At 39.6% G+C, this 57,671-nt stretch carries 58 protein-coding genes and 2 other annotated features (1 of these 60 cut by a window edge); of the genes, 14 read left to right on the forward strand and 44 right to left on the reverse strand.

Translation table 11 applies throughout. From position 1 onward, the window contains the following. Positions 1 to 260 carry the end of an SDR family NAD(P)-dependent oxidoreductase gene (locus ATG70_RS09715; RefSeq protein WP_098444113.1) on the forward strand. Its footprint begins 544 nt before the window's first position, so the window shows 260 of its 804 coding nt (coding positions 545-804); its start codon lies off the left edge, out of view; its stop codon occupies positions 258 to 260. Positions 261 to 340: 80 nt separating this feature from the next. On the opposite strand, the gene ATG70_RS09720 is transcribed toward ATG70_RS09715, so the two are convergent. The 6 genes from ATG70_RS09720 to ATG70_RS09745 form a co-directional block, all read right to left on the reverse strand. Further along, positions 341 to 901, reverse strand: a complete 561-nt coding sequence (locus ATG70_RS09720; protein ID WP_098444114.1) for a GNAT family N-acetyltransferase — start codon at positions 899 to 901, stop codon at positions 341 to 343. Between the two features lie 111 nt (positions 902 to 1,012). Then, positions 1,013 to 1,360, reverse strand: coding sequence for a DUF805 domain-containing protein (locus ATG70_RS09725; RefSeq protein ID WP_098444115.1), 348 nt, complete (start codon positions 1,358 to 1,360; stop codon positions 1,013 to 1,015). Positions 1,361 to 1,468: 108 nt separating this feature from the next. After that, positions 1,469 to 2,005 (reverse strand): GNAT family N-acetyltransferase, encoded by a 537-nt coding sequence (locus ATG70_RS09730; protein ID WP_098444116.1) that lies wholly within the window; start codon positions 2,003 to 2,005, stop codon positions 1,469 to 1,471. Positions 2,006 to 2,058: 53 nt separating this feature from the next. Beyond that, positions 2,059 to 2,697, reverse strand: a complete 639-nt coding sequence (locus tag ATG70_RS09735) for an NUDIX hydrolase (RefSeq protein ID WP_098444117.1) — start codon at positions 2,695 to 2,697, stop codon at positions 2,059 to 2,061. Between the two features lie 258 nt (positions 2,698 to 2,955). Beyond that, positions 2,956 to 3,747, reverse strand: a complete 792-nt coding sequence (locus ATG70_RS09740; protein WP_098444118.1) for an SDR family NAD(P)-dependent oxidoreductase — start codon at positions 3,745 to 3,747, stop codon at positions 2,956 to 2,958. 12 nt (positions 3,748 to 3,759) lie between these two features. Further along, complete coding sequence (locus tag ATG70_RS09745) at positions 3,760 to 4,725, reverse strand: MBL fold metallo-hydrolase (protein WP_098444119.1); 966 nt, start codon at positions 4,723 to 4,725, stop codon at positions 3,760 to 3,762. A gap of 159 nt (positions 4,726 to 4,884) precedes the next feature. Next, positions 4,885 to 5,098, forward strand: a binding site (T-box leader). Positions 5,099 to 5,135: 37 nt separating this feature from the next. Here ATG70_RS09745 and proC point away from each other — a divergent pair. Next, the gene (gene proC, locus ATG70_RS09750; RefSeq protein ID WP_098444120.1) at positions 5,136 to 5,969 is read left to right on the forward strand and encodes a pyrroline-5-carboxylate reductase; all 834 of its coding nucleotides are present in this window, start codon (positions 5,136 to 5,138) and stop codon (positions 5,967 to 5,969) included. 55 nt (positions 5,970 to 6,024) lie between these two features. Here the strand turns inward: proC and ATG70_RS09755 are convergent, their stop codons facing one another. Further along, positions 6,025 to 6,288: an HPr family phosphocarrier protein gene (locus tag ATG70_RS09755; protein WP_098444121.1), complete on the reverse strand. Its 264-nt coding sequence runs from the start codon at positions 6,286 to 6,288 to the stop codon at positions 6,025 to 6,027. A gap of 261 nt (positions 6,289 to 6,549) precedes the next feature. On the opposite strand from ATG70_RS09755, the gene ATG70_RS09760 reads away from it, so the two are divergent. The 3 genes from ATG70_RS09760 to ATG70_RS22175 all read left to right on the forward strand — a co-directional run bounded on the left by ATG70_RS09760 (position 6,550) and on the right by ATG70_RS22175 (position 7,689). Next, positions 6,550 to 6,858: a MerR family transcriptional regulator gene (locus ATG70_RS09760; RefSeq protein WP_098444122.1), complete on the forward strand. Its 309-nt coding sequence runs from the start codon at positions 6,550 to 6,552 to the stop codon at positions 6,856 to 6,858. Between the two features lie 165 nt (positions 6,859 to 7,023). Further along, positions 7,024 to 7,410 carry a DUF302 domain-containing protein gene (locus ATG70_RS09765; RefSeq protein ID WP_098444123.1) on the forward strand — a complete coding sequence of 129 codons (387 nt, stop codon included), beginning with the start codon at positions 7,024 to 7,026 and terminating at the stop codon, positions 7,408 to 7,410. 81 nt (positions 7,411 to 7,491) lie between these two features. After that, positions 7,492 to 7,689, forward strand: coding sequence for a hypothetical protein (locus ATG70_RS22175; protein ID WP_142329568.1), 198 nt, complete (start codon positions 7,492 to 7,494; stop codon positions 7,687 to 7,689). Positions 7,690 to 7,997: 308 nt separating this feature from the next. On the opposite strand, the gene ATG70_RS09770 is transcribed toward ATG70_RS22175, so the two are convergent. Beyond that, on the reverse strand, positions 7,998 to 8,315 hold the full coding sequence (locus ATG70_RS09770) for an MGMT family protein (protein ID WP_098444124.1): 318 nt from the start codon (positions 8,313 to 8,315) through the stop codon (positions 7,998 to 8,000). A gap of 135 nt (positions 8,316 to 8,450) precedes the next feature. Here ATG70_RS09770 and ATG70_RS09775 point away from each other — a divergent pair, with 135 nt between their 5' ends. Both ATG70_RS09775 and ATG70_RS09780 read left to right on the forward strand, forming a co-directional pair. Beyond that, a complete protein-coding gene (locus ATG70_RS09775) occupies positions 8,451 to 10,097 on the forward strand; it encodes a BCCT family transporter (RefSeq protein WP_098444125.1) in 1,647 nt (548 codons plus the stop codon). A gap of 83 nt (positions 10,098 to 10,180) precedes the next feature. Then, positions 10,181 to 10,383, forward strand: a binding site (T-box leader). A 71-nt stretch (positions 10,384 to 10,454) separates the two neighbouring features. Continuing rightward, positions 10,455 to 11,798: a sodium-dependent transporter gene (locus ATG70_RS09780; RefSeq protein WP_098444126.1), complete on the forward strand. Its 1,344-nt coding sequence runs from the start codon at positions 10,455 to 10,457 to the stop codon at positions 11,796 to 11,798. Positions 11,799 to 11,838: 40 nt separating this feature from the next. Here the strand turns inward: ATG70_RS09780 and ATG70_RS09785 are convergent, their stop codons facing one another. Both ATG70_RS09785 and cls read right to left on the reverse strand, forming a co-directional pair. Further along, positions 11,839 to 13,890, reverse strand: coding sequence for a peptidoglycan D,D-transpeptidase FtsI family protein (locus tag ATG70_RS09785; protein WP_179886239.1), 2,052 nt, complete (start codon positions 13,888 to 13,890; stop codon positions 11,839 to 11,841). A gap of 223 nt (positions 13,891 to 14,113) precedes the next feature. Continuing rightward, positions 14,114 to 15,559 carry a cardiolipin synthase gene (gene cls, locus ATG70_RS09790; protein ID WP_098444128.1) on the reverse strand — a complete coding sequence of 482 codons (1,446 nt, stop codon included), beginning with the start codon at positions 15,557 to 15,559 and terminating at the stop codon, positions 14,114 to 14,116. A 213-nt stretch (positions 15,560 to 15,772) separates the two neighbouring features. Here cls and ATG70_RS22485 point away from each other — a divergent pair, with 213 nt between their 5' ends. Both ATG70_RS22485 and ATG70_RS09795 read left to right on the forward strand, forming a co-directional pair. Then, positions 15,773 to 15,910 (forward strand): hypothetical protein, encoded by a 138-nt coding sequence (locus tag ATG70_RS22485; protein WP_179886240.1) that lies wholly within the window; start codon positions 15,773 to 15,775, stop codon positions 15,908 to 15,910. 177 nt (positions 15,911 to 16,087) lie between these two features. Then, positions 16,088 to 16,723: an FMN-dependent NADH-azoreductase gene (locus ATG70_RS09795; RefSeq protein ID WP_098444129.1), complete on the forward strand. Its 636-nt coding sequence runs from the start codon at positions 16,088 to 16,090 to the stop codon at positions 16,721 to 16,723. A 46-nt stretch (positions 16,724 to 16,769) separates the two neighbouring features. On the opposite strand, the gene ATG70_RS09800 is transcribed toward ATG70_RS09795, so the two are convergent. The 3 genes from ATG70_RS09800 to ATG70_RS09810 form a co-directional block, all read right to left on the reverse strand. Next, positions 16,770 to 16,976, reverse strand: coding sequence for a cation transporter (locus ATG70_RS09800; protein WP_098444130.1), 207 nt, complete (start codon positions 16,974 to 16,976; stop codon positions 16,770 to 16,772). Positions 16,977 to 17,081: 105 nt separating this feature from the next. After that, positions 17,082 to 17,477 carry a DoxX family protein gene (locus tag ATG70_RS09805; RefSeq protein WP_098444131.1) on the reverse strand — a complete coding sequence of 132 codons (396 nt, stop codon included), beginning with the start codon at positions 17,475 to 17,477 and terminating at the stop codon, positions 17,082 to 17,084. A 70-nt stretch (positions 17,478 to 17,547) separates the two neighbouring features. Next, positions 17,548 to 19,134: a M20/M25/M40 family metallo-hydrolase gene (locus ATG70_RS09810; protein ID WP_098445779.1), complete on the reverse strand. Its 1,587-nt coding sequence runs from the start codon at positions 19,132 to 19,134 to the stop codon at positions 17,548 to 17,550. A 256-nt stretch (positions 19,135 to 19,390) separates the two neighbouring features. Here ATG70_RS09810 and ATG70_RS09815 point away from each other — a divergent pair, with 256 nt between their 5' ends. Then, entirely contained in the window at positions 19,391 to 20,176 is a 786-nt protein-coding gene (locus ATG70_RS09815; protein ID WP_179886241.1) for a glycerophosphodiester phosphodiesterase, read from the forward strand. Positions 20,177 to 20,250: 74 nt separating this feature from the next. Beyond that, a complete protein-coding gene (namA, locus tag ATG70_RS09820; protein WP_098444133.1) occupies positions 20,251 to 21,270 on the forward strand; it encodes an NADPH dehydrogenase NamA in 1,020 nt (339 codons plus the stop codon). Positions 21,271 to 21,303: 33 nt separating this feature from the next. Here namA and rnz read toward each other — a convergent pair whose 3' ends face one another. Then, positions 21,304 to 22,236, reverse strand: a complete 933-nt coding sequence (gene rnz, locus ATG70_RS09825; RefSeq protein ID WP_098444134.1) for a ribonuclease Z — start codon at positions 22,234 to 22,236, stop codon at positions 21,304 to 21,306. A gap of 90 nt (positions 22,237 to 22,326) precedes the next feature. Here rnz and ATG70_RS09830 point away from each other — a divergent pair, with 90 nt between their 5' ends. Then, entirely contained in the window at positions 22,327 to 22,923 is a 597-nt protein-coding gene (locus tag ATG70_RS09830) for a CPBP family intramembrane glutamic endopeptidase (RefSeq protein ID WP_179886242.1), read from the forward strand. Here ATG70_RS09830 and ATG70_RS09835 read toward each other — a convergent pair. From ATG70_RS09835 to ATG70_RS09875, 9 genes are all read right to left on the reverse strand, one after another. Beyond that, on the reverse strand, positions 22,891 to 24,111 hold the full coding sequence (locus ATG70_RS09835; RefSeq protein WP_098444136.1) for a DUF4129 domain-containing protein: 1,221 nt from the start codon (positions 24,109 to 24,111) through the stop codon (positions 22,891 to 22,893). The two genes, ATG70_RS09830 and ATG70_RS09835, sit on opposite strands and share 33 nt — an antisense overlap. Continuing rightward, positions 24,111 to 25,319 carry a DUF58 domain-containing protein gene (locus ATG70_RS09840; RefSeq protein WP_098444137.1) on the reverse strand — a complete coding sequence of 403 codons (1,209 nt, stop codon included), beginning with the start codon at positions 25,317 to 25,319 and terminating at the stop codon, positions 24,111 to 24,113. The genes ATG70_RS09835 and ATG70_RS09840 overlap by 1 nt, the downstream gene beginning before the upstream one ends. After that, the gene (locus ATG70_RS09845) at positions 25,316 to 26,269 is read right to left on the reverse strand and encodes an AAA family ATPase (RefSeq protein ID WP_179886243.1); all 954 of its coding nucleotides are present in this window, start codon (positions 26,267 to 26,269) and stop codon (positions 25,316 to 25,318) included. Before ATG70_RS09845 ends, ATG70_RS09840 begins: the two co-directional genes overlap by 4 nt. Before the next feature lie 34 nt (positions 26,270 to 26,303). Continuing rightward, positions 26,304 to 27,584, reverse strand: a complete 1,281-nt coding sequence (locus tag ATG70_RS09850; protein ID WP_098445781.1) for a DNA polymerase IV — start codon at positions 27,582 to 27,584, stop codon at positions 26,304 to 26,306. 82 nt (positions 27,585 to 27,666) lie between these two features. Continuing rightward, entirely contained in the window at positions 27,667 to 28,155 is a 489-nt protein-coding gene (locus tag ATG70_RS09855) for a BlaI/MecI/CopY family transcriptional regulator (protein ID WP_098444138.1), read from the reverse strand. Positions 28,156 to 28,289: 134 nt separating this feature from the next. Beyond that, positions 28,290 to 29,411 (reverse strand): M20/M25/M40 family metallo-hydrolase, encoded by a 1,122-nt coding sequence (locus ATG70_RS09860; protein WP_098444139.1) that lies wholly within the window; start codon positions 29,409 to 29,411, stop codon positions 28,290 to 28,292. Positions 29,412 to 29,437: 26 nt separating this feature from the next. Next, positions 29,438 to 30,985 (reverse strand): acyl-CoA carboxylase subunit beta, encoded by a 1,548-nt coding sequence (locus tag ATG70_RS09865; protein ID WP_098444140.1) that lies wholly within the window; start codon positions 30,983 to 30,985, stop codon positions 29,438 to 29,440. After that, positions 30,985 to 31,821, reverse strand: coding sequence for a methylmalonyl-CoA epimerase (gene mce / locus ATG70_RS09870; protein WP_098444141.1), 837 nt, complete (start codon positions 31,819 to 31,821; stop codon positions 30,985 to 30,987). Before mce ends, ATG70_RS09865 begins: the two co-directional genes overlap by 1 nt. A gap of 21 nt (positions 31,822 to 31,842) precedes the next feature. Beyond that, positions 31,843 to 33,501 carry an acyl-CoA mutase large subunit family protein gene (locus ATG70_RS09875; RefSeq protein WP_098444142.1) on the reverse strand — a complete coding sequence of 553 codons (1,659 nt, stop codon included), beginning with the start codon at positions 33,499 to 33,501 and terminating at the stop codon, positions 31,843 to 31,845. Between the two features lie 209 nt (positions 33,502 to 33,710). Here ATG70_RS09875 and prli42 point away from each other — a divergent pair, with 209 nt between their 5' ends. Next, positions 33,711 to 33,803, forward strand: a complete 93-nt coding sequence (prli42, locus tag ATG70_RS22180) for a stressosome-associated protein Prli42 (RefSeq protein WP_142329569.1) — start codon at positions 33,711 to 33,713, stop codon at positions 33,801 to 33,803. An 84-nt stretch (positions 33,804 to 33,887) separates the two neighbouring features. Here prli42 and ATG70_RS09880 read toward each other — a convergent pair whose 3' ends face one another. The 14 genes from ATG70_RS09880 to ATG70_RS09945 form a co-directional block, all read right to left on the reverse strand. After that, positions 33,888 to 34,418 (reverse strand): L,D-transpeptidase, encoded by a 531-nt coding sequence (locus tag ATG70_RS09880; RefSeq protein ID WP_098445782.1) that lies wholly within the window; start codon positions 34,416 to 34,418, stop codon positions 33,888 to 33,890. Between the two features lie 39 nt (positions 34,419 to 34,457). Then, on the reverse strand, positions 34,458 to 35,426 hold the full coding sequence (locus ATG70_RS09885; protein WP_098445783.1) for an aromatic acid exporter family protein: 969 nt from the start codon (positions 35,424 to 35,426) through the stop codon (positions 34,458 to 34,460). 180 nt (positions 35,427 to 35,606) lie between these two features. Further along, entirely contained in the window at positions 35,607 to 36,329 is a 723-nt protein-coding gene (locus ATG70_RS09890) for an amino acid ABC transporter ATP-binding protein (RefSeq protein ID WP_098444143.1), read from the reverse strand. Then, positions 36,322 to 36,981 (reverse strand): amino acid ABC transporter permease, encoded by a 660-nt coding sequence (locus tag ATG70_RS09895; protein ID WP_098444144.1) that lies wholly within the window; start codon positions 36,979 to 36,981, stop codon positions 36,322 to 36,324. Before ATG70_RS09895 ends, ATG70_RS09890 begins: the two co-directional genes overlap by 8 nt. Positions 36,982 to 37,007: 26 nt before the next feature. Continuing rightward, positions 37,008 to 37,805: a transporter substrate-binding domain-containing protein gene (locus tag ATG70_RS09900; protein ID WP_098444145.1), complete on the reverse strand. Its 798-nt coding sequence runs from the start codon at positions 37,803 to 37,805 to the stop codon at positions 37,008 to 37,010. A 244-nt stretch (positions 37,806 to 38,049) separates the two neighbouring features. Further along, positions 38,050 to 38,478: a BrxA/BrxB family bacilliredoxin gene (locus ATG70_RS09905; RefSeq protein ID WP_098444146.1), complete on the reverse strand. Its 429-nt coding sequence runs from the start codon at positions 38,476 to 38,478 to the stop codon at positions 38,050 to 38,052. A gap of 125 nt (positions 38,479 to 38,603) precedes the next feature. After that, positions 38,604 to 39,911, reverse strand: a complete 1,308-nt coding sequence (locus tag ATG70_RS09910) for a dihydrolipoamide acetyltransferase family protein (protein ID WP_098444147.1) — start codon at positions 39,909 to 39,911, stop codon at positions 38,604 to 38,606. A gap of 27 nt (positions 39,912 to 39,938) precedes the next feature. After that, positions 39,939 to 40,922, reverse strand: a complete 984-nt coding sequence (locus tag ATG70_RS09915) for an alpha-ketoacid dehydrogenase subunit beta (RefSeq protein ID WP_098444148.1) — start codon at positions 40,920 to 40,922, stop codon at positions 39,939 to 39,941. 12 nt (positions 40,923 to 40,934) lie between these two features. Continuing rightward, positions 40,935 to 41,927, reverse strand: coding sequence for a thiamine pyrophosphate-dependent dehydrogenase E1 component subunit alpha (locus tag ATG70_RS09920; protein ID WP_098444149.1), 993 nt, complete (start codon positions 41,925 to 41,927; stop codon positions 40,935 to 40,937). A gap of 30 nt (positions 41,928 to 41,957) precedes the next feature. Next, on the reverse strand, positions 41,958 to 43,379 hold the full coding sequence (gene lpdA / locus ATG70_RS09925) for a dihydrolipoyl dehydrogenase (protein ID WP_098444150.1): 1,422 nt from the start codon (positions 43,377 to 43,379) through the stop codon (positions 41,958 to 41,960). 86 nt (positions 43,380 to 43,465) lie between these two features. Next, complete coding sequence (buk, locus tag ATG70_RS09930; protein WP_098444151.1) at positions 43,466 to 44,569, reverse strand: butyrate kinase; 1,104 nt, start codon at positions 44,567 to 44,569, stop codon at positions 43,466 to 43,468. Positions 44,570 to 44,583: 14 nt separating this feature from the next. Next, on the reverse strand, positions 44,584 to 45,681 hold the full coding sequence (gene bcd, locus ATG70_RS09935) for a branched-chain amino acid dehydrogenase (protein WP_098444152.1): 1,098 nt from the start codon (positions 45,679 to 45,681) through the stop codon (positions 44,584 to 44,586). A gap of 31 nt (positions 45,682 to 45,712) precedes the next feature. After that, positions 45,713 to 46,609: a phosphate butyryltransferase gene (yqiS, locus tag ATG70_RS09940; RefSeq protein WP_098444153.1), complete on the reverse strand. Its 897-nt coding sequence runs from the start codon at positions 46,607 to 46,609 to the stop codon at positions 45,713 to 45,715. Positions 46,610 to 46,725: 116 nt separating this feature from the next. Then, a complete protein-coding gene (locus ATG70_RS09945; RefSeq protein ID WP_373560781.1) occupies positions 46,726 to 48,792 on the reverse strand; it encodes a sigma 54-interacting transcriptional regulator in 2,067 nt (688 codons plus the stop codon). 184 nt (positions 48,793 to 48,976) lie between these two features. On the opposite strand from ATG70_RS09945, the gene ATG70_RS09950 reads away from it, so the two are divergent. Then, a complete protein-coding gene (locus ATG70_RS09950; protein ID WP_257147658.1) occupies positions 48,977 to 49,216 on the forward strand; it encodes a DUF2627 domain-containing protein in 240 nt (79 codons plus the stop codon). Positions 49,217 to 49,397: 181 nt separating this feature from the next. Here the strand turns inward: ATG70_RS09950 and spo0A are convergent, their stop codons facing one another. From spo0A to ATG70_RS09985, 7 genes are all read right to left on the reverse strand, one after another. Beyond that, the gene (gene spo0A / locus ATG70_RS09955; RefSeq protein WP_098444156.1) at positions 49,398 to 50,198 is read right to left on the reverse strand and encodes a sporulation transcription factor Spo0A; all 801 of its coding nucleotides are present in this window, start codon (positions 50,196 to 50,198) and stop codon (positions 49,398 to 49,400) included. Positions 50,199 to 50,442: 244 nt separating this feature from the next. Continuing rightward, positions 50,443 to 51,738 (reverse strand): SpoIVB peptidase, encoded by a 1,296-nt coding sequence (gene spoIVB, locus ATG70_RS09960; RefSeq protein WP_098444157.1) that lies wholly within the window; start codon positions 51,736 to 51,738, stop codon positions 50,443 to 50,445. Positions 51,739 to 51,862: 124 nt separating this feature from the next. Then, positions 51,863 to 53,560 carry a DNA repair protein RecN gene (gene recN, locus ATG70_RS09965; RefSeq protein WP_098444158.1) on the reverse strand — a complete coding sequence of 566 codons (1,698 nt, stop codon included), beginning with the start codon at positions 53,558 to 53,560 and terminating at the stop codon, positions 51,863 to 51,865. A gap of 33 nt (positions 53,561 to 53,593) precedes the next feature. Further along, on the reverse strand, positions 53,594 to 54,043 hold the full coding sequence (gene ahrC / locus ATG70_RS09970; RefSeq protein ID WP_098444159.1) for a transcriptional regulator AhrC/ArgR: 450 nt from the start codon (positions 54,041 to 54,043) through the stop codon (positions 53,594 to 53,596). A gap of 167 nt (positions 54,044 to 54,210) precedes the next feature. Beyond that, positions 54,211 to 55,017, reverse strand: coding sequence for a TlyA family RNA methyltransferase (locus tag ATG70_RS09975; protein ID WP_098444160.1), 807 nt, complete (start codon positions 55,015 to 55,017; stop codon positions 54,211 to 54,213). Between the two features lie 6 nt (positions 55,018 to 55,023). Beyond that, on the reverse strand, positions 55,024 to 56,916 hold the full coding sequence (gene dxs, locus ATG70_RS09980; protein WP_098444161.1) for a 1-deoxy-D-xylulose-5-phosphate synthase: 1,893 nt from the start codon (positions 56,914 to 56,916) through the stop codon (positions 55,024 to 55,026). An 18-nt stretch (positions 56,917 to 56,934) separates the two neighbouring features. Beyond that, complete coding sequence (locus ATG70_RS09985; protein ID WP_098444162.1) at positions 56,935 to 57,543, reverse strand: hypothetical protein; 609 nt, start codon at positions 57,541 to 57,543, stop codon at positions 56,935 to 56,937. Positions 57,544 to 57,671: the final 128 nt, after the last annotated feature.

Here is a 57,671-nt window from a genome sequence, read left to right on the forward strand (position 1 = left end):
TTCGTGATGGAATTAGAGTGAACGCTGTCTGTCCCGGCTTCGTTGACACAGAAATGGGAAGAAATAGCATTGAGTCAAAAGGAAAAAGAGAAAACAAAAGCTTTGAAGAAGAATTAAAAGCAGTAGAAGAAGCAATGCCTTCAGGTAGAATCACACAACCCGAAGAAGTAGCGAACAGTATCATTTACCTCCTATCAAACGCATCTGAGAACATTATTGGAGAATCTTTAAAAATTTCAGGCGGAAGTGTAATGCGTTAAGCTTCCTTCATTGTAAAAAACTCATGGCCATTCGATCCATTAAGATCAAGCAGCCATGAGTTTTTCTATTAGCGATAAGTTCAAATGGTACTCGAGTAGATACATGTATCCGTTATTTTCTTCCCATCAATGGACAAGTCGTCATTTTTGAGCGTTCCTTCAAGAAGATAACCCAAGCGTTCAGGAATCGCTCGACTCCGCGCATTCTCACGATCACACTGAATTTCAACTCTTCTACAATCCAGGCTTTGATGAGCATATTGAGTCAGCTTTTGAACAGCCTCTGTCATATAACCATGTCCACTATGCCCTGTCGCCATCCAATACCCAATTTCAAGCTTCGGAACATCCCAATGAATATTATGAAAACCTGTTGATCCTACAAACTCATTTGTTTCTTTCAAAAAAACAAGAAAGCGCAAACTTTCACGCTTTAGGAACTTGATGTGCGCTTCTGTTATATTAATTTCCGTTTCCTCGGGAGTAGGTGTTACCCGCGCAAAGCCTAGCCACGGTCTTAGTTCCTCAATAGACGTTTGAATCGCTTCATTTACTACTTTCCCATCACCAGGCTGGGGCATTCTTAACAGCAATCGTTCTGTTTCAAGGGACGTTTCAATTTCCATTAATATCGGATTCACGATCATCTCTCCAATGTGTTGAATAATTAAAGGACCAGTTCTAACTAGAAGATAAACCGCTAATCAGGTGGATTAGCGGTTTAAATAAAAACGTTTTCCCATTCCGACAAATTAAACGGCTTTGGGATTGGGGCCGAAGCGATTTTCTTCTCGCTCACTCTCAAGACAAGTGAAAACAAGAATAACAATACTACCAATAAAAGGAATGAGTCCAATCAATACCCACCAGCCGCTTCGGCCTGTATCATGCAATCTGCGTACCGTTACAGCAAGGCCCGGTAAAAGGATGAATAAAGAATAAATCCCAGTTAGAAATGGAGTAATATCAGCAAGCGATTCGATTAGTGTTAGGACAACTGAGAAAATGATGTTAAAAAGAGTAAACATCCAATATTCTTTACGCCTTGCTCTCCCTTGAAAGTTCACATAGTTCTTCAACACTTTCAAATACCAATTCATACAACTTCTCCTTTAGCGAATAGATTAAGTTTAGTAGAATAATATCGTGATTCACATGATAGTATAGCATAAAACATGACAATAATAGGCAAAAACCTCAGTAATTGGTTAGATAAACTCTCTCCTTAAGAGACTCATTCTAAGTCGATCGACGTAATGCCCTTCTCGGTAGCGATCTTCTCGCAATATGCCTTCTTCCACAAAACCGCTTTGCTTGTAAGACTTGATAGCCTTCTCATTATCCACTTCCACTCTGAGCCAAATCTTATTTAAATTCAATTCAGTAAAGCCCCATCTAAGCATCGCTTTCATAGCACTTAAGCCATATCCTTGTCCCCAATAACGTTTATCTCCAATCGCAATCCCTAGTTCGGCATGGCCATTTAGCTGATCGATATTTTTCAGATCCACCCACCCTATATGTTTCCCTTCCTCAGTTACAATCGCTCGCTGCTCATACCCGTTTTTTCGACTGATACATAATTGAATCCAGCTGCTCGTTTCTTCTCGGGTAAACGGTGGATAATTTTCTGGCATATTCAGATGCTTTGTCACTTCAGTATCGAGACACCACTGATAGCGGTCTTCTGTATCCGAAAGAGAGAGTTCTCTAATTGTCACAACTGGCAACGACCTTCCTTTCACGTTAAGCTCTCCTACCTTCCATCTTTTTCTTTCCTACTTACACCTGATCCCTATTAACGATCCTCTATTTGATTGAAGTATTTCATCATTTCTTTAACAATCGTTTCATAATAAGAGGATTCATGTGGAACAAAATGACGTTTGCTTATTTTTTGATTCAAGTTCTTTCGTTCTCCATTATGATTAAACCAAAACCCTTCCACATGAAGGTCGGTTTGTTTTCCCATCCAGAAATCATAGAACGCTTCAAAATCAGCCTGAACAATTCCTGCGACCTCTTCTTTTTGAAGATCAAATGTATCGAACGATTGATTGTATTCAAAAAGATAGATATTTGCGATTTCATTATCAAGAAAATTATCTTGCTTGATCGATGCATTCATTACAAGCAAAGGGTGCAATTCTTCATAAGAAACGGGAACTCCAAGTTCTTCCTCAATTTCTCGCACTCCATCCTTCACTGATTCGTCTGCCATTAAGTGACCAGCTGCAGTAATGTCATAAAGACCCGCAAAATCTTTTTTCAAAGAACTTCGAAGCTGCAAATACACTTGTTTAACCCCTTCTTCTCTCCGAACGAACCAGCATTGAAAAACCTCATGCCAGTGCCCTACTCGATGTGCCTCATCTCGTGAAACCACTCCAATTGGGTTTCTATTTTCATCAAATATCCTTACTCTCTCATCTATCATCTTGTAACCTCACTTTTTCTCTCAACTCATCTATTCATTCGGCTTTCGTTTTCTTTTTCAATTGGAAATTCAACATAGATTGGTTTCCTTTTCATCCCCCCCTAAGCTCGTCTCTTTGATTCACAAGGCGTATCTTAATTTAGCGTAAACCTCTCTAGTCTTCCAAGACAACTCCATTTCCCTAAAAAAAGAATGATGGAAAAATTTCCAACAAAGAACCTAAAAAAAGAGCACCGAAGTGATGCTCTTAAGACAATTTTATTTTTGGTCAAAAAACTTTCCAGCTATTTTTTCCACAAGGCCTGGAGCCGTGTGATAAAGTTTGGCTCCAGCGTTCATCCATCCCGGAAGGTTCACTTCGCGCGTGCCCTTTTCAATAGCAGAAATAATTTCTCGCGATACCTTTTCTGGTGAGAGCATCATCTTTTCAACGTTTTTCGTATAAGTGCCACTACTATCTGCCGTTTCAAAAAAGTTTGTTTTGATTGGTCCTGGATTTACCGTTGTTACTTGAATGTTGTGTTCCTTCATCTCCATACGCAAACTGTTTGAAAATCCAAGAACTGCGTGTTTTGAAGCTGAATACCCCGAAGATTTTGGCGTAGCAAGCTTTCCTGCCTGAGAAGCAATATTGACCACATGACCCGATCCGGCATCTATCATCCCTGGTAGAACATGTGAAGTAAATCGCATGAGTCCAATGACGTTCACATCAAACATTGCTTCAATATCTTTCATATCGGCATCCACAAACGCGTCAAATTTTCCAAACCCAGCATTATTAATCAAAACATCAATCGGGGGCATCTCTTCTAACAGCATCGGCAGAACATGCTCCACTCGCTCTCCATCCCCGACATCAATCGTCCATACGGCTGGCGCATAAGCCCCGCTTCGTTCAATTAACCCTTTCACTTCCATTAACTTTTCTTCTGAACGAGCTACAAGGATTAGTTTAGCCCCTTTTTTAGCTAAATCGATTGCCAACTGTCGTCCTATTCCGCTTGATGCTCCTGTAATAAGAACAACTTTATTCTTTAAATTTTTCATGTGCTTCACCTCTTACGATCTAGATCGATAAACCGTTTTTTCCTTTTCTTTTATTTTAACTATCACATTCTCCGACTCAAGATAATCAAGATGCCCGATGGTTTCGGAGAGAGTAAGACCTGTTTGCTTTTTATAAACTCCTGGAAATAATTTCTGACAAACTTCAAAGGCGGTCATTGGACTATTTAAAAAGGATGCAACCTTCTCTGAACGTTCCTCTTGTTTTTGTAATCGTTCCTTGATTAACTCGTCCGGATTTAAAATCGGCTCCCCATGACCGGTATAGACGTACTGAAGATGGGCATCTAACGTTTTACGATAAGAATTCCGCTGCTGAAGAAGCGGTTTAGGTCTCTCCGTCCCTTTCACATAGGGCGGCTCAAGTAAAGGGTTTGAAGAAATCTTCTTAATAAGATGATCGCCTGCAATCATCATTCCAGTCTCCTTATGCCATAAAGAGATATGACTTTGGGCGTGACCAGGTGTTTCCATCACAGTCCATCCGCTACAGCCTGGTACGTCATCTCCTTCCGAGAGATGCCGGTCGCATTTTGCTCGGTCTGTATACGCAAGATAGCCTCGCGTATCACTTACATGATCAAAATATTGTTCAGGAACCCCAGCCTCACGGTAAATCCCCGTCATAAACGCTTCATTTTCTTTCAAAAAAGAATCGCTCATCTGTAACCATCGGTCATTCTTCCAATGCCCTAGAACGTTAACACCATTTTTCATCATTCTCCCGACAAGGCCAATATGATCAGGGTGGTGATGCGTGAGTACTACCTGATCAATATCTTCAAAAGCGACACCATAACTATGCAGCTGCTTCTCAAGTTCTTGTTGCGCTTCGGGTGTACGCGGGCCGGTATCAACTAGAGTCAGCGCATCTCCTTTTAATAAAAAACAATTTACCGGACCAACAGCAAACGGAGTTGGAACTGTCATTGACAGTACCTTTTCTTTCGTTAAATTCAAATTTACCGCCACCTCTACTTTTCGTTACATTAACTACCTCTATTCTATCGCTGTTCGTTCTTTTTGTCATTATATCGAGATAGTTTATTTTGAATTTTCCGATATTAGAGGTTGACATTTTTTTATTTTCATAGCATACTATGTAAAATTAGAATGATCGTATTGGCTTTGAAAGGGAATAGTAGAAATTCTAGTATGTGCCAGAGAGAGGGATTCATCGGCTGAGAAGTCCCTTCACCTTACTCATTTCGAACCTACCCTCGAGCCAGCTGTAGAAATACAGCCGCTTCCTACGTTATAAGGAACTAGAGGATATCATATGTTGATATCAAAAATAAGGTGGTACCACGGATAACGCCCATTCGTCCTTTCATAAGGATGAGTGGGCGTTTTATTTGGAAAGGATGAGGATGATGACAAGAACGAACATCGGCTTCATTGGTGCCGGATCAATTACAGAAGCAATTGTCGAAGGAATGATTTCTGAAAAGTTTGTTGACTCTAACCAAATTATGTTATTGAATCGCTCCAATTCACAGCGACTTGAGGAATTAAAAACAACATACAGCGTTCATGTTACTCAAGATATTCAGAAACTTTTGCAACAAAATAGAGTGATCATTCTAGCTATGAAGCCAACAGACGCGCCCGATGCTTTAGGCATGATTCAGCCATATATTCATAAAAACCATCTGATCATTTCTGTTTTAGCAGGCATTACAACTTCTTATATCGAAGAAAAGATCCACACACGTACCCCTATTGTTCGTGCGATGCCAAATACATCAGCTACAATAGGGTTATCTGCAACAGCTATTTCAGGTGGAACGTACGCGGATAAAAATGACTTGTTGTTTACAAAGCGTCTGTTTCAAACGATTGGAAGCGTCGTGCCCGTTCCGGAAGATAAAATGAATGCCGTAACAGGATTATCTGGCAGCGGTCCAGCTTATTTCTATTATATGGTAGAATGTATGGAAAAAGCCGCTATACAGAATGGACTTGACGAGGAAACAGCACGTGAACTCATCTTGCAAACCATTCATGGAGCTGCCATGATGCTTCGTCAAACGAAACAACCAGCAGAACTTTTAAGAAAAAAGATTACGAGTCCAGGAGGAACGACACAAGCTGGAATCGCTACTCTTAAAGAGTATGATTATGAAGAAGCTCTTTTAGCATGTATTACAGATGCAACGAATCGATCTCAACAGCTAGGTGAGCTTTTCCAAAAACAAAACTAATGTTTGTGCCCGGTCATTTCCTACAATGTCCGGGCACAAAAAACACCAATATATTTTACACACTCTTCTTCTGGACAACGCTACACATTTTTTTCAAGTGGTTTAAAGCTTCTTCACTATCTAATCCAGTCGCAATAATAGTCATCGGTCCAAAGTGAGTTGTCAGTCTCCCCATACTTAAAATACTCTTAGCATTTAATCGTTTCCCTTCAACTTCTACAATAATGTAACTACTAAAGAGATTGGCATCCTTTACAAAGTCCATCAAGAAGGCCATTGTAACTTTACTCGTGATCAAAACGGTTTCTTTATATACCATCCTTGCATCCTCCTCAGTATCTAATACAACCGTTTGCACATTTCTATTTTGACACCCTACCTCCCTAACCGCAAGGACTATGGCACCTTTCCTAACACAAACTTTACACCCGATCCATATGTTATGTTAGATATTCTAACAATCCAGCCGTGATTAATGAATAGCTATGATATAATGATAGCAGATTGCCAGTTTAGAAGACTTCAATAGTATATGTACGTGTAGCCACATTATGAATATGAGCATAGGGAGTGACTGGAGATGTCATATAAAGATAAAAAAGTTCTGCCCATCGGATCAGTCAGTGAATTAACTGGACTATCTCTGAGAAAGATTCGCTACTACGAGGAAAGAGGTCTTATTCTACCTGATCGATCTGGTGGTGGTACAAGAAAATTCTCGTTTACAGATGTAGAAAAACTAATGGACATTGCAAATCAAATTGAAGATGGCATGCAAACATTTGAAATTAAAAAGCTTTATAAAAAAGAAAAGCAAAAAGATAAAGATAAAATTAGAGATGAAATGATTCGTGGACAGTTAAATGCAGCATTTAAAATGACAAAATAGAGAAAGAAGCAAGCGAAATGGTAGTGCACCCCGGAAGTTAGAGTTAAAAAACTAACTTTTAGGGGTCACTACCTATTCGCTTGTTTTTTTTAGAGTTTCTTCGTTTAGAATATACGATGCCGGGTATAAATGAAAACAGAATGGTAATGAAAGGAGTTTTGCTCTATGAGTTTTCATTATACAGTGGAAACCTCTAAACCTGTCGATCAGGCAGTTTCTGACTTAAGTAATGAACTGAAAACAGAAAAATTCGGGGTATTATGGGATTTTGATCTGTCGGCCAAGTTGCAAGAAAAAGGAATGAACTTCGAAACCCCTTATCGGGTTCTCGAGGTTTGTAATCCAAAAGAGGCCGAGCGTGTCCTAAATGAAGATAAGTTAGTTGGTTATTTTCTTCCTTGTAAAATCGTTGTTTTTGATGATGACGGTCAAACGAAGATTGGTATGCCGAAGCCAACCACATTGTTAAACTTAACAGGCAAAGACAAACTAAGTGAAATTGGATATGATATCGAGAAACGCCTGATTTCCTGCATTGAGAAAAGCAAATAACGTGACTCCCCCACTAGACCCTCCTCTTTTCTTTAAGAGAAGAGGGTCTTTTCTCTTACTTACACCACCTAAAAGTTCCTTTTGAGTTTTTACGGTGGATTATTAGCGGTTCACATTATCGTAGCGGTATGTGGGCTTGGAGCAACATTTGCTCTACCAGTGTTAATGGGATTACCTAAAACAGTAAGCCAGGCAAGATTTGACCATTCAGTTTCGACAGGATTTGAAAAAATCGCAAAAATAGGTAGTTTAACGCTACTTGTTACTGGTCTTAGATAGGTGCGCTTCACCCATTTTTTTTACACAAAGTTGGTTTATCGCTTCACTCGTTATTTACATACTTGTCCAGCCTGTTGTAGCTGGGATCCTCCCTAAAAAGACCGCTCAGGCAAGTGCGTCTTTTAGGAGAAGCCGATGGAGATACGCTTCCGGAGGAGAACAAACGGATTGGAAAACAGATGGCACCTTTTACAAATGTAATGAATGCATCTGCTATTATTCTTATTATTTTACTGACATTGAAACCCTTTTAAGAATCGATCATAAATAAGGCCGTCTTAGCGGCCTTATTTTTTTATTCTTTTATTTCATTTTGGCGGATCGTAGCGATAGATCGTTAAATCTATTTTTGAATTCGGGTGAAAGACGATTCCTTCCCCTTCCAACATCATTTTCTGATCAATATAACCATCTTCCGACTTTAACCCGATCTCACCTTTAGCGTTTATCACTCGATGCCACGGAAGTTCATGCTTTCGGCTCATAGTGTGTAGAATTCGAACAACTTGCCTTGCACCACGTGGACTTCCTGCACACTTTGCAATTTGTCCATAAGTCATCACTTTACCTGGTGGAATTTTTTTAATAATCGTAACAACATTTTCAGTAAACAGCTCCACATTCATCACCCTCTAACGCAACATTCTATTCAATTATTATAACAGTCCCCACTATCTCTCAAGGAATAAAACGTTGTATAAAAAGATCGTCATGCTAGAAACTAATCTTAGTTAGCTATTGCAAAAGGAGCTTAAAAGGTTATGGATAAGCGTTTAATTGATTGGCCAACATTTTTAGGTGCTTTGAGTTTATTACTGCTTGTAACTGTTCCGCTTGTACTTTTTCCTGAAAAGGGAAAGGAAATTGTCAACAAAGCGAATGAGTTCGTCACCACCCAATTTGGGGTTCTCTATTTACTTGTAGGTCTGGGGATTTTTTTCTTTTTAATTTATGTCGCCTTTAGTGATAATGGTAGAGTGCGCTTAGGGGAAGAGGACGAGCGTCCTGAATTTAACAATTTTTCATGGGCAGGAATGCTTTTCTGCGCTGGAATTGGATCAAGTATTTTATACTGGGGCACCATTGAATGGGCGTATTACTATCAAGGCCCACCATTTGGTCTAGAACCCGGAACGGAAGAAGCAATCCTATGGGCAAGTACATATGGCATCTTCCACTGGGGCCCGATCGCATGGGCCATCTATACGCTACCCGCTTTACCGATGGCCTATTTCTACTATGTCCGTAAAAAACCCGTACTAAAAATAAGTGAAGCAACAAGACCATTAATCGGAAAACTTGTAGATGGCCCACTTGGAACGATTATTGATGTGCTTTTTATGTTTGGGCTTCTTGGCGGGGCAGGTACAACGCTAGCACTCGGTACTCCAATGATCGCAGAAGGAATTGATGCTCTCACAGGTATTGGCGTAACAATGGTACTAAAAACGTTGATTCTCGTTCTTGTAACAGCCATTTTCGCCATCAGTGCTTATTCAGGATTAAAAAAAGGAATTAAAATATTATCTGATATTAACTTAGTTCTCTCAATTTTTCTGCTTCTATTTGTATTAATCTTTGGGCCAACCCGTTTTCTCGTTGAAACAGCCACAAACAGCGTCGGTTTGTTGTTGGATAACTTCTTTCATATGAGTACTTGGACAGAGCCATTTAATGCTCTTGGTCCATATGATAAAACAGGCTTTCCGGAAAGTTGGACCGTGTTTTACTGGGCCTGGTGGATCGTATACGCCCCTTTTGTTGGGTTGTTTGTTGCCAAAATTTCAAGGGGACGATCCATAAAGCAAATGATTCTTGGAACCATTAGTTATGGAACTTTTGGAAGTTTATTGTTCTTTGGTATTCTCGGAAATTATGGACTTCATATGCAATTAACAGGTGAGTTTGATGTGATTGGGGTACTTAATGATGAGGGAGCACCTAGAGCCATCATAGAAACCATTGGTCAACTTCCATTTTCATGGTTTATGATCTTCATTTTTGTCGTGTTAGCGATCATTTTTCTTGCGACGACGTTTGACTCAAGCTCTTATATTTTAGCCTCCGTTGTTCAAAAAGAGGTCAAAGATGAACCTCTACGCTGGAACAGACTGTTTTGGGCATTCGCGCTCTGCCTTATGCCGTTAGTCCTCATGTTTGTCGGGGGACTTGGAACACTTCAAACAGCGAGTATCGTAGGTGGATTTCCCCTTCTCTTTATTATGATTATGCTTGGTTGGTCATTTATGCGAGCTTCTACAGCTGATATCAAAGCTTCTGAACATTATGATCCTAAAACCTTTTCATTAAATTACAAAAAGATTTTACAATCTATCAAGCGCAAAAAAACGAAGAAACAAAAAGGACCTGTCGATGCTCATTTTGAAGAGGATAAGAAAGATGAATAGCATAACAGATAATTTTTCCATATCGAAAATTATATTGACACTTTCAGTGGGTCATGATAAAAATTGAATAACTCTATAAATATTGAACTGCTTTGAAGGAAAACAAGTAGCCACCTTTTCCCTATTGAAGAGAGCCGATGGTTGGTGAGAATCGGTATATAAAAGGACGTGAATTTCATTTCTGGAGCTTCTTTTGTACTCGCAAAAGACGGTGAAGATCGTTACACAATGAAGAGGTGAGTTTTCTCACAACCAGGGTGGTACCGCGATAACAATCGTCCCTACGGATAACGTAGGGGCGATTTTTTTGTGGAATGACGGAATCAGCATTCAATAATAAACGAAAGGAGCAACAGTATGAGTCAAAATGAACAATGGTCTTCAAGACTTGGTTTTATCCTAGCTGCAGCAGGTTCAGCGATTGGTTTAGGGGCCATATGGAAATTCCCGTACACAGCAGGTCAAAATGGAGGTGGCGCTTTCTTTCTGATCTTTATTCTATTCACATTAGTACTTGGTCTTCCACTTCTACTAGCAGAATTTTCAATTGGACGAACCGCTCAAAGCAATGCGGTAGATTCTTATAAAACGATATCTCCAGAATCAAAGTGGTATCGAGTTGGTATTATGGGGATGATCACTTCTTTCATCTTGTTATCCTTTTATAGTGTCATTGGAGGATGGATTATCGCCTACTTGTATAAAGCTGTTACAGGAGAGTTAACAGGCCTCTCCTCCGATGAGTACGCACAAGTATTCGGTACGACAATATCAAATTCGTTTGTTAGTATTTTCGCGCAATTCATTTTCATTATTCTCACTATTCTTGTTGTAGCTAGAGGTGTAGAGAAAGGGATTGAACAGGCAAGTAAAGTAATGATGCCGGCTTTATTTCTTCTCTTCATTATTCTAGTCATTCGAGCCGTTACGCTAGAAGGTTCAATGGAAGGCATTTTGTTCTTGCTTCAACCTGACTTCACAAAAGTAACCTCTCAAACAATTTTAGAAGCAATGGGACAATCATTCTTCACATTGAGTGTCGGAGTATCGGTTATGGTCACGTATAGTTCATACTTACCAAAAACACAAAGTTTACCACGTTCCGCTCTGTCGATTGTGGTAATGAACGTTTTTATCGTTCTTCTTGCTGGTCTAGCGATTTTCCCTGCCGTTTTTGCTTTTGATCTTGAAGCTGGAGCTGGTCCCGTTCTCTTGTTTAATGTGCTTCCGACAGTATTTGGTCAGTTACCATTCGGAATGCTCTTTTTCATTGCCTTTTTGGTTCTGTTCTTGTTTGCAGCATTAACTTCTGCTTTTTCAATGCTTGAGATCATTGTATCGGTTATTTCGAAAGGTGACCTTAAGAAACGAAAAAAATGGGCATGGATCATTGGGCTTGCCATTTTCGCTGTTGGTATTCCATCAGCTCTCTCATACGGTGTTTTGAGCGATGTCACCTTATTCAATAAAACGATATTTGATTTAGCCGATTACGCGGTAAGTAATGTGCTTCTACCGATCGGAGCTTTGTTAATATCCATTTTTGTTCCTTTAAAAATGAAGAAATCTGCCCTTTATGAAGAATTGAAACGTGGAAGTGGGTTAAAGAAAGGCTTGTTCGAAACATGGTATTTTCTTATCCGTTTTGTCGCACCGCTTCTTATTCTTTTCGTTATGTTAGATGTTCTTGGAATTTGGTAAACAGGAAAAGCCTCACCTTATGGCGGTGAGGCTTTTTACTTCATTCTTCTTTTTCTTTTTCTTCGATAGGTGCAGCAGGTTTGGGTTCATCTTTCAGATCGAAATAAGCTTTAAATAGCCGCCTTGCAATATCTTTGTTGACTGATTCATTGCGATCACTGCTCAAACTTGGAATCACGACCGCTAACGCAATTTCTGGATCTTCATAAGGAGCATAGCCTACAAAGGTTAAATTAAATCCATCAATATTATTATCACGACCAAATTTCACTTCAGCCGTACCCGTTTTACCAGCATGAGTGAAATCTGTCCCTTTGAAATATTTTGTTGCTGTTCCGTTACTAGCATTCGTAACCCTCCATAAACCATTTTGTACTCTGTTAATATCGCTTTGACTCATTTGAATATGATTCATAACGTTTGTATCAAACTGATCAACAATAATATTCGATAAACCATCGACATTTGATGCCTCGTGAACTTCTTTTAAGAAATGAGGCTGAATTCTTTTTCCGTCGTTTGCAATCGTTGAAATATACTGAGCCATCTGAAGAGGTGTGTACGTATCAAATTGGCCAATCATTAAGTCCATTAAGTTACCAATTTGTTGGATTCCACCGTTGATTCCTGTCGTTTCGATTGGCATATCAATTCCAGTTTTGTTACCTAGTCCGAATTGATTAAAATGATAGCGCACATCATTAAAAGTACTTGGGTCCCAAGGAATACCACTTGTATTTGGAACATAGTCGTAGCCTGCCATCATCATGGCAATTCGGAACATGTACACGTTAGAGGATCTTTCCAACGCTTCTACATCATTCACCCATCCAAGATTTGCATAGGAAGCTTTATCCTTAGTAGCTGGAATCGAGATTGGCGTGTCATACAAAGTTGTCCCATGACCGATGACACCAGTTTCATAACCGGTTAGTACGGAGGCGCCTTTTACCGCGGAACCCATTTCATAAGCTTCAGATAAGGTTCCATATGAATATTCAATATACTCATTGTCTTCTGAGCTGTATTTTGTCCCACCAAATGCTAGTATCTCACCAGTGTCAGGATCCATTCCAATCGCATAAGCACGATCTGCATAAGGGTTCCCGCGCGCTCTTGCTTTTCTTAATTCTTCTTCAAGAATCGTTTCAAGCTCCTGTTGCAAATCAATATCGACTGTTAAAACCAGATCATTCCCTCTTTTACCTGGAATCACTTCAGGTTCCCCGATTGGCTTTCCTGATTTGTCCGTAACATATTTCTTCATGGACTTCTGCCCTCTTAATAAATCTTCATACTGCTTCTCAAGATAGCTGATGCCGACAAGATCGTTATTATCGTAGCCTTTCATCGTATAAGCATCCAGCGATTCTTTTGGAATTTGACCTAAGTTCCCGAACATTGTTTCCATCGTTTCATCATAAGGATAAACCCGCTCAGCATCTGGCGATATGTCGACTCCCGGTAAATCTTCAAGGTTTTCACTAACTTGCGCAATTTCTTCTCGTGTTAACCCCTTCTTAATAGACTGAGAAGAGAGTGCATACCCCGAGTCCATCTGGCGTTTGATTGCCGCAATTTTTAATTCATCCTTATCACTTGTAATTTCCTTAAGATCTTCTTCGTTGATGCGATCGATTTGTAGGCGATAAGCCTTTTTAGACTCAAGTTCTTCCCATTCTTCTTCTGATAATTTGGCCTTGGCTTTCTCTGGTCTAGTCATAATCCAGAAATCTTTCAAATCGCGCTCTGTCACCTTATCCGTATCCATCTCAATAAATGAAGCTAATTTACGAGCAACCTCAAGTCTTTCCTCTTGTTTCGTATTTTGATTTCGAATATAGGTTAACGTAAACGTTGGTTCATTATCGACAATAACTCTTCCATACCGATCATACATTTTCCCTCTAGGTGCCGATGATTTCGCTGTTACATTCTCGGTTTGCTCTGATATTCGTTCGAAATCTTCCCCTTGTACAATTTGAATCATCCCAAGTCTAAGGATAAGAATAGAAAACAATAGAAAAACAAATAGAAACAAAATATTTAGCCGAAACGGCACATGTGTTTTCTTCATTTTTTCCTTAATCATTAACTTCCCCCCGTGCATTTCCTTATCTTCCCAACTATCATAACATAGGAAGATTAGGACTTTTTTCCTTATTAGAAAATAAATTCAAAACAATTCCGTTATTAGAACGATTTCATTCTGTAAGTATTGACTAAATAAGTTTTAACAAGGTTCCATAAACGCACAACCTAGCTCACATGAAAAAAAGCATGCTTTTATAGCACGCTTCAGGGATGTGAATCATTTATAAAATAGGAGACAATAGTCTCGAGATTGACTCTTTAAATCGAATCCAGAGAGACCTTTCCAAGTAACCTTCTCCCGTTAATTCCAAGCATTTCTCCATATCTTTAATAAAAACATTTGCCAATTCTTTTGAGATTTCTTCGTCATAGATAAACGCGTTCACTTCAAAGTTTAATCGGAAACTCCGTACATCAATGTTGGCGGTACCCACTGAAGAAATTTCACGATCGACTGTGATGGTTTTTGCATGAATAAAACCATTTTGATAAATGTAGATTCTTGCCCCCGCTTTTAGTAATTCGCCAACATAGGAATAGGTCGCCCAATAAACAAAAGGATGATCTGGCTTATTTGGAATCATTAATCTAACATCTACACCACTAAGTGCAGCGATACGAAGGGCATCTAACAGACTTGCATCGGGTATAAAGTAAGGTGTTTGAATAAAGATCGTTCGTTTTGCTGAGGTAATGAGCTTTATGTACCCATTTTTAATTTGTTCCCATTCAGAATCAGGTCCACTACTCACAACTTGCACACCGGCTTTTCCAATCGGCTCAATGATAGGGAAATAGCACGCTTCATAACCTACCTTGTTCCGTGCAGCGTGATTCCAATCTAACAAGAATCTCGTCTGCATAGCGAGCGTTGCGCTACCTTCAATTCGAAGGTGTGTATCCCGCCAATAACCAAACTTCGGATTTAATCCAAGGTACTCATCACCAACATTGAATCCCCCAACATAGCCAAGTACGCCGTCAATAATCACCAGTTTTCGGTGATTTCGGTAATTCAGTCGTGTATTCACATAGGGGATGCGTGAAGGGAAAAAGACTTCCACTTCTCCACCTGCTTCGATTAACTCTCTGAAAAAACGCTTCCTTGTTTTTCTTGATCCCATCTCATCATAAAGAACGCGAACCTTTAGCCCTTCGCGTGCTTTTTCAGCGAGCTTTTCTACAATTCTCTTACCTAGCTCATCTTTTTGGAAAATATAATATTGGAAGTGAATATGATCTTTCGCGCGACCGATATCCTGAATGAGGGCATTGAACTTTTCCTCACCGTCTGAAAAAATGCGTATGGCATTATCCTGTGTTAGTACCGCATCGTCATTTACAAGATGCATATAAATCAGGTCCTTATGTCGCGCAATTTCTTCATGCCTGAAAGGATAAACGCCGCTTTTAATTTCACTAACCTGCTCCTCAATTAAATCCTCGATTCCAACTTTTTTTATGTTATCCCAGTCAAATAACCTTCTTCTACTTAAGTTTTGCCCGAATACTAAATACATCACAAAACCAAGAAGAGGGATAAAAAGCAAGACCATAAGCCAAGCCCATGTTGCACCTGCATCCTTGCGTTCGAGGAAAATAACAAGAGCTGCAAAAACAAGATTAAGTACAAATAAAATCCCTAATAAAATCGAAATAATGTGCATAAATAATAGCTCCTTTAGCGTACACAATCTCAGGTTAATCGTTTTTCACTTAAGTTTACATCATTTTTAGCTCGTTATTAAGATGATTAATAATCTAAAGATATCACACTTTCTTTTTAATCGAAGCATTTCTTACCTGAAATCATAGAACCTCTTCCATTTCTTTGAAACACAAAGTAAACTAAAAGTAACGAAAGACAAGGAGGAGTTCAAATGATTGGTAAACCAATTCATTTCGATGGAAGCTCTAGCATCTCTTCAGCCCCTAGTGAAAAAAAGCTGCCTTTCAAACTAACAGATGAAGTAAGAAAAAACCTCAGCGGCAACCCTTATCAGCTACCTAAAAGTTAAGTCAAACCTGGCCTTGCCTAAAGTGCAAGGCTTTTATTATGTCCCCACCTTTTTTCACACGTTACGAACAGAAGCAAAATAGTTGAATTGGTTCCTCATCTCCTTTATAATTTGCCTTGAATTAAAAATAATTTAATTCAAGATAAATTGCGCATCAAGAAAGGAATGAATGTTGAAATGGCAAAAGTATTATACATCACGGCACATCCACACGATGATACACAATCTTACAGCATGGCAGTAGGAAAAGCTTTTATCGACACTTACAAAGAAGCGAATGAGAACGATGAAGTCGTTCATCTCGATCTGTATCGTGAGCATATTCCCCAAATTGATGCTGACGTTTTTAGCGGCTGGGGTAAATTACAGTCCGGAAAAGGTTTCGAAGAACTATCTGCAAGTGAAAAAGAAAAAGTACAGCGCCTTAATGAATTAAGTGAAGAATTTATTGAGGCTGATAAATATGTGTTCGTAACACCACTCTGGAATTTCTCTTTTCCTCCAGTTATGAAAGCTTATTTTGACTCAGTATCCGTGGCTGGTAAAGCCTTTAAATATACTGAAAACGGACCTGTTGGTCTTTTAACCGATAAAAAAGCGATCCACATCCAGGCTCGCGGTGGCGTTTATTCAGAAGGGCCTGCCGCAGAAATGGAAATGGGTCACCGCTACTTTACAACAATGATGCAATTCTATGGCGTGCCAAGCTACGATGGACTTTTTGTAGAAGGTCATAACGCAATGCCAGATAAAGCCGAAGACATTAAGCAAAATGCTATTGCGCGTGCAAAAGATACCGCACTTACATTCTAATACTATTCACTCAACAAAAAACCAGCTGACTAGCCAGCTGGTTTTTTTATGAAACAACGTATCCCTGATTTTTCACTATTTCTTGTAAAGCTGTTAGAGAAACCTTGTTTGAATCGAAGGTAACATCTGCATTTCCTTCTTTAAAATGAATTTCAACAGCCGATACACCACTTAATTCTAGTAAGGCGCTACGAATTACCGATACACAGTGATCACCAGTCATCCCGTTAATTTTCAAGGTTACTTGTTCCACTTTTTTTGTCTCCCCTCACGAACTTATTTTGCTATTATCCTTCCCGTTCATCAAAATACTATGACGAAACAAAACAGCTTATATTAATGAGCGGTCACAGCTAATTTAAATTGCCGAATCATTCTTTTGTTTTGCTGCCCAGAGCACCCACCAAATTAATAGCGGTTGAAAGAGTAACCTGATCCATAGCAGCAACTCATTTGCTTCCTCCTGTCCAGGAGCTGGAATTCCAGCAATCGCTGCATAAATGTTGGCAGGAAAAATAACGATTAAATACACTGCCGTCCAAAACCTTGCCTGTTTACGTGTAGAAGGAATGAGGAGTAAAACGGCTAATACAATTTCCAGAATCCCTGTTACATAAATCACCCCAAGCCTGAACGGCACCCATTCGGGAATCATTGATGCAAAACCTTCCCCTTGAACAAAATGAGCAACGCCTGCAAAAATAAAGAAAAAAGCAAATAACACAAGCGCAATTCGACGAATTGTTTTTATCATAAAGAATCTCCTTTTCAATTGGATTCTTCCATGATAGCAAACTATTCTTCTTTTTTAGAAGAAAAACGCTTTACCGAAGCAATTGTTTAATCGTATAAGGAAGCATATCATGCAGCGTTTCAAAGGAATACGTTAATTCAAGTCGCTCTGTCCATTTATGCGCATCTCTCCCCATCGGTCCAAGATTCATAACGGGAACCTTTAACTGTTCTAACGCCTCGAGAGGTAGCGTATAAGACTGCCCATATAAAGGCATATTGCTCATTAATGGTTGAATGGTTTCTTTCGTACGTTCTAACCCAACGAAACTTAAATCTGAAAGGCCCGGAAAATAATGCTGTGGCTTTAACTTTACGTTATGCTTCTCGTCGCTGTATGTCATCACACGTTGAATCGTTTCCTGAATAAATGGATCATGACGAGAGGATACGGCCGGATAAAAAGGAGGATTATAAAAAAGAATAATCATTGGGCCATCATCTTTACAAAGCGCTGCAAGGTCAAAGACCATTCTTGTGGAAAGATCTCGATCTCCAAGATCTTTAAAATTTGCTGAGATGTAATCCTGGCGACGTTTAATTTCCGTTTCGCCAAACAATGTAACCGCTCGTTGGTGCAGCTGTTCATAGGTTAACACGTTAACTTTAAATGGCTCAGGAACATAGCTTTGAAGCATCGAGAAAGCAGTGGCTTTTTCTAAGTAGTGGTGTTCAATACGCCTGGCAGCAGTTTTTACAGCCTTCATCAATTTATCCGTAATTTGTTGAATGCTACTTTCCATACCAAGCACATTAAAAAGCGTGACGCCTACATGTGGAATTTGAACCGAATATCCTTCTTTTAAATCCTTTTGCATTAAATTTGTAGGCGGAGGGGTTACTTCTCCATCAACAACCTCACAAAAGTCAGCATTTAATTCTAACTCTTTCGTTACTTCTGCTGCCATGTAATTCGCATTCAAGCCAGAAAAGGGTTCACCAACATGAGTTTCTTGACCATAACAGAAAAAACCAGGAAGTAACTTGCCAATTGATCCTGAATAAAGATAGAGGTTTTGATCACCAGGATAATTTGTAAAAACAGGCTCAGAATTTAAACAAGCGGTATACGTAAGGTTATGTTGTTTTGCCATTTCAACGAGAACAGGAACGGCCTCTATCATTCCCAGAGAATTGGCTTCTTCATCAGGAACCGTAAGGAATAAAATATTTCCCTCAAATTCCCCAGAACTTGCTTTTTCAAGCATGCTCATCTGTAAGGCAATCCCTGCTTTCATATCCATCACGCCTCGACCAAATACCCACTCTCCAGTTTCCAGATCATTCTGAACTTCTAATGGCATCTTATCGAGATTCTTATATACTTCTTCTGTCAGATCATATGGGCTAAAGGCCAGGTTTTTAAACTGACCATAATCTTCTACATCGACCACATCGAAATGACTTATTAATATAACCGTTTTTTTCGCTTTTCCGTTCTTGATCAAACCTGTTACAAAAGAGCGTCCATCACTTGTTGGATGAAGAGCAAGCATTTGAGGGTTATCTTTAAAATAATCTAAATCCTGAAGCTGAAGATGAATGTATTCTGCAAGCGCTACTTCTGGATAAGATCCCGTTATACTCTGATGTTCGACAAGTCTTGATAACAAATACATAAGCGTTTCTTTTGTTTGCCATTTCTCCACCTCATAACCCCCTGTCTGTTTTTTTGCAAAATTCACCTGTTTTTGGTAGGTTTAATGAGAATAGACGGCATTTTTTGACCTGTTCACCGTCTCCCTACCTAAGCCATGTAGCCTTTCAATCCGTGTAGGTAGGGCTCAACTTCCCCTAAAAGTTCGAATGGAAGTTTCACTTTATCATATTTTATACATACAAAACCTGAAAAGACCAGTAGAAATGGGGAAAATCATGACAATCATATTTGCTCATAGAGGTGCAAGTAGACAATGTCCAGAAAATACATTAAGTGCTTACGAACGTGCAGTAAAGCTTGGAGCTGGAGGAATTGAAATTGATGTCCAACTTTCAAAAGATGGCATTCCAGTTGTCATTCACGACCGTACCTTAAAGCGTACTACGTCTGGAAAGGGAGTTGTAACCGAAACAAATTATGCAGACCTTAAAAAGCTGGATGCCGGGAGCTGGTTTTCTCCAAAGTTTCAGCAAGAAAGTATCCCTTCTTTAGAGGAAGTGTTGACCTTTGCTTCAGATTATCCCGATATCTGGCTGAATATTGAATTAAAATATTATCGAGAAAATGATGATCAACTCGCCAAAACAGCCATTCCAATGATTAAAAAATTTCGCTCTGATAAAAATACGCTGATTTCTAGCTTTGAACACGAACGATTGCTTGAGGTACATAAATTGTGGTCTAAGGTAGAAACCGCACCTCTTTACAAAGGGAACTTACATGAACCCTGGCACTATGCTAAAAAACTAAAAGCAAAAGCGATCCACCCTCACTTCAAATCCATCCATGCATCACTTATCAAAACCGTTCAAGCTCACGGCATAAACGTACGGCCTTATACGATTAATGAGGAAAAATGGCTGAGACAATTTCTTGAGTGGGAAGTAGACGGACTTATGACGGATGTGCCTGATCTTGCGTTAAATATCATGCATAACAAACAAATTTCACAACAAAAAAAGTCCTGGTGGAAAAACGTTTGGAGCATGATCACAAAGTAAAGCACGATTTGCGACTTCTTTTTTTGCACATGCTATACTCAGGGTCAGGAAAGAAGAAATAAAGGAGAGATTGCATGTCATCAGCATTATTTACACCCTATACCATAAAAAACGTTACATTTCCTAACCGTATTGTGATGAGTCCTATGTGCATGTATTCATGTGAAGCAATGGACGGGAAAGCAACCAATTTCCATTTCACACACTATACTTCTAGAGCAGTAGGACGAACGGGTCTCATTATTACAGAAGCAGCAGCTGTTACCGAACAGGGCCGTATCTCTCCACAGGACCTTGGCATTTGGAGTGATGACCATATAGAAGGATTGCAGAAGATTGTACAACTTTCTCAAGAGCAAGGAGCAAAAGTAGGTATTCAACTTGCTCATGCCGGTCGAAAAGCCGTATTAGATGGTCCAATTATTGCGCCATCAGCAATTCCTTTTAGTGATAAGATGAAAACCCCTGAAGAAATGACGCTAGAACAAATAAAAGAAACGATTGTTTCCTTTAAAGAAGGCGCAAGAAGAGCAAAGAAAGCCGGCTTTGATGTTATCGAACTTCATGGCGCACACGGTTATTTAATCAATGAGTTTCTATCTCCATTAACGAACAATCGTGAAGATGAATATGGTGGTTCAACACAAAACCGCTATCGTTTTCTTAAAGAAATAATCTCAGAAGTGAACGATGTTTGGGACGGTCCACTCTTTGTACGTATTTCTGCAGAAGAATACCACGAAGAAGGAAATACAATGGAAGACTTCGTATATTTTTCAAGTGAAATGAAGAAACAAGGCGTTGATCTAATTGATTGTAGTACAGGCGGAGTTGTACCAGCGAGCATCGATGCCTTTCCTGGATATCAAGTAAAACACGCTGAACAAATTCGTAATGAAGCTAAAATTTCAACTGGCGCAGTTGGATTGATTACGCACCCTCTTCAAGCAGAGGAAATCATTCATAACAACCGCTCAGACCTTGTCTTGCTTGCGAGAGAACTATTAAGAGATCCTTACTGGGCGAGAACCGCCGCAGCTGAACTTGGCGCGGACTTAGAGGCACCGAAACAGTATGAACGTGGTTGGAATTAAATAATCAGTAAGTTGACTATAACAAAACCGAGCTCATTTTGAGCTCGGTTTTGTTATAGGTATATGGACTGTCATTTGATCTTCTACTATGTCCGTATTTGCAAATACGGCTCTTGCTTCCCTAATTAGATCTACTATATCTGCTTCTTGATAACGTGAACTAATATGATTTAACAGAAGTTTCTTTGCGTTCGCAGTTTTAGCAATTCTAGCTGCTTCCTCCGTAGTGGAATGATAATACTCATATGCTAACGAAGCCATCTGAGCGGAAAATGTAGCTTCATGGATAAGAAGATCGGCATTTAAAGCAAAATCAATCGTCTTCTCATTAAACCGAGAATCCCCACAATACACAAGATGTCTTCCTTTTATCGGAGGACCTACTACTTCGACTGCATGCACCACTTTCCCATTGTCTAGGGTAATAGAGTCTCCGTTCTTCAATTTTTGATAGATCGGACCAGGTTGTACACCTAATGATTTTAATTTTTCAACATTTAATGCACCTGTCTTATCTGCTTCTTCTATTCGATAAGCAAAACTATCAATTCCATGTTCTAACAAAGCTACCTTTATTGTAAAACCCTGCTCTTGCACTTGAAAGTCGTCTTCTATTTCTACAATTTGCAGTGGATAGCGTAGGTGCGTACCGCTAATTTTTACGGCCGTATCAATAAAATGAGCAAGTCCTTTTGGTCCGTATATCTTCAGTTCTGATTCTCCCCCTTGAAAAGAACGACTTCCAAGAAGGCCAGGCAGTCCAAAAATGTGATCACCGTGTAAGTGAGTGATGAAAATTTTGGTCAGCCTACTAAGTGTAATAGTAGAAGAAAGAATCTGATGTTGTGTCGCTTCCCCACAATCAAACAACCAAACTTCTCCAGAATCAAGACGAAGAGCTGTCGAACTAACGTTACGTTTTGTTGAAGGAACACCAGCACCTGTTCCTAAAAATGTTAATTCCATATCAAACCTCCTTATCATCAGTTCTGTATCGCAAAGATCTTGATGATCGGCTACACTGTAAGTATGAATTTCATACAGGAGCTGTTTATCATGCTGTTAAAAAAAAGATTATTCCTTGCACTATTTCTCTCACATCTTCTATTATTTCTATCTTTCTATTTATTTAGTGACTTCTTTTGGCCACTTTTTACTGTTTCTCTTCTTCTCCTTGGAGGAGTGTCAATTCGTCAAGTTAAATGGAAAAAGCCGTCACTTTCTCACCTTTTTATCGGAATTTTAAGTGGCGTTTCCCTTTATATTCTTTTCTTTCTGGGGAAAACAATTATGCTTGTTCTTTTCCCTCAATTTATGACACAGGTTAATGAACTTTACACCCTTGTCGCACCATATAAAGCTTGGCACTATGTTAGCCTAATTTTAATTGTTATTCCAGGAGAAGAACTTTTCTGGAGAGGACTTGTCCAAACAGAGCTTAAAACACTTCAACTCAAATACCCGATTTTACTAGCTGCGCTTCTCTATATGAGCGCCCACTTTTATGCAGGTGCTTTCCTTCTGCTTGTCGCTGCTGTGTTAGCTGGAGCTGTATGGGGATATTTGTATGACCGAACTCGCAATATGGTCGTTCCGCTTCTTTCACACCTTGTATTTGATTTATTTCTTCTTGTTTTCTTTCCGCTTCTGTAAAGCATGCCTCTTTAATTCCTTAAGGAGGCTCTTCATATGCTGCATGTAGAGAAGAACTTCCTCTCGATCAGGACTTTCTGTCCCGTATCGAACCTTCTCATAAATGGCTATAATGTAATCCTTATGTTCACTATGACCAGGAATCCTTCGTAACCATTGACTTAAAGTCTCTCCTGCTTGACGTCCAACCCCATACTTCAGCGCCTTTATTTCTAAATTAAAAATTTGCTTTCTTACCTGATTCAAAGGTGGTTTTAATTGGCTCCCTTTCTTATCTTCCCTTGTATTCAATATTTCACTCGTTATAGTAGCAAAGCTACTTACTTCAAGTCGAGAAAGTACAAGCCTTTTTTTATAAATGATGAAGAAAGTAACGATTAATGCAATGATAAGGCAGGTGTAGAAAATAAGTTCAAGTGGCAAGTCTATACTTTGTCCATTTATCGTTTGTTCCTTGTTCATTTGTTGGTTTTCCATTGACGAATTCCCCTCTAAAAAAAGAGAATCTTCTGCAGAGCGCGTCGGAAAATTTGAGGTTAGCCAGTAGATTGGTAAACCAATAACATAACCAATTCCACTTATTGTATAAGAAATTAACTTAATAAGAGGGTCTTTCATCCAGATAATAATGCTAAACAAGCCGCTGGAAACAGCTAACAAAAGAAGGATAGAACTCATGACCCATCTGGCCTGCCTCAGTCCCCCTGCTTTACTTATTTCCACAGCCGCTCTACATATGAGGAGCAAAAGAAATTGCACAAGAGGAAATAGAAATACGACCTGTCTTAACTCTGAAGAATTACTGAAAAGGAAGAATAGAAAGGAACCAAGCAAACTCAAGAAAAAAACGATTGTATCATCATGTCGAGTTAACTCTCTAATGTTGACATAGCTACGCCATGCGATCGTAATCGAAAGTAGAATGGAATAAAAAAGCGGTACTCCTAACACGAATCCAACAACAGCGGTTAGGATGCCAAGTAGAAATATCCACGACAAGGTGATTTGTTCACGATTTCTAAAATAAAGAAGAAAATAGCAACTTCCGCAACCAAGAACAAGCACAAGAAAAGGGAAAATAGGCGGGAAGGTTTGTTCATATAAATAAAAGAACGCTAAAAGAAAATACACGAAAACCATATCATAAATATAATAGAGAAGATGAGGAAGTTCTCTACGTACTTTCATTAATTCCGAACCCTTTCTATCTTACTAAGATACGCATAACCATCCGACATTTTCACGTCATAGCACATATGACCTATACTCTTCAAAAACTGATAAAATGTTTCTTCTTCCTTTGATTGAATCGGCTCACCTAATCGAATCAAAACAGAGCGCTCTGATAATCGCTTTTGGAGCAATAAACTCATCCGTTCAAAAGATAACAACGGTCTTGTGTCATCAATTCGAGCCAATAACTCTAGTGCCTTACTTAACTGAGCATTCCCCTCTCTCACTTCAAGTACCATAGAAGAAGCAGGTCCTTCAGGTTCAAGATTAATATGGATTTCAAACGCTATCCCTCGTTTTGTAGCGACTGAACAAAGAAAGGCTAGTTGGCTAATATATGCTTCGATGTTATTGGAGACTTGCCCAGGACTATTCTTTCTTTTAACAGATAAATCAAGAATAAAAACCCACCTCATCTCGATCGAACGCTCGTACACTTTCGATTTTAATTCTGAAGTTCTTGCCGTAGCTTTCCAATGAATACGATTAAAAGGATCAGAGTTCGCATATTCTCGTGCACCTGCAGGAGCACACAAGTTTTCATAGAGGGAATGTTCATAAGCGTGACTCCCCATTTCATAAGTCGAAAGTTGTTCTACGCCTTGCACCTCACTCAACTCAGGGTAAATCAATATTTCTGTTTCTGAGAAACCTTGAAAACTAGATAGGCGGCTTCCTAAACCAAAGAGATCCTTTATTATAAATTGAAGGTTCCTTATTCGCGTAGCTCCTCTTTCATAAGCATGGATGGAAAAGGAAATGTTCTTACGTTCATTTCGTCTCATAAAAAAAGGAACATCATAATAGTGAAGGTTTTTCGTGTTTTGAACAATTTCAAGTTGGGGGAGATGTATCACAGGCTCAACAGCAAAGCGCAGCTCGCCGTTCCAAATCGGCAACTTCCCTTGATTTTGTATCGAAAAGGAGAGCGTTTCATGTTCACCTTTGAAAAGCCTAATCGTATGTCGCTTATTTTCTACCTGAACAGATGTAGCTGCTTTCTTTAAGTAGATACGGGTTCCATAGCTAAGTAGCAATAATGCCATAGTAACTATGAATAGCTCGACCGATTGAAAATAAAAAGAAATAATAATCAAAACCCAGCTTAGTCCTAGAAAAGAAGAAAGGAATATAGAGAGTGTGGTTTTAGACTCCCACCTCATGTTGTTGCCCCTCCCCTCACTTCCACCGGAACCTCGACTAGAGTAAGAATCTCTTGAAGCACAGCTTGTTTCGTCTTACGCATCGCTCCTTCCATCGTTAAGACTAGACGATGACTGAGAACATAAGGCGCCACGAACTGAATATCTTCAGGAGTAACAAATGATCTTCCTTCGATGAATGCTTTTCCTTGTGCTGCTTTCATAAAGGCAATCGTTCCTCGCGGGCTTACGCCAACACTTATGTACCCTCCGCTTCTCGTCGCTTGGACGATACTTAAAAGATAATCCTCAATTACTTCAGAAAGCTCCACTCGCTTCACTTCTTTTTGAAATAATTCAATTTCTCCATCTTCAAAAATCGACTTCAAATCATCGAATGGATTTTGAAGCCTCATCATTTGAATCATTCGTTTTTCTTCTATCGGTGTTGGATATCCGCTTTGCATCTGCATAAAGAAACGATCCATTTGGGCTTCAGGTAATGAAAAAGTTCCCTGTGATTCGAGGGGATTTTGCGTTGCGATTACGATAAAAGGCGTCGGAAGTTTGAGCGTTGTTCCTTCAATGGTTACCTGCTTTTCTTCCATTACTTCTAGTAAACTCGACTGCGTTCGAGGCGTTGCTCGGTTGATTTCATCAGCTAGCAATACGTTCGTCACAACTGGTCCTGGACGCAATTCAAAATCTTGCTTTTTTGGATTGAAAAATTGAATACCTGTCACATCACCTGGTAAAACATCTGGAGTAAACTGAATTCTTTTAAATTGCCCACCTAGTAAAACAGCCATTGATTTAGCTAGAAGGGTTTTTCCAGTACCAGGAACATCTTCCAGCAATACATTACCATTATTTAACAAAGAAATCATCACCAGCTCAATCGTTTTTTTCTTTCCGATTAGAACTTTTTGCATCTCATGTTGGACAAGCTTCATCTTTTCAACAATAGTCATATTAGCAGCCCCTTTTTAGATGGAGAGATATCGATTAATCCTTATCTTGCTTATACTTCCAGAGGAAGTCACGATCTAAACTTGTGCCACGCCTTTTCTCATCTCTTAACTTATGACTTCCATCCTTACCGAGTTGATTTCCTTTAAGAAGAGCTCCCTCACCATATTTGGATCGAATCGAACCAATCGTATTCTGGAGATTGTATCGTTTTGAATCCGCTTCAAAAGAAAATAAATCAAGCTGAACAGTGGCCTCGTTTCGATCAACTAGCTGCTGTCCTGTTACGCCAAGTAAGCGAATCGGCTGCCCTGACCAATTCTTCTCAAAGAGAGCTTGAACAGCTTCAAGAATGTCCGCAGACTGAGATATGGGATTTTGAAGTTTTCTACTTCTAGTAACGGTTGTTCGATCACTGTAACGTATCGTTAGCTGAATATTAAAACTCAGAACGTTCTTTTTGGCCATCCGCTTAGCTACAGAATCAGATAAATTTGTGAGTGCGGTATGAATGCGGTGATGATCAATAAGATCTTCCGGAAACGTAGTGGAATTGCCAACACTTTTAAATTCATCTATCGCATCTGGATCAACGGGGCGATTGTCTCGTCCGTTGGCACGCTCATGTAACCTTCTTCCATTAATGCCTAGCTTCATTTCAAGTTGTAGAGGATTCGCATGAGCTAGATCGTGGATGGTTTTAATTTCTAGCTCAAGTAATTTTTCTTTTGTTTTCTTTCCTACCCCATGCATTTCCCCAACATCAAGTGGCCAGAGCAATTGATCTAACTCTCGTTTACGAAGAATGGTAATCCCTAAAGGCTTTTTCATATCAGAAGCCATCTTTGCTAAAAATTTATTTGGTGCAATTCCAATACTACAAGGGATGCCAATTTCAGCATGAATGCGATTTTGAATTTCCTCCGCTATTTCAATAGGATTCCGATGTCCACAATCTTCTGTTATATCTAAATACCCTTCATCAATGGAAACTGGCTGGACGAGTGGCGTGTAGGTTTCTAATAGTTCAAAAATTTGGAGAGAGGTTTGTCGGTAAAGTGGAAAATTAGGTGGCATAATGAGAAGTTCAGGACAGTGCTTTTTGGCTTCCCAAACCGGCATTGTTGTCTTGACGCCTTTCTTTCTCGCTTCATAGCTACTCGTTACAACAATACCTCGCCTTTCCTCTACATTCCCCGCAATAGCAAGAGGTTTTCCTCGAAGTTTTGGGTTATGAGCGACTTCGACAGACGCGTAAAAACTGTTCATATCCACATGAAAAATAATTCTTCCTCTTCCCTTTGTACTAAGGTCCATTCCATCCATCTCCTTAAGCCCTCTATCGAAACCGTTGCGTTTCCCGCCACTCATGCTAAAAAGACAGGAGAGGTCTCCTGTCTCACGTGGTGAGTACTTGCTTTCGTTCTACCCATTTCACAAATTCACTACCGTGAAAATGCTGGTTGAATTCCATTTGAAATTCGTACATAGCATCTAGAAATTCAGCATTTTCAGCTGATTTTGAGCGATACTCATCTAAGTAATTCATGACCGCATAGGAATACTGCGTACTAGCTTCCACTTTATGATGACCTTCTTCCGTCAAGGTCACGTATGATACGCGCCGGTCGTTCGCTTTCTTATCAAGTTTGACAAACAGTTTGTTCTTCAAACGTTTTAACACCTGCATAACTGTTGATACGTCCCAAAGCCCAATTTCTGAAACTCTTGTAATGGTAACTTCTTCTTCCAAATAAACAATCCACATCACATGCTGTTCGGCTTGAGTTAATCCAATTTCTCTCGCATTTTTTTGCCATTCATTTTCCAGTACTTTATAAGTTCCTCGCATATAATTCATAAGTTTATGAGTTTGAATAGAGTCCATTTTAACACCGCTTCCACTTCAATAATTATAATCATACCGTTCTAGTTTAACATAATATAGAAGCAGTGCCACAAAGGTGTATGTAACAAAAAAGAGAACATTGCCGAAAATCGACAATGTTCTAAACAATGCTTCTACGCATTGGCAACTTCTTTAATAATTGAGATAACTGCTTCAGATACCTTTACTAATTCTTTTACTGGCATCCTTTCATTCGTTGTATGAATTTCTTCGTAACCAACTGCAAGATTGACTGTAGGGATACCATGCCCAGCAATCACATTGGCATCACTTCCACCGCCACTCGTTAATAGTTCTGGGCGACGCCCTATCTTTTCCATCGCTTTTTTGGCTACTTCAACAACATAGTCGCCTTCATTGAACTTAAAGCCAGGGTACATAACTTTAATATCAAGTTCTACAGAACCGCCCATTTCAGAAGCCGTTTTTTCAAAGGCTTGTTTCATTTTTTCGACTTGCGCTTCCATCTTCTCTGGAACTAGAGACCGCGCTTCAGCTAGTACTTCTACATGATCACAAACAATGTTTGTTTGAGAACCACCTTCAAAACGACCGATATTCGCTGTTGTTTCATCGTCAAGTCGACCAAGCGGCATTTTCGCGATTGATTTGGCTGCCATGGTGATCGCTGAAACGCCTTTTTCTGGTGCAACACCAGCATGAGCTGTTTTCCCATAAATGGTTGCTTTTATTTTCGCTTGCGTAGGAGCAGCGGTAATGATTTTTCCGACTTCACCATCACTATCAAGCGCATAACCAAATTTGGCGATTAGCTTTTCAGGATCAAGAACTTTTGCACCTTGAAGCCCTGATTCTTCTCCAACCGTAATAATAAACTGAATCGTTCCATACTCAATGTTTTGTTCTTTTAATACGCGAATGGCTTCAAACATAGCAGCTAAACCGGTTTTATCATCGGCTCCAAGGATCGTTGTTCCATCGGTTACCACATACCCATCTTTGATGGATGGCTTAATGCCTTTACCTGGCACTACTGTATCCATATGAGAAGTAAAGTAAATCGGATCTGCTTTTTCAATGTTCCCTTTAAGCGTGCAGATTAAGTTCCCTGCCTCATGATCTGTCTTATCTGCAGCATCATCTTCTTCTACTTCCACACCAAGCGATGTGAATTTCTCCTTTAAAATGGAAGCAATTTTCTTCTCGTGTTTCGTTTCAGAATCAATTTGAACCAACTCTAAAAATTCGTCTACTAGTCTTTGTTCATTAATCATGTTGTTTGTGCCTCCTAGAAATCGGTTTAAAGCGGGATATTGCCGTGTTTCTTCTTAGGGCGTTCTTCGTGCTTATTCCGCATCATTTCGAGCGCTTCAATCAGTTTCTTTCTCGTTTCTCTTGGATCGATGACGTCATCAACCATCCCACGTGAAGCAGCTATGTATGGGTTCGCGAACTTCTCACGATATTCTTCAATCTTTGCAGCTCGCGTTGCTTCTGGATCTTCACTCTCATTAATTTCTCTTGCAAAAATCACATTTGCTGCACCTTCCGGACCCATTACGGCAATTTCAGCATTTGGCCATGCATACACGAGATCGGCTCCAATGGATTTGGAATTTAAAGCGACATAAGCGCCACCGTATGCTTTCCTTAGGATAACCGTAATTTTTGGTACGGTCGCTTCTGAATAGGAATAAAGAATTTTAGCTCCATGGCGGATAATACCTCCATGCTCCTGTTTAATACCCGGGAAAAACCCCGTAACATCTTCAAACGTAATTAATGGAATATTAAAAGAATCACAGAACCGAATAAAGCGCGCAAGCTTGTCAGATGAATCAATGTCGAGTCCACCAGCCATAACTTTTGGCTGATTGCAGACCATTCCTACCGTCTCACCTTTTATTCTTGCAAAACCAACAACAATGTTTTTCGCAAAATATTTTTGTACTTCAAGAAATGAGTCTTTATCTACTACTGCATCAATCACCGTTCTAACGTCATATGGCCTGGTCGCATCAAATGGAACAATGTCAGCAAGATCTGCACAGAAATCGTCACGTTCTTCACTTTTAATGATGGGGCTCTTTTCTTCATTATTGGATGGTAAATAGCTGATCAAATCTCGAACACTTGCGAGAACCTCTTCTTCTGTTTTACCTGTAAAGTGAGCATTGCCACTTTTAGAACGATGGACTTTCGCACCACCAAGGTCTTCTGCTGTAATCTTCTCACGTGTAACCGTTTCAATGACTTTTGGTCCAGTTATAAACATCTGACTCGTATCTTCTACCATAAAAACAAAATCTGTAATTGCAGGGGAATAAACAGCTCCACCTGCGCATGGCCCCATAATCACCGAAATTTGTGGAATCACACCAGAATAGATGGAGTTTCGATAAAAGATGTGTCCATACCCATCCAATGATACCACACCTTCTTGAATCCTCGCACCTCCAGAGTCGTTCAAACCGATAATTGGCGCACCATTACGCGCTGCAAGATCCATAACGTGTGCTACTTTTTTGGCATGCATTTCACCTAGCGCTCCGCCAAAAACGGTAAAATCTTGCGCAAATAGATAAATAGGACGGCCATTCACCTTTCCATAACCGGTGACCACACCTTCACCCGGCGCTTTTACATCTCCCATTCCAAAATCTTGAGATCGATGTTCAATAAACGAATTAAGTTCAACAAACGTACCCGGGTCAACGAGTAAATCAATTCGTTCTCGAGCCGTTAACTTTCCTTTCTCATGCTGTTTGTTAATTCGTTCATCCCCACCTCCAAGCTCTACTTCTCTCCGTCGATCGTACAATTCGTTGATTTTATCATACATATCCATTATTCTGCCTCCTTCGAAGGTTTATCACAAAGTTCGTACAGGACCCCTCCTGCTGATTTAGGATGCAGAAATGCAATATTCGCTCCACCAGCACCTTTAACAGGCGTTTCATGAATAAGTTTCACTCCGTTTTCAGAAAGTTCACGTAGCCTGTCTTCAATTCGATCGTCTGCAAGTGCAATGTGATGAATTCCTTCGCCTCTTTTATTAATAAATGAAGCAATTGGACTTGAATCTCCAATAGGCTCTAGAAGTTCTATTCTAGACTCACCGATTTTCATAAAAGCCACTTTCACCCCTTCTGAAACAACTTCTTCAATTGCCTCTAGTTTCAAATGAAGCTGGTTCACATAAAAAGGGAGCGCCTCTTCTAGAGAAGATACTGCAATTCCGATGTGATCAATTTTTTTAGGAGGTTCTTTAATGGATTGATCGATTCCGTCTCGCTCGTACACTGCTTTTTCGATAAAAACAGCTGTATCTTTAGTTGGCGTACCTGGCGTAAATACCTTTTGAATTCCTTTTGATTCTAAGAAGGGGATGTCTTCCCAAGGAATAACTCCACCTCCCACAACGATAATATCCCCTGCATTGCGCTGTTCTAGCAGTGAAACAATTTCAGGGAATAGTTCATTATGTGCACCTGATAAGCATGATAAGCCAATCGCATCCACATCTTCTTGTATTGCAGCTGTGACGATTTGTTGTGGCGTTTGCCTTAAACCCGTATAGATTACTTCCATTCCATAATCACGAAGGGCCTGAGCGATTACAAGAGCGCCTCTATCATGACCATCAAGACCTGGCTTTGCAATTAAAACGCGTATCTTCTTCATCTCTTTCCACTCCCCGTTTGTTTAGATTCCAGTGTATTCGCCAAATTCTTCTCGGAGTATGCCGCATATTTCACCGACTGTACAATAATCTCGAACACAATTAATAATAAGCGGCATCAAATTACTTGTGCCTTTAGCTCCCGACCTTAATTCCTCCAACCGAGCGCTCACTCGATGTTGGTCTCTTGTAGTCCTTAGAGTTTCAAGCTTTTCAATTTGTTTCCGTTGAAGCTCTGGATCAATACGATGTAATTCTGGTTTGGGTTCGTCTTCTAACTTGTATTGATTCATGCCCACGACGACTTCTTCACCACTCTCGATTTTCTTTTGCGTTTCATAAGAAGCCTGGTGAATTTCGCGCTGCATATAGCCCTGTTCAACAGCGGATACTGCTCCGCCCATATCATCGATCTTACGAATATAATCAAAAACATACGCTTCAAGCTGATCAGTCAAATTCTCTATAAAATAAGAGCCACCAAGGGCATCAACCGTATCTGTTACGCCGCTTTCGTTTGCAATAATTTGCTGGGTTCTAAGAGCAATCCGTGCGGAATCTTCCGTTGGTAATGCTAACGCTTCATCTTTCGCATTCGTATGAAGGCTCTGTGTCCCTCCTAGAACAGCCGCAAGTGCTTGAATGGTCACCCGGACGATATTGTTGTCCGGCTGTTGGGCTGTTAACGTTGATCCAGCAACTTGAGTGTGAAAGCGGAGCTGCAGACTTTTCGGCTTTTTTGCACCATACCGTTCTTTCATTATTTTAGCCCATATTCTTCGCGCTGCTCTAAATTTCGCAACTTCTTCAAGAAATTGATTATGCCCATTAAAAAAGAAAGCAAGCCTTGGCGCAAAATCGTCGACTTTTAACCCCGTTTCAATTGCTGCATCGACATAAGCAATGCCATTCGCAATGGTAAACGCTAGTTCCTGAGCAGCCGTCGAACCCGCTTCTCGAATGTGGTAGCCAGATATACTAATTGTATTCCATCGCGGTACATACTCTGCGCAATAGGCAAAAATGTCTGTAATCAATCGCATAGATGGTTTTGGAGGAAAAATATACGTTCCCCTTGCTATATATTCTTTTAAAATGTCATTCTGGATCGTTCCAGAAATTTGTTCTTGTGATACTCCCTGTTTTTCTGCTACGACGATGTACATCGCTAGTAATACCGATGCCGGAGCATTAATCGTCATGGACGTACTCACTTTATCAAGAGGGATATCTCGTAAAAGCGCTTCCATATCATCGAGTGAATCAATCGCTACGCCTACCTTACCAACTTCTCCTTTTGCCATCATATCATCCGAATCATATCCAATTTGCGTTGGAAGATCGAAGGCAACGGATAAGCCAGTTTGACCTTGATCAAGTAAATAGCGAAAGCGACGATTGGTTTCCTCAGCTGAGCCAAACCCCGCATATTGTCTCATTGTCCATGTTCTACCACGATACATGGTTGGTTGAATCCCTCGTGTGTATGGATATTGTCCGGGTAAACCCAGTTTCTCCATATAATACTGATCTAAGTGATCCGGATGTCCAAGACGGTCTATGTCAATTCCAGAGCTCGTCTTAAACGCTTCTTTTTTCTCCGGAAATTTCTCGATTAATTTTTCAGTTAGTGCTTTCCATTCCTCGAATTGACTTTGAAAATCTTTCTTTTCTGTCTCCATCCCCATTCCTCCCTGGTTGTCTTCCTCTAATTGAATTGATTTGAAATTTAGATGTCTAACTTATATCTAATTCTGGATAAAGTAAGCGTTTTCCTCTAAAATTCGTAAAATTTGTCGAAACACTTTCTAGTTTCATCAAGGATAGACTTGTCCAACCGAACAAATCATTGTAAAATAACGAAAGAATGCTTATTTTGGGAGGGACTCTCATGCCTCGTAAAGCTACAAAGATCGTTGTTTATATTATGATTATTTCGATGCTTCTTAGTTTATTTGCTGGAGCAACAGCGATGTTGTTTTAATGACTCAACTAGCTATTTCACAAATATAGGAAACAAAGCATAGAAAAGAAGAAGCTGCCATTAGACAGCTTCTTCTTTTTATGATCACTTTAATTCGATGTTTTCTCCTATCGCTCCAGCTTTACTTGCCAGTTCATAAAAAGATTGATCGCTTGAAGCAATTAGAATTTTAGTTCCAATTGGTATGTCATTATAAAGCAGTTCAACTTCCTCATTTAAAAGTCGGATACATCCAGCAGTTGTATATTTCCCAATTGAATCTGGACGATTTGTTCCATGGACGCCATAAATTCGACCGTTTGTTCCTTTTGCATCAAAACCAATCCACCTTGTACCAAGCGGATTCTCTTTCACTCCACCTTCAATATTTTTCTTTCTGTAATAAGGATTTTCCGCCTTCACAATTATTGTAAATAGTCCTTCAGGAGTCTGATCTATACTTTTACCAGTCGCTACCGATAAAACACGCTGAACTTCATTTCCATCAATATAAGCTAATTCGTTCACCTTCTTATTTACAATAAGGAATGGGTCACCCGCATTTGGCTGAGTACCGAATGGAAAGAGAATGGATACCGATAAATACAGTGATAACATGATAGAGAACAAATGTATCACTCCTTTTATTCTCTATCATGCAACCATTTATAGGATTCATTCAGCTTTTGAAAAAGCTCCTGGTTTAAAGTAACGCTTTAGTAACAAATATTGTTCGACTTCATTTAGAAAGTACAGAAGGGCTGAGCGCGTTTCAAACTCTTCACGATCTGCAGGCAGTGGCGAATTCCGAAATTCCTCACGCATCGTTTCTAATTCTTCTAGAAAAACATTTGCTGTATTTTGGGGCTTTACTGAGCTACTAAGCTTCTCCATAAAATCAGCCATTGTACGACCATGAATATAAGTTTGATCAAGAGATGAAATAATTGGTAACACTCTCTCTAAGATCGCAAATTGTTTTTCGCGCATTTTAAAATAAACATAATACTTATCATCATCACGTAACATGTGATTTTCTATATCTTTGAGTGCAAGGTTCTTAGCATACTGAAGTAAGTCACCAACTTCAATGATCTCTTTTCCATCCCAGTTACTTTCCCCTTCACGAAGATAAACAGCATACTCCATTAGGATAACTGAAAATTTTTCTTCGATTTGTTTTCTGATATTCAATAAATCTTTTTCAAGGCTTGGCATATACAAATTAAAGAGAAGTGCAACCCCAATTCCTATGACAATAATCGCTACTTCATTCCATACAATTCCCCAACTTACATGATTGAAATTATAAATATGAAGTATGATAACTGAACTTGTAATAACGCCTTCCGTTGCTTTTATCGCAACAACCACTGGTATAAAGAAGAGTAGCAATAAAGATATGCTAAACGGTGTATAACCAATTCCTTCAAAAAATACTGCACTAAATACAATACCAAGTAAACAAGCCAAAAACCGTTCCCAAGAACTTCGAAATGATCGTTTAGTTGTTGGTTTAATACAAAGAATCGTTAAAATACCGGCAGAAACATAGTTATCAAGTGAGAAAAGTTGCGCAATGGTGATGGCAACCCCAGTTCCTATTGCTGTTTTTAACGTTCGATAGCCAATTTTCACTTTCAATAAAAATTCTTCCTTCCACAATAAGAGTTACTTCTTTAATATCCTTCAATTATCAGAGTCTAAACCATTTTCTCTTGATTGAACAGTTAATTTCGTTTAGATAACGCTTTCATGATCATTTTTTTATTGAATACATAATAAACACTTAATAAAACAAAAAAGTGAACACGAATGTTCACTTTACAACACCTTATCTAAGAATACTTTTGCTCTATCTGTTTTAGGGTGATTAAAGAATGAAGTAGGTTCACTCTCCTCAACAAGTTTTCCTTCATCTAAAAACAAAATTCGATCTGCCGCTTCTCTTGCAAATGCCATTTCATGGGTAACGATGACCATCGTCATCCCAGATTGCCCAAGATCTTTCATGACGTCTAATACCTCTTTAACCATCTCAGGATCAAGTGCAGATGTAGGTTCATCAAACAACATATATTCTGGCTCCATTGCTAGGGCTCTGGCAATCGCAACACGCTGTTTTTGTCCACCAGACAAGCGCTTTGGATACTCATTCGCCTTCATCGATAGACCTACTTGTAAAAGGAGCTCGTGAGCTTTTGCTTCAGCAATATCTCGCTTTATTCCCTTTACTTTCATTGGTGCGTAGATAAGGTTTTCTAGAACGGTTTTATGTGGAAAGAGATGAAAATGTTGGAAGACCATCCCAATTGTCTGACGTAAGTCCATGATATTTGTAGATGAGTCTGTTAGTTTCTTATCATCCACCCATATTGAACCAGAACTTACTTGTTCTAGTTGATTCAAACACCGAAGAAGAGTCGACTTACCAGATCCAGAAGGTCCTATAATCGCAACCACTTCACCTTTCTTAATCGATGTATTAATCCCACTTAATACTTCATTGTTACCGAAATTTTTGTGAAGGTTTTCTACTTTAATCACTGCGACTCATTCTCCTTTCGACTATTTTTCCTATCAGCGTTAAAATCATAACAAGCAAATAGTAAATAATCCCTGCAATTAGTAACGGTTCAAAGTATTTGAATTTCTCAGCAGCCACAATCTGACTTCGTCTCATAATATCAAATACACCAATAACAGAAACAATCGCAGATTCTTTTGTTAATGTAATAAACTCATTCATAAGGGCAGGTAAAATATTTTTCATAGCTTGCGGCAAGATAATATCCTTCATCATTGGACGATAAGGAATACCCAGGGCGGCGGCAGCTTCATTTTGTCCAGTGTCTACGGCACGAATTCCTGCTCGTATTATCTCAGATATATAGGCGGCAGAGTTGAGACCAAATGAGAGAACACCCGCTTCAAAAGCTGAAATATCATAACCCGTTAACTGAGGTGTTGCATGATAAAATAATAATAACTGTAAGATAAGAGGGGTACCTCTGAAAACAGATGTATAAGCATCAGCTAGCCAACTAAGCATCTTTACTCGCCCGATTTTAAATAATGCAAGTATTGTGCCGAGTACAAATCCTACTATAGCTGAAACACTAACAAACTTTAACGTGACCAATATTCCTTGCAGGATGTAGGGAATATTAGGCACGAATTGACCGAAATCCAAATTCATGCCTGTTCATCCTTTCTTCTATGATGTTATTCTACGGTGTCCTGTCCAAACCACTTTTCGATAAGCTCGTCCATCTTACCATTATCCTTCATTTCCTTAATTACTTCGTTAAACTCGTTCGTTAACTCACTATCTTTCGGGAAAGCGACAGCTGACCCCGCCTCTTCTGTATTAGGAAGATTCTCACCAGTGAGATCGTCATTACTTTCTAAGTAGCCTTTTGCTACAGTATCTTCAATAATAATGGCATCATAACGTCCTGATTTAAGTTCTTGAATCAGTTCTGGAATACGATTTAACGTGACGATTTCCATTTCGATTCCACTTTCTTTTAATTCGTTAGCTTTGTCTTCTTGAATTGAGCCGAGTTGAACCCCTACTTTTGCTCCATCGAGATCTTCAGGTTTTACCATTTCATTATCCGTTGAAGAGACGATCATATGGTTAGCTGAATAATAAATATCCGAGAAGTCAACGTTCTCCTTACGCTCTTCTGTAGGCGTCATCCCTGCAAGAACAAAATCGACACGCTCACTACTTAATGCAGTAATTAGTCCACTAAAATCCATATCCTTTATCTCAACGTTATAGCCTAATTCATCAGCGATGTAACTGGCGATATCTACATCAAATCCAATAATCTCTTCTCCTTGCGCAGAATCAATATATTCAAACGGCGGATAGTCAGCAGAAGTGCCCATTACGAGAGTTTTTTCTGAATTCGCGCCATCATCTTGGCTTGCATCTTCATTTGAAGACCCGCATGCAGCAAGTCCCATAACCATAAATAATCCTACTATCACGATTAACCATTTTTTCTTCATTTTTATTCCCCCTGATAAATGTATAATAATTCGTTAACTTGAATATTTATCACTATATCAGATATCTCGTTCTTATTCTACATATTTATTCATATATTTTCATATAAATTAAAGTAATTTTTTTCTGTATATTCTGTTATTTTCACAAATATACATCACTACATTTAGTTTCATAAATTTTAGAATGAATAAATAATGCATAAAAAAGCACCAGGCATTTTGCCTGGTGCTCACTGAAAAGCTATTAGCAATATTTATTGAATAAATATTGTAACATTCCGGATACTTCTTCAGGATCGCTTCCTTCGATTTCATGACGTTCTACCATGTTAATGATTTCTCCGTCTTTTAGAATAGCAAACGAAGGAGAAGATGGTGCAAACCCTGTAAAATAAGAACGTGCTTTTGCTGTTGCTTCTTTATCTTGACCGGCAAAAACCGTTACAAGATTATCAGGTGTTTTCTCGTTATTGATCGCGATCCTTGCAGCAGGACGCGCAACGCCTCCTGCACAACCACATACTGAGTTGACCATCACAAGTGTCGTTCCTTTACTTGTCACAACCTCTTCTACCTCTTCAGGTGTTGTTAATTCTTTATATCCTGCTGCTTTGATCTCTTCACGAGCTGTCGCGACAACATCATTCATAAATAGATTAAAGTCCATTGACATGCTAGATTCCTCCCTTAATTCAAATCGCTTTCTTTCTTATTGTATCGCGAATCACTTCACTTTTCCAAGAAACGCTTTCATTCTATCAAAAAAACAGCCATCCCTAAATGAGATGGCTGTACATTTTAGTAAACAGATGTGTTATCTTTTGAGATTGTTTCTAGGTTTTCTTTAACTCGAGCAAGAAACTTACCGCAAATCATGCCATCAAGTACTCTGTGATCAAGAGAAAGGCAAAGATTTACCATATCACGGACAGCAATCATCCCGTTATTCATAACGACTGGTCGTTTCACAATGCTCTCTACTTGAAGAATAGCAGCTTGAGGATAATTAATAATGCCCATAGATTGAACAGAGCCAAATGAGCCAGTGTTATTTACGGTAAACGTTCCACCCTGCATTTCTTCACCTTTGAGCTTACCTGTTTTTGCTTTTTGGGCGAGCTCTTTCACTTCACGAGCAATCCCTTTAATTGATTTCTCATCTGCGTTCTTAATAACCGGAACGAAAAGTGATTCATCTGTTCCAACCGCAATCGAAATATTAATATCTTTTTTCTGAACGATTTTATCTCCAGCCCACATCGAATTCATTTGAGGGAATTCTTTAAGTGCTTCGACGACAGCTTTAACAAAGAAAGCAAAGAACGTTAAACCATACCCTTCTTTCTTTTTGAAATCATCTTTAATCCCATTACGGTATTCCACAAGATTTGTTACATCTACTTCCACCATTGTCCACGCATGTGGAGCTTCATGCTTACTGCGAAGCATATTGTTTGCAATGGCGCGACGAACACCTGTCACTGGAATCTCAATATCGCCTTCTGCAACAGGAACATCAGCGGCTTTTGATTCTGGCACTGATTTAGATGGAGCTTTTGGAGCTTTAGGTGCTTCACTCTTCGCTTCTTTTTTGTTTTCAGCAGGAGTTTGTTCTTGCTTTGGTGCTGGAATTTCACCTGAGTCAATTACCTTCTGAATATCTTTTCGAGTAATACGCCCACCTTTACCAGAACCACTAATTTGTTCAAGGTCGATATTATTCTCTTGAGACATACGAAGAACTGCTGGTGAGTAGCGACGTTTCATCGGTTGATCCTCATCCTGCTCTTTCTTTTCTTCAGAAATGTTTTCAATCGCCTGTTGACCTGTTGACTCTTCCTGCTTTTCTTCTTTAGCAGCTCCACCTTCAACATCGATGTAACATACAAGCTCACCGACTTCAATTGTATCGCCTTCTCCAGCGACTAGTTCTTTAATAACTCCTGAATAAGATGAAGGTACTTCCGCATTCACTTTATCTGTATTTACCTCTGCAATTGGATCATATTTGTTTACAGTATCACCGACTTCAACGAGCCATTTTTCAATCGTTCCTTCTGTGACACTTTCTCCAAGTTGAGGCATCAGTATTTTTTCAACTGCCACAATAAACCCTCCACTTCTTACAATCTTTTAGTATTCTGCTAGTTCTCGCATTGCTTTTTCTACTTTGTCAGGATTCAGCATAAAGTACTTCTCCATTGGTGGGGAGTACGGCATAGCTGGTACATCCGGTCCTGCTAAGCGCTGAATCGGCGCATCAAGATCAAAAAGACACTCTTCTGCAATAATGGCAGAAACTTCACCAATGATACTTCCTTCTTTGTTGTCTTCCGTAACAAGAAGAACTTTACCTGTCTTTTTCGCAGCTTCCACAATGGACTCACGGTCCAATGGGTAAACTGTACGAAGATCAAGAACATGTGCAGAAATACCGTCTTTTTCAAGCTTCTCTGCTGCTTGAAGAGCAAAGTGCACGCTTAGACCGTATGTAATTACTGTAATATCGTCACCTTCACGTTTTACATCAGCTTTTCCAATTGGAAGCGTATACTCTTCTTCAGGGACTTGGCCTTTGATCAACCGATAAGCACGCTTATGCTCAAAGAAAAGAACCGGATCGTTATCACGAATGGCAGCTTTTAACAGCCCTTTTGCATCGTAAGGGGTAGAAGGCATAACAATTTTAAGTCCAGGGACGTTAGCAAAAAGCGCTTCGACGGATTGTGAATGATAAAGTGCACCGTGAACGCCACCACCATAAGGGGCACGTATTGTAATAGGACAATTCCAATCATTATTTGACCGATAACGAATCTTCGCTGCTTCAGATACAATTTGGTTAACAGCAGGCATAATAAAATCTGCAAACTGCATTTCTGCAACAGGTCTCATTCCGTACATGGCAGCACCAATTCCAACACCAGCAATGGCCGATTCTGCAAGTGGGGTATCAATCACACGTTGTTCACCAAACTCGTCATAAAGACCGTCCGTTGCGCGGAAAACTCCTCCGCGTACACCAACATCCTCGCCTAGTACAAAAACTTTCTCATCGCGCTGCATTTCTTCTCTTAAAGCCTGGGTTATCGCTTGAATATATGAAATAACTGGCATAATGGTTCCTCCTTACTCTTCGTATACATACTTCATTGCATCTTCAGCTGGTGCATAGTCTGCATTTTCTGCGTACTCTGTTGCTTCATCTACTTCTTTTTGAACACGCTCATGAATTTCTTTTTCAATTTCATCAGTCAAAACGCCTACTTCTTTTAAATAAGCTGCAAACGTAATAACAGCATCCTTTTTCTTCGCTTCTTCAACTTCTTCACGCGTACGATAAGCGCGATCATCGTCATCACTTGAGTGAGGTGTTAAACGATAAGATACAGTCTCAATCAATGTTGGGCCATCACCTCGGCGCCCTCTTTCTACCGCTTCTTTCGCAGCTTCATAAACAGCAAGTGGATCATTTCCATCAACCGTTACACCAGGCATGCCATAACCAATCGCGCGATCAGAAACTTTCTCACAAGCTAACTGCTTTGAAACTGGTACTGAAATCGCGTATTTGTTGTTTTCACAAACGAATAGCACTGGTAACTTATGAACGCCTGCAAAGTTAGCCGCCTCATGAAAATCTCCCTGATTAGATGAGCCTTCTCCAAACGAACAGAACGTTACAAGGTCTTTCCCTTCCATGCGACCCGCTAGAGCAAAACCAACTGCATGAGGCACCTGAGTTGTTACAGGTGAAGAGCCAGTGATGATGTTGTTCTTCTTCTGTCCAAAGTGACCCGGCATTTGACGACCTGCTGAGTTTGGATCTTCTGCTTTAGCGAAACCTGAGAGCATCAGATCTTTTGCTGTCATGCCGAAAGAAAGGACTACGCCCATATCACGGTAATACGGTGCAACAAAATCTTTCTCTGGATCCATTGCAAATGCAGATCCAACCTGAGCCGCTTCTTGTCCCTGACAGGAAATAACGAAAGGGATTTTACCAGCGCGATTAAGTAACCACATGCGCTCATCGATTTTACGAGCCATTAACATTGTTTCAAACATTTCAAGCACTCTCTCATCTGAAAGTCCTAATGCTTCATGACGATTTTCAGCCATAATGTTTTACCTCCTTAAATAAACCTTTTATTAAGAATGAATTGCTTTCCCATCCACTGCAAGTGCAGCTTCACCGATTGCTTCAGACAGTGTTGGGTGAGGATGAATTGTATGCGCCACTTCCCAAGAGGCCGCATCAAGAACTTTCGCTAGACCCGCTTCAGAAATCATATCGGTTACATGAGGGCCGATCATATGTACTCCTAAAAGATCCTCATTGTCCGCATCAGCTACAATTTTCACAAATCCATCAGATTCTCCGAAAACAAGTGCTTTTCCTATTGCTTTAAAAGGGAACTTTCCAATCTTAACGTTATGACCTTGCTCTTTCGCCTGCGCTTCTGTTAACCCTACACTTGCCATTTCTGGACTGCTGTAAATACAGCTTGGAACCTGAGTGTAATCGATTGGGTCAGGATCTTGATCGGCTAAGTGTTCTACTGCAGTAATCCCTTCATGTGAAGCAACGTGAGCAAGCTGCATACCACCAATCACATCACCAATCGCGTATATATGAGATTCTTTTGTTTGGAAATATTCATTGGTTTGAATAACGCCGTTATCTACTTCAATTGTCGTGTTCTCAAGACCGATGTTTTTCACGTTTGCTTCCCGTCCTACTGACACGAGCATCTTATCTGCAGAAAACGTTTTCGTTTCTCCATCATGTTCCGCTTGAATGGATACACCCTGATCCTTTGTTAACGACTCGCCCATCACTTTTGCACCAGTGAAAAGCTTGATCCCCTTTTTCTTCATCAATTTGTGTGCTTCTTTAGAGATATCTTTATCTTCTGTTGGCACAATACGATCAGCATATTCGAGGACAGTCACCTCTACACCAAAATCAACAAGCATGGACGCCCACTCAATTCCAATAACGCCACCGCCGACAATGATAATGGAAGATGGGAGGCTTTCCATATGAAGAGCTTCATCTGAGGTCATAACATACTCGCCATCTACCTCAAGTCCAGGAAGCGTACGAGGCTTCGAGCCCGTTGCAATAATAACGTTTTTAGGAATCAACATTTCATTTTCTTCCCCGTTATTCATTTCAACTGAAACCGTACCAGGCATTGGAGAGAAAATGGATGGCCCAAGAATTCGACCGAATCCTTCAAATACATCTATTTTCCCTTGTTTCATAAGGTGCTTCACGCCATTATGAAGCTGTTCAACAATTCCCTGCTTACGTTCTTGAACCTTTTTAAAATCTAACGCAATTTCCTTTGCCATCACGCCAAATTTCTCTCCATGCTTAGCAGTGGCATATACTTCTGCACTTCGAAGTAACGCTTTACTTGGAATACAGCCGCGATGCAAACAAGTACCACCAAGTTCACGCTTTTCAACGATTGCCGTTTTTAGACCTAGTTGGGAAGCACGAATAGCAGCTACATAGCCCCCAGTACCTCCACCCATTATGACGAGATCATATTCTTCAGCCATTCAAATTCTCCTTTATAAAACGTTTTATTCCCCTTTTTTTAAAAGAGACACTGCACATGATTTTTAATGAAAATGCGTTAGAAGCTCTAAACCAGTGACTCCACAGAAGAAACAGGATAAATTTTCGCTATTTCCTCTTCTCTTAACACGCGTAATCCACCTTCTGCGAGTGCCTGTAGCTCATTTTCACCAGGATGAACGAGAACATCAGCAATCCACTTGATTTGCTCAGTAATTTGCGAGACAAATTGTTTTCCATAAGCAAGCCCACCCGTTAAAACGATCGCATCCACTTCTCCAGCAAGAACAGCACTAGCCGCTCCAATCTCTTTAGCTACCTGGTATGCCATGGCATCAAAGATCAGTTTCGCCTTCTCATCTCCATTTTGAATCCGCTGTTCCACTTTAACGGCATCGTTTGTTCCAAGATAACCAACGTAACCTGCTTGTCCAACAAGCTTTTTCATAATTTCGTCAGCATAATATTCTCCTGAAAAACACATGGAGACTAGATCACCAACAGGAACTGTTCCAGCACGTTCTGGTGAGAATGGCCCTTCACCGTGCAAACCATTATTTACATCCACGACTTTACCTTTTCGATGGGCGCCTACGGTTATCCCGCCACCCATATGAGTTACGATAAGGTTAAGATCTTCGTATTTGCTATTTAATTGAGAAGCTACTCGTCTGGCGACTGCTTTTTGGTTTAATGCATGAAAAATACTTTTACGTTCGATTTCTGGCACTCCAGAAAGGCGAGCTACATCTTGAAGCTCATCAACAACTACTGGGTCAACAATAAAAGATGGGATATTGAGCTGTTCAGCAATTTCAAAAGCAATAATCCCACCTAAATTCGAAGCATGTTCACCCGAATAACCATTACGAAGATCTTCAAGCATGCGTTCATTAACTGAGTATGTTCCACCCTCGATAGGACGCAACAAACCACCGCGTCCTACAACCGCGGATAATCTCGAAATATTAATATCTTCTTCATCTAACGCTTCAAGAATAGTATTTTTCCTAAATTCATATTGATCGATGATTGTTTTAAATTGATTGATTTCATCTGTATCGTGCCGTAATGATTTCTCAAATACAGCACGCTCATTATCAAATACGCCTATTTTTGTTGAAGTTGATCCCGGGTTGATTACCAGAAGTCTATATACTTTATCTGTCACTCCAAACCCTCCGTTTATCTACGATGACCTAAAATATGCTGAGAGTTCATTAAGAATTGACTTCTTGACTGCTTCATTTGCTCAATTCTTTCTTCAGCAAGACGGTCTGCCGCTGCATAAGTAGGAATGCCATCGCGTTTAGAAATTTCGATAACTTTTGAAATAGTGTCATAAATGCCATCAACGCGCTTCATTGCACGATCGCGATTATAGCCATAAAGCTCATCTGCAACGTTAATAACACCACCAGCATTGATTACATAGTCTGGGGCATAAACAATACCCATCTCATGAATCTGATCACCGTGTGTTGTTTCGCGAAGCTGGTTGTTTGCTGCTCCTGCAATAACTTTCGCTTTAATTTTGCCAATTGTATCGTCATTGATAATTGCACCAAGTGCACATGGTGCAAAAATATCACAGTCTACCTCGTAAATGTCGTCGGGATCTACAGCTTTTGCACCAAAGTCAGTTACTGCACGATCAACTGATTCTTTGTTGATATCTGTAACAACTAGAGAAGCTCCTTCTTCATGAAGGTGTTTGCAGAGATTATAGGCAACATTTCCTACACCTTGAACAGCTACTGTTTTACCTTGTAAAGAATCTGTACCAAACGCTTCTTTTGCTGCCGCCTTCATTCCTACATAAACACCATAAGCTGTTACAGGAGAAGGGTTACCAGAAGAACCAAACGCTGGTGAAATACCCGTTACATATTCTGTTTCTTCATGAATAGTATCCATATCTTGAACAGTAGTACCCACGTCTTCGGCAGTAATGTAACGACCGTTTAATCCCTGAATATATCGTCCAAATGCACGGAACATCGCTTCATTTTTGTCTTTACGAGGATCACCGATGATAACTGTTTTTCCTCCGCCGAGATTTAAACCTGCTGCAGCATTTTTGTACGTCATTCCTTTGGCTAAACGAAGTGCATCCTCAAATGCAGCTTCTTCAGAAGCGTATGTCCACATTCTTGTTCCGCCGAGAGCTGGTCCTAGAGTTGTATCATGAATCGCAATAATCGCTTTTAATCCTGAAGCTTTATCTTGACAAACAACCACTTGTTCATAATCGTATTTCTCCATATAAGTAAAAAGTTCCATCAGTAATCTCCCTCTCTGTTATCCTCTAATTTTATTTAGCTGAACTTACTGCAAGCGCGATACTATAAACTTTGCTTTCTGAACTATCTGCGCGAGAAGTTAAAACAATTGGCGCTTTAGCGCCAGCGATGACTCCACCAACTTTTGCATTTGCAAAATAGACAAGTGATTTATACAATGCATTCCCTACTTCTATTGAAGGAACAAGAAGGATATCTGCTTTCCCAGCTACTTCACTTTGTATTCCCTTATGCTCTGCTGCTTCTATTGAAATAGCGTTATCCAATGCGAGTGGTCCATCAATCACGCATTCAGAAATCTGGTCTCTTCTATTCATCTGAGTTAGCGCCGATGCATCAAGCGTCGCTTGCATAGCTGGATTAACGACTTCTACTGCGGCTAACGGAACAACTTTAGGGCGCGCAATTCCAATACTTCTCGCAATCGATACGGCGTTATTAACAATTTCCACCTTTTGCGTTAAATCCGGCTCAATATTCATACCAGAGTCTGTTACAAAAAGCAGTCGTTCATATCCTCTAACATCGAATGCGGCTACGTGCGAAAGAACCTTTCCTTTTCGCAAGCCATATTCTTTATTTAATACTTCTTTCAAAATGACTGAAGTGGAGACCATTCCTTTCATTAAAACATCGGCATCTCCATTTCGAACGGCTTGAACAGCCATTCTCGAAGCTTCTTGATCTGACTCCACATGCACAATTTGAAGAGATGATGATTCAGTTAAACCTTCATCAGTTAACATTCGCTTGATTTCTTGCTTTTCACCGTAAAGAATGAATGATGCCAGTTGTTTCTGAATAGCTTTATGAACCGCTTCAATCACTTCTTTATCTGCAGCAGCAGCAAGTGCAATCGTTTTGTTAGGTTGTTTGGATACTTCCATTACAAGTTGATCTAGATTCATTGATGTCCTCCCTCTACGCCATCATACTATTATGCAAGTTCCGTGCCAATTCTACATTATTGTCGTAACAGGGTTTTAAGCTGATCGCCTACGCAAAATCCTGCACACCACGCAAATTATTGCATGCCAGACTTTTCAATACCGTGTTTTTCCATCTTGTAGTACAGATTACGAAGTGACACACCTAAGGCCTTTGCTGTCGCAGTTTTATTTCCCTCATAATGGGCAAGAGTTTGACGAATTGTCTTCTTTTCAAATTCATCGACTAGCTGAGACAACATTTTGTCAGGTGTTCGTTCGACGAACAGCACATCAGCGTCTTTTTTCTCACTCAACAATGATGGGAGATGGTGCGAATCAATCATCGTTTCAGAGACATCCATATGAATCACAATTCTTCCCAAAACATTCTCAAACTCCCTAACATTACCTGGCCAATCATAAGATTTTAAATAGTCAACAGCCGCCTCCGTTATCCCTTTAACATTTCTCCCATAATCTTGATTAATTTTCGTAAGTAAATGTTTCGCAAGGGCAGTAATATCTTCTTTCCGTTGTCTCAAAGGAGCTATTTGTATCGGCAGTCGATTTAATCGATAGTATAAATCTTCCCTAAATGAACCATCGATTATTCTTTTTTCCAGTTTCGCATTTGTTGCTGCAATTATTCTTACATTAATTGAAATTGGCTTCGCTCCACCTACACGAACTATTTCTCGCTCCTGAAGAACGCGAAGAAGCTTTGCCTGAGTCCCTAGAGATACCTCCCCTATTTCATCAAGGAATATACTCCCTCCATTCGCCTCCTCAAAAAGCCCTCGTTTACCACCCTGTCTAGCACCTGAAAATGCGCCATCTTCATAACCAAAAAGTTCGCTTTCAAATAAGGATTCAGAAATAGCAGCACAGTTCACTCTGACAAATTTGTTGTATTTACGATCACTTGCATTATGTATGGCATGGGCAAATAGTTCCTTACCTGTTCCCGATTCACCACGAAGAAGAACAGTAGCTGGCGTCGAGGCTGCCAGTTTCGCTTGTTGTACAGAGAAAGTCATTTCCTCTGACTTCCCGATAATGTCTTCAAAGGAATACTTCGCTTCAAGTGTTCTGATTATTTGTCTCGCTCGTTGAAGTTGATTGTTCAAAGAGTGTAGTTCTGAAATGTCATGAATCACACCGACACTTCCTTTTAATAGACCATCCACTATAACTGGTGAAACATTAACAACAACTTCTCTTTTTGAGGGACCGACTTTCATTTGCACGCCACGCACTGGTTTTCTCGTTCTGAGTACACGCATGTGCATGCTTTCACCTTCAGAAATATCCGTATTCGCCGGCTTTCCAATTACTTCTTCCCGTTGAAGACCAGTTAATCTTGTGTAGGCAGGGTTGATCATAAGCCCTTTCCCAGTTTCATCCACTACTGAGATTGCCTCGTCAGAAGACTGTATTATAGCTTCCAGCATTGATTGAACACTTTTTAAATTTGTTACCTCTTGCGCCATCTGTTCAATTGCGGTCATATCTTTAAAAACAGCCAAAGCCCCTATGCGTTTTCCTTCATCATTAAACATCGGAATTCTCGTGGTAATAATTTTCTTACCATTAGGAAGTAACTGTTCTTTATTAATTTCCGCTTTTCCAGATGAAAGGACGCGCGGAAGTCTACTTGAAGCCATAAGAGACCCAATTATTTTTCCATCCGCGAGCTCTTTGCTAATTCCCGTTATTTTCTCGGCACTTCGATTAAATAAGGTCACTTCCTCATTCACATCCACAGCAATCATGCCATCATGTGTTGAATCTAAAATAATTTCTTGTTGTTTGGATTGATGTCGTAACGTATCAATTAATATTTCTTTTTCTTCAATAAGCTTTAAAACAATATTAGCGACCGATCCTGGAATCAGGACAGTATGCTTTTCTCGCCTGTCTCTTATTTCTTCAAAAACCGCTTCATCCCCAGTAGCTTCTACAATGACATCGATTTCAAATTGATTTAATGCTACTTTCCAATCTTCAAATACAGCTATCCCACTATTACGAGCTTTAAGAATACCAGGTGCGCCTTGGTGACAATCCACCATCGCAATAACTTTCATCATTTTAGTTTCCTGCAAAATCTGCAAAAGCGCCAATCCGCCTCTTCCAGCACCTACAATCATACATGTTCGCAACTTTTTCATCACCTGCACCCTATACATGCAATATATTTCATACTAATCATACATCTCTTTTTTAATTTTGACAAATTATGCACGGTTGTTTTTATCGTTTTTTGTAAGTTACAAACACTAATGGACACTTCATTCCTACTTCGCTACAATAGCACTAGTGATGTGTAGAGAGGGTGCACCAGTAATGAGGTTAGTTGCTTTGCTTGTCGTATTAATTCCAGGAATCACCGGCGTTATCGGTATCAAATTAATGAGAGATGTTCTTTTCGGAGTAGTAAACCCACCGTTCACTTCTCTTGTTGTTCAATTTATTTTCGGACTCATTTTCCTTATCGCTGGCCTTGCTTTCGTTGGTGGATTTATTTTCTATCGTGATCGCAAGCGAAATAAAGTACAGCCAAGATTCTCTTCTAAAAAACAGTAATCTTTCATTGAAAGATCTTTCGTAAAAGTACAGGTTCACATTGTAGTCATCTCCCAGACATAAAAACAAAGCCAACTTCACAAAAGAAGGGGCTTTGTTTTTCCATATTTTATTTGGAACGTTTTGTTAAGCTTTCATCAACTCTCAAATAGAGATAACTTGATTTATGTTTGAATTCGAATTACCTGCTATGAGAATAATTATCCATGTTGTGCTCAATCCGAAGCTTATCAGCAACCATTGCAATGAACTCAGAATTTGTTGGTTTCGCTTTAGACATACTCACAGTATAGCCAAACAAGTTTGAAATAGACTCTACATTACCTCGACTCCAAGCAACCTCAATCGCATGACGAATCGCACGTTCAACTCTGGATGAAGTTGTATTGAATTTTTTCGCAATATCAGGATATAGGACCTTCGTGATTGAACCTAATAGTTCAATATCATTATAAACCATCGTAATCGCTTCTCTTAAGTACATATAACCTTTAATATGTGCCGGTACCCCGATTTCATGAATAATACTCGTGATGCTCGCATCAAGGTTTCTAGGGCGACTTTCACGCTGAGGACGCTTATATGAGCCATTACTTGTTGTAAATGTTGTTTTCTTACCACTTACTTGCCTTACATGACTTGCTAAATTATCCATATCAAACGGTTTTAAAATAAAGTAGGATGCTCCTAAATCTACTGCTTTTTTCGTTACGTCTTCCTGACCGAAGGCAGTGAGCATAATAACGCTACAAGTATAATTCATTTCTCTTAAACGTTCTAGAACAGCCAGGCCATCTAAATGCGGCATAATAATATCAAGTACAAGTACATCAGGTTCTTGATCTTCAAGAACTTCTAAGCATTCCTGTCCATTGGAAGCGGTTCCGACTACCTCCATATCCTCTTGTCGTGACATATATTCCTCAATTAAATTCACCAATTCACGATTATCATCAGCTAGACATACTTTTATTTTTTGCACGGCTCCGTCTCTCCTTCCACAAGTTTGGTTACCGTAGTAGTATAGAAATTCAACGGAAGTTGTAAATTCCCTCTAAAATTTCTAAAAACATTTAAAAACAATATTTATTCTTCATCATTCTCTAGCATACTTCAATTTACTACACATAACTACATTTTCTGAATAATCTTTCAATTTTGTCGAATTTTCTTCATCCAAAGTATACCATGGTTTGAAAATGAAAGAAAGCGAACATTGAGCTTTTTTAGCTCGCTGTTCGCTTTTCATTACGACTTTCTTCATAAATATTAATACCAGCTTCTTCTAACATCCATTCAATATGAACGCCATAGCCTGAAGTGGAATCATTAACAAACACATGAGTAACCGCTCCAATTACTTTTCCATCTTGAATAATGGGGCTTCCACTCATCCCTTGTACAATCCCACCCGTTTCATTTAACAACTGCGGATCAGTTACTTTAATAACCATTCCTTTTGTAGCAGGGAACTTCTGAGGAATTGAACTGATAACTTCTACATCATATTCTTTTACCTCACTACCTTTTACTACTGTTAAAATTTTAGCGGGACCTTCTTTCACTTGATGAGATAGCGCAATCGGCATCGGCTTATCATACAGGCCTTTTTTTACTTCCTGGTTCATTTCTCCGAAAATACCGAAAGGACTGTTCCGCGTTATTGTACCAAGCTTTTGATCCGTTTTAGAAAATCTTGCTAGCTTTTCACCAGGGTGACCGTTGCTACCTTTTTCAATTGATGTTACAGAAGAGGGATAAATCTCTCCCCGATTAACTACAATTGGCTTCTTCGTATCCATATCAGAAATAACATGTCCTAGAGCACCATATTTTTTCGTATCTGGATGATAAAACGTTAGCGTGCCAACTCCTGCTGCAGAGTCACGTATATACAACCCAATCCTGTATGCTTCATTTTGTTTATCCTTAACAGGAACCAACTTCTTACTAAGTTCTTCGTTTTCTCTTACAATCGTCACTTCTAATGCTTGGCCATTATTTGCTGCTTTTTTTACAATTGAGCCAATGTCGCTCATTTTTTGAACGGCTTGACCATTTATCTTAGTGATAATATCGCCTACTTGAATGTCAGCAATTTCTCCTGGTGACCGATCTCCTTGATTCGTATGAATTAAATGGTGACCAACAACGAGTACACCACGAGTGTTTAATTTTACACCAATTGATTGCCCACCAGGTATAACTTTAAAATCAGGAAGAACTTTCACATCAACTTTTTTAATGGGAATATTTCCAACAGTTAAATCCAGAATATCAGAACCGCTTTTGGCGCCGTTAACCGCAATTTCTTTCCCCGAAGGGTTAAGACTTGCCACTTCAGAGCTTTCAAGCGTTGCAACGGCAGTAGTAACAGAGGATATTGTTGTTTGATCTCCTTCAAACATGATAATCTCATCTGGAATTGATAAAAATAACTGTATTGGTTTTGAAAACCCAAGTACGATTAAACCTCCAAGGAGAACTACTCCTAACAGCTTTCGAAACATCTCTATCTTCAATCCTTCACTCTCCTCGCTCTTGCTCACACCTCCAACATGGCTGTATCTATAATTTTGCCTTGAGTGGCTGTTATTATAACCTCTAAAAATGAAAATGCTACCCTCAGTTGGATAGCATTACATATCATGATTTAATTTGGTTTGCTTGATATAACAATTCTTTTGCATGTTTCTTTGTAAGCTCTGTCATTTCGGCGCCAGCAATCATTCTTCCAAGTTCTTCTATTTGTTCATCTGTACTTAAATTTCCAACACTTGTCTTTGTTCGACCTTCACCCGTTTCTTCTTTTGAAATATAAAGGTGATGATCAGCCATTGCTGCAACTTGAGGAAGGTGAGTAATAACAAGTACTTGGGACCCGGCGGAAAGACGCTGTATCTTCTCCGCCATCGCTTGAGCAACCCTTCCACTTACACCAGTATCTACTTCGTCAAATATAATTGATGTAATACCTTGATGTTTTGAGAAGATGGACTTCAACGCTAACATGATACGAGATAACTCGCCACCAGAAGCCGTTTTAGAAAGCTCCTTAAGCGGCTCGCCTGGATTGGTAGAGATCATAAAATCAATATCATCTTGTCCGGATCGATGGAAAAAGTCTTTCTTACTTTCATCACGGTCATTAAAATGAATTGCAAATTCTGTTTTTTCCATATAAAGATCTCTAAGCTCATGGTGAATGGATCCAACAAGCTCACTAGCAACTTTTTTTCGCAGACCGGTCAAATTATTAGCCTCTACAGTTAAATCAGCCTTAATACCCTTTAAGTCAGCCTGTAGCTCGTCTACGCGATCTTCTCTGTTTAATAATTCATCTACTTCATCTTCAATCGAAGCTGCATATTCCAATATATCTTCTACCGATTCTCCATACTTTCGCTTTAATAATTGAATTTCGTTTAGTCGTTCTTCTACAAAATCCAATCGTGCGGGATCAAATTCAAGTTGATCACGATATGTATTTAATTTACCTGCCGTTTCTTCAAGTAGATAAAATTGATTGGCTACTTCTTCATGGTATCCCTGTAGTTCTTCATCAAGGTCCGCAACTGACTCTAGTTGTGACATCGCAAGCCCTACCCAGTCTAGTCCTTTATTATCTCCATGTAGGGAATCATAAACATCCTGAAGAGCGGTATATAGTTTCTCAAAATTACCTAATCGTAATTTCTCGTCCATTAACTGATCATCTTCATTAGGAGAAAGCTCAGCTTTCGTGATTTCTTCAAGTTGATATTGAATTAAATCCAGCCTATGAGCCATCTGCTGTTCATTCTCAGTTAAATTTTTCATTTGCTGCTGGATTTTTTTGTATCTTTGAAAGATTTCCCTGTATTCAAAAAGAGCCGGACCAATTGACCGTTCCCCAAACTGATCGAGCAAAGTAAGATGCTTATCAGATTGCATTAAATCCTGATGTTCATGCTGACCGTGAATGTCAATAAGTGTTTGACCAATCTCTCGCAAAATTCCAAGCGTCACTAACTTTCCATTTACTCGGCAGATGCTTTTACCTGTATGTGAAATATCACGGCGCAGTACCACCATGTCATCTGTAAACTCGATTCCGACATCTTCAAGTTTTTGCACCGTTGGATGGCTTGTATCAATATGAAATAACCCTTCAATTTCTGCTTTTTTCGTTCCATAACGAACGAATTCAGCTGAACCTCTCCCACCAACTAATAGCCCTATGGCATCAATAATGATGGATTTACCAGCACCTGTTTCTCCAGTAAGAACGGTTAACCCACGCTCAAATGAAACGGTAATCGCTTCTATGATCGCAAAATTACGAATGGATAGTTCCGCTAACATATTCTCCCACCTTTAAAGATCCTCATTCATATTCTACAGCATATCAATAAACCGTTGTGATAACATCGGGGCCGCATCGGCGCTCTTACATATAATTAGAATCGTATCATCTCCGCTTATATTCCCCATAATCTCTTCCCAGTCTAAATTATCGATTAGAGCACCGATAGCATTAGCGTTACCAGGAAGCGTTTTCATTACAATAAGATGATCCGCATGATCAATACTAATAAACGCGTCTGTTAAAGTTCTTTTTAATTTTTGAAGCGGGTTAAAGCGCTGATCTGCTGGCAAACTGTATTTATATCTGCCGTCGATTGTTGGAACTTTAACAAGATGAAGCTCTTTAATATCTCTTGAAACAGTTGCTTGCGTAACGTTAAATCCTGCACTTTTAAGACAATAGACGAGCTCATCCTGTGTCTCAACATCTTGATTGGCAATCATTTCCCGTATCTTGATATGGCGTTGTCCCTTATTCATTGTATAACCTCCGGCAAGTAAAATCTGACAGCCTTATTATATAGTCCCAAACCTTTTTTGTATAGACCCTCATAAATATTCACTTACTAAAAGAAAAGTCCAACGTTCCGAATTCAGAAAACCTGATAGAATGTTAAACGAGAAAAAGGACACACATCGTGTATCCTTTATAATTTCTGATGTGCTTCTTCAACAACTTCTTCTGCAGAAGGAACATTTTTGACTTTGCTCTCCTGTTTCCAGCCAAGATATAATAGAAATTCGATATTTCCTTCGCCACCAGTTATTGGTGAATATGATATACCGTTTACTTGATATCCTTCTAGTTCAGCAAAATCCATCATTTCTTTCAGTACACGATGATGAATGTTTTTATCACGGACAATTCCTTTTTTGCCTATTTCTCCACGGCCTGCTTCAAATTGCGGTTTGACGAGGGCGATAACTTCACCTTTCTCTTTCAAAATCCCTTTTAATACAGGTAGGATTAATTTTAAAGAAATGAACGAGACATCTATTGTGGCGAGATCAGGGAGTCCTTGTTCAAAATCCTCTTTGACAGCATATCGAAAATTCGTTCTTTCTTTTACAACCACACGATCGTCTACTCGCAGTTTCCAGGCTAATTGATTGTAACCTACATCAAGTGCATAAACGAGGGAAGCGCCATTTTGAAGTGCACAGTCTGTAAAACCACCAGTAGAAGAACCAATATCTAAAACCACTTTGTTTTCGGGATCGAGAGAGAAGACGTCAATGGCCTTCTCCAACTTTAAACCCCCACGTCCAACATAACGGAGCGTATCTCCTTTAATTTGAAGAAGAATATCTTCTGGCACTTTCATACCTGGTTTGTCCATTCTTTCCGTCTCTGAAAAGACAAGACCTGCCATAATTGCTCTTTTTGCTTTTTCTCTCGTATCAATTAAACCTCGGTTTACAAGGAGTACATCTAGTCTTTCTTTTTTTGCCATGCTTTTTTATGCCCTCTTTTGTTTTGCTGGAATCATTTTCTTTGCTTTCTCAGCAATATCATCTGAAGTTAATCCAATTTCTTTTAATAACTCACTTACACTGCCGTGTTCGATATAAGCATCGGGGATTCCCATTCGTTGAATACCACCATGCTGATAGCCACTGTCATTAACATATTCTAGAATGGCACTACCAAATCCACCTTGGAGTATAGCTTCTTCAACTGTAAGCATCGGTATGCCATCTTGCATGAGATCTGCAATCATTTTCTCATCTAAGGGTTTTATGAAGCGAGCGTTAATAACACGAGCTGAAATACCTTCTTTTTCTAATTTATCCGCAGCACTCAACAGATCTTGTAACGTAGGGCCAAATGACAAGAGAGCAATATCCGTACCTTCACGAATAACTTCCCAGCTACCAATTTGAATTTCCTTTAGTTCTTGATCCATCTTTGTACCAATCCCGTTCCCTCTAGGATAGCGTACAGCAATTGGTCCCTGATTGTACTTCAAACTAGTATAAACCATATGCTGCAATTCATTCTCATCTTTCGCCATCATAAGGACCATATTAGGTAAGTGTCTAAGGAATGAGATATCGAAAACACCTTGGTGCGTTTCACCATCTGCTCCTACAAGCCCAGAACGGTCAATCGCTAGGAAAACATTCAAGTTTTGTCTGCAAACGTCATGAACGAGCTGATCATAAGCTCTTTGAAGAAACGTAGAATAAATCGATAAAACCGGTTTTAATTCCTGAGTTGCAAGTCCTGCAGCCATTGTAGTAGCATGCTGCTCAGCTATACCAACATCAAAAAGCCTTTCTGGGAATTGTTTTTCAAATGCTTCCCACTTAGAGCCTACTGTCATGGCTGGCGTGATGACTGAGATGCGATCGTCCTTCTCTGCAAGCTTTCGCACTGTTTCACTAACGACCTTACTATATCCAGGCGCTGCGACCTTCGGTTTAATTTGTTCACCTGCTTCAATCTTATAAGGACTCACACCGTGCCAAACGCCAATTTGATCGCTTTCTGCAGGTTGATAGCCTTTTCCTTTTTTCGTAAGTACGTGAATAAGGACCGGTCCTTTTGTCTTCTTAGCATATTTAATGTTTTCCATTAACGCTTCAACGTCATGACCATCTACTGGTCCAAGGTAGGTAAAACCAAGCTCCTCAAAGAAAATTCCTGAAACCAACAAATATTTCAATGCATCTTTCACACGCTCAGCCGTTGAAGCTAGCGCTCCGCCAAACGCAGGGATTTTTTTAAGTAAATACTCAAGTTCATCTTTCGCTTTATGATATTTGCCAGCTGTGCGGAGCTTTCCTAAAATGTTATGAAGAGCACCTACATTTGGAGCAATGGACATTTCATTGTCATTTAAGATGACGAGCATATCTTTTTGTTCGTGTCCGATATGATTAAGAGCTTCAAGTGCCATCCCACCTGTAAGAGCCCCATCTCCAATAATCGCAACTACACTTTCGTCAGAGCCTTTCATATCTCGAGCAGCCGCCATCCCCATTGCTGCTGATAGTGAGGTAGAGCTGTGCCCAGTTTCCCAGACGTCATGCTCACTTTCATTTCGTTTTGGAAAACCACAAAGACCTTTATATTTACGTAGCGTGTCAAATCTCGAAGCTCGTCCAGTGAGGATTTTATGAACATACGCCTGATGACCAACATCCCAAATAAATTTATCTTTTGGGCTATCATAAATTTTATGAAGCACAATTGTAAGTTCTACTACGCCAAGGTTAGGTCCAAGATGTCCACCAGTTTCGGATAGTTTGTTAATTAAAAAGCCTCTAATCTCTTCAGCAAGCTCGGTCATATCGTTCATATCATAATTCTTTAGAAACTTAGGATTCTCAATCTTTTCTAAATCCATGGGAATGTCCTCCCCTTCTTATTTCGATTTACGGTTTCCCTTTTTCTTTTTGGATTGTTTGTCCACCATCTTAATCTTAAATGTTTTTTCTACATAGTATAAAAATCTCCCTACTTGAAAGATGATTCCTGTAGAAAAGTGGATGGCAAACGTTTTTCCGAGCGCTTTTCCTCCAACCGTTAACGCAGCAATGACGCTTGTAAATACTACTGATATTATATATTGAAACAAAGATCCATCGCTATGTCCAAGCTGAAGTGTTAATTGGACGACAACGGTTGCAGAGGCTGTACCGCTTATAATACCCGATATATCACCAATTACATCATTACAGAAGCTTGCAACACGATCTGCGTTACGTGTCACAAAGATTGCATGTTTCGCACCAGTAAGACGTTCTGCGGCCATCGCATGAAATGGCACTTCGTTTGCGGCAGTAGAAGCTACACCAATTGTATCAAAGAATATCCCAATTAGAACGATCAACAGAACTACAATCATACCAATTGCCCATGAAACTCCACTTAATACCGCTGTTGATATAATTGAAAAAATAGCCGCTAACACAAGTGTGATAACGGCAATAGCTAAACTCCAGTTTATGGATTTTGATACGGAAGCTTTCATATCTACTCCTTGTCCATTATATAATCACATAAAAATAGGTATCCAACTAACAGGACATCAAGGGGTCAGATCGTTTCCCCCTGTTCCCTGTCAGTTGAATACCCCTGCTGTATTATGTATCGCAGAGT

The sequence above is a fragment of the Bacillus sp. es.036 genome, assembly GCF_002563635.1.
In the GTDB taxonomy this organism is placed as follows: Bacteria; Bacillota; Bacilli; order Bacillales; family Guptibacillaceae; genus Guptibacillus.

Coding starts and splice junctions, on each gene's coding strand:
- ATG70_RS09865 (WP_098444140.1), bottom strand. CDS start 30,985: ATGGATATGTATGATAAAATCAACGAATTGTACGATCGACGGAGAGAA.
- ATG70_RS09755 (WP_098444121.1), bottom strand. CDS start 6,288: ATGGTATATAAAGAAACCGTTTTGATCACGAGTAAAGTTACAATGGCC.
- ATG70_RS09795 (WP_098444129.1), top strand. CDS start 16,088: ATGGCAAAAGTATTATACATCACGGCACATCCACACGATGATACACAA.
- namA (WP_098444133.1), top strand. CDS start 20,251: ATGTCATCAGCATTATTTACACCCTATACCATAAAAAACGTTACATTT.
- ATG70_RS09905 (WP_098444146.1), bottom strand. CDS start 38,478: ATGTCAATGGACTTTAATCTATTTATGAATGATGTTGTCGCGACAGCT.
- ATG70_RS09985 (WP_098444162.1), bottom strand. CDS start 57,543: ATGAAAGCTTCCGTATCAAAATCCATAAACTGGAGTTTAGCTATTGCC.
- ATG70_RS09785 (WP_179886239.1), bottom strand. CDS start 13,890: ATGATTAAGGAAAAAATGAAGAAAACACATGTGCCGTTTCGGCTAAAT.
- ATG70_RS09895 (WP_098444144.1), bottom strand. CDS start 36,981: ATGAATTTGGATTTCGGTCAATTCGTGCCTAATATTCCCTACATCCTG.
- ATG70_RS09805 (WP_098444131.1), bottom strand. CDS start 17,477: ATGATAAAAACAATTCGTCGAATTGCGCTTGTGTTATTTGCTTTTTTC.
- rnz (WP_098444134.1), bottom strand. CDS start 22,236: ATGGAATTAACATTTTTAGGAACAGGTGCTGGTGTTCCTTCAACAAAA.
- ATG70_RS09735 (WP_098444117.1), bottom strand. CDS start 2,697: ATGATAGATGAGAGAGTAAGGATATTTGATGAAAATAGAAACCCAATT.
- ATG70_RS09835 (WP_098444136.1), bottom strand. CDS start 24,111: ATGAAAGTACGTAGAGAACTTCCTCATCTTCTCTATTATATTTATGAT.
- ATG70_RS09775 (WP_098444125.1), top strand. CDS start 8,451: ATGGATAAGCGTTTAATTGATTGGCCAACATTTTTAGGTGCTTTGAGT.
- bcd (WP_098444152.1), bottom strand. CDS start 45,681: ATGGAACTTTTTACTTATATGGAGAAATACGATTATGAACAAGTGGTT.
- yqiS (WP_098444153.1), bottom strand. CDS start 46,609: ATGAATCTAGATCAACTTGTAATGGAAGTATCCAAACAACCTAACAAA.
- ATG70_RS09830 (WP_179886242.1), top strand. CDS start 22,327: ATGCTGTTAAAAAAAAGATTATTCCTTGCACTATTTCTCTCACATCTT.
- ATG70_RS09850 (WP_098445781.1), bottom strand. CDS start 27,584: ATGGACCTTAGTACAAAGGGAAGAGGAAGAATTATTTTTCATGTGGAT.
- ATG70_RS09920 (WP_098444149.1), bottom strand. CDS start 41,927: ATGGCTGAAAATCGTCATGAAGCATTAGGACTTTCAGATGAGAGAGTG.
- ATG70_RS09975 (WP_098444160.1), bottom strand. CDS start 55,017: ATGGCAAAAAAAGAAAGACTAGATGTACTCCTTGTAAACCGAGGTTTA.
- ATG70_RS09740 (WP_098444118.1), bottom strand. CDS start 3,747: ATGAAAAATTTAAAGAATAAAGTTGTTCTTATTACAGGAGCATCAAGC.
- ATG70_RS09725 (WP_098444115.1), bottom strand. CDS start 1,360: ATGAATTGGTATTTGAAAGTGTTGAAGAACTATGTGAACTTTCAAGGG.
- ATG70_RS09780 (WP_098444126.1), top strand. CDS start 10,455: ATGAGTCAAAATGAACAATGGTCTTCAAGACTTGGTTTTATCCTAGCT.
- ATG70_RS09810 (WP_098445779.1), bottom strand. CDS start 19,134: ATGTATTTGTTATCAAGACTTGTCGAACATCAGAGTATAACGGGATCT.
- ATG70_RS09840 (WP_098444137.1), bottom strand. CDS start 25,319: ATGAGGTGGGAGTCTAAAACCACACTCTCTATATTCCTTTCTTCTTTT.
- ahrC (WP_098444159.1), bottom strand. CDS start 54,043: ATGAATAAGGGACAACGCCATATCAAGATACGGGAAATGATTGCCAAT.
- ATG70_RS09950 (WP_257147658.1), top strand. CDS start 48,977: ATGAGGTTAGTTGCTTTGCTTGTCGTATTAATTCCAGGAATCACCGGC.
- prli42 (WP_142329569.1), top strand. CDS start 33,711: ATGCCTCGTAAAGCTACAAAGATCGTTGTTTATATTATGATTATTTCG.
- ATG70_RS09855 (WP_098444138.1), bottom strand. CDS start 28,155: ATGGACTCTATTCAAACTCATAAACTTATGAATTATATGCGAGGAACT.
- lpdA (WP_098444150.1), bottom strand. CDS start 43,379: ATGGCTGAAGAATATGATCTCGTCATAATGGGTGGAGGTACTGGGGGC.
- proC (WP_098444120.1), top strand. CDS start 5,136: ATGATGACAAGAACGAACATCGGCTTCATTGGTGCCGGATCAATTACA.
- ATG70_RS09815 (WP_179886241.1), top strand. CDS start 19,391: ATGACAATCATATTTGCTCATAGAGGTGCAAGTAGACAATGTCCAGAA.
- ATG70_RS09765 (WP_098444123.1), top strand. CDS start 7,024: ATGAGTTTTCATTATACAGTGGAAACCTCTAAACCTGTCGATCAGGCA.
- ATG70_RS09875 (WP_098444142.1), bottom strand. CDS start 33,501: ATGGAGACAGAAAAGAAAGATTTTCAAAGTCAATTCGAGGAATGGAAA.
- ATG70_RS09900 (WP_098444145.1), bottom strand. CDS start 37,805: ATGAAGAAAAAATGGTTAATCGTGATAGTAGGATTATTTATGGTTATG.
- mce (WP_098444141.1), bottom strand. CDS start 31,821: ATGAAGAAGATACGCGTTTTAATTGCAAAGCCAGGTCTTGATGGTCAT.
- ATG70_RS22485 (WP_179886240.1), top strand. CDS start 15,773: ATGATTGGTAAACCAATTCATTTCGATGGAAGCTCTAGCATCTCTTCA.
- ATG70_RS09770 (WP_098444124.1), bottom strand. CDS start 8,315: ATGAATGTGGAGCTGTTTACTGAAAATGTTGTTACGATTATTAAAAAA.
- ATG70_RS09760 (WP_098444122.1), top strand. CDS start 6,550: ATGTCATATAAAGATAAAAAAGTTCTGCCCATCGGATCAGTCAGTGAA.
- ATG70_RS09915 (WP_098444148.1), bottom strand. CDS start 40,922: ATGCCAGTTATTTCATATATTCAAGCGATAACCCAGGCTTTAAGAGAA.
- dxs (WP_098444161.1), bottom strand. CDS start 56,916: ATGGATTTAGAAAAGATTGAGAATCCTAAGTTTCTAAAGAATTATGAT.
- ATG70_RS09845 (WP_179886243.1), bottom strand. CDS start 26,269: ATGACTATTGTTGAAAAGATGAAGCTTGTCCAACATGAGATGCAAAAA.
- ATG70_RS09860 (WP_098444139.1), bottom strand. CDS start 29,411: ATGATTAATGAACAAAGACTAGTAGACGAATTTTTAGAGTTGGTTCAA.
- cls (WP_098444128.1), bottom strand. CDS start 15,559: ATGCACATTATTTCGATTTTATTAGGGATTTTATTTGTACTTAATCTT.
- recN (WP_098444158.1), bottom strand. CDS start 53,560: ATGTTAGCGGAACTATCCATTCGTAATTTTGCGATCATAGAAGCGATT.